This is a genomic window from Bacillus marasmi (genome assembly GCF_902168435.1).
GTDB classification, from domain to species: domain Bacteria; phylum Bacillota; class Bacilli; order Bacillales; family Cytobacillaceae; genus Bacillus_BU; species Bacillus_BU marasmi.
Genome location: NZ_LR656179.1, coordinates 1 through 57,671, shown reverse-complemented (window position 1 = coordinate 57,671; position 57,671 = coordinate 1). Strand labels below are relative to the sequence as shown.

Genomic DNA, 57,671 nt, shown 5'->3' with positions numbered 1-57,671 from the left:
AAGTGTACATAATTTATAGAGTTATGTACGTTTTTTTGTGTTGTACACTAAGGTTAATTGAGAAAACACTATAATATCAATGATTAGATAGAACAATATAATTTTGTACAATGTTAATATAAAGATAATATACCGAGCAAGGTGTACCGGTTACAGCAGATGGTACTGCCATCATAAAAATTGGTAGCTCCATAAGTGAAATTGCCACAGCTGCAGAGCAATTTCTTGGAAAAACAAAGCAGGATCGTGAAAATGAAGCACGTGAGGTATTAGAGGGTCATCTGCGCTCAATACTTGGTTCAATGACCGTCGAAGAAATCTATAAAAATCGTGATAAATTTTCACAGGAAGTGCAACGCGTTGCCTCCCAGGATTTAGCGAAAATGGGGCTTGTTATCGTTTCTTTTACCATTAAAGATGTTCGAGATAAAAATGGATACTTAGATTCGCTTGGTAAACCACGTATCGCCCAAGTGAAACGTGATGCCGATATTGCGACTGCAGATGCGGAAAAAGAAACCCGTATCAGACGAGCAGAGGCTGCAAAAGAAGCGAAAAAGGCTGAGCTTGAACGAGCAACAGAAATTGCTGAAGCAGAAAAATTAAATCAGTTAAAAATCGCGGAGTTCCGCCGTGAGCAGGATATTGCAAAAGCTCGTGCTGACCAAGCCTATGATTTAGAAACGGCACGTTCGAAGCAGGAAGTAACTGAACAAGAAATGACAGTTAAAATCATTGAACGTCAAAAGCAAATCGAGCTTGAAGAAAAAGAAATCTTACGTCGTGAAAAGCAATATGACTCAGAGGTTAAAAAGAAAGCGGACGCAGACCGTTACTCCGTAGAGCAGTCAGCTGCCGCGCAAAAGGCTAAGCAAATTTACGATGCGGATGCTAATAAGTATCGGATTGAGGCAATGGCAAAAGCTGAAGCGGAAAAAGTGCGTATTGATGGTTTAGCGAAAGCTGATGCACAACGAGCTCAAGGGGAAGCAGAAGCTGAAATTATTCGTTTAAAAGGGGTTGCTGAAGCAGAAGCAAAGGAAAAAATTGCCGAAGCCTTCGAGCAGTTCGGGCAAGCAGCGATTCTCGATATGATTATGAAAATGCTTCCTGAATACGCAAAGCAAGTCGCTGCACCACTCGGTAATATTGATAAAATTACGGTTGTTGATACAGGCTCTAACGGTCCAAACAGCGGTGCTAATAAGGTAACCGGTTATGCGACTAACCTGATGGCCACATTACAGGAATCGTTGAAGGCATCATCAGGGATTGATGTGAAAGAACTTATTGAAAACTTCTCAGGAAAAGCATCACCTGTTCGAAAAAATATTGAGTCGGAAGTTTCTGTAGTTAAAGAATTACAAAAAGACACGACAAAAGATCGTCTAGAGGATATTTAGGTTATTGTGATAGCGCTGGCGATTTGCCGGCGCTATCAACCTTTTAACGCATTAACGTGCTGGGGGACTGTCCCCCAGCACGTTAATGCGTTACAGCGATATTTAGTTCGTCATACCATTGTTTTGTTATGTCTGGTTGTTCGTGGTTGATGAAGATTTTTTGGTCTCCTACTTCGATATAAAGATACGGGGAATGGTCTTTTTGAATAAATAACAAGCTACGCCCGTATCCAGTCACAGTAAAATAGCCTTTTGCCAAAGTGGATAAACCAAATCCATTTTGTTTGGAAGTAACCTTTGGTATCTCCTCAAGTAGTTCAACTCTCTTAATATCACTAATCTCCCATTCATCTCCATACATTCCGGTAATCTCAAATGATTGTTCTTTAGTCACTAACTCATAGTCTTGATAACCTAGCACATAAAGTCCGACAACAAATCCAGTTATGAGAACAAAGAAAGAAGTACTAATAATATAAGCGCGCTTCCGTTTGTGAGGAAGTTCAAATTTTGATAAGTAAATAAAACCACCAAGTAAGAAGAAAAGCATGAATCCAAACTCAAACTCCATCGCAAATTTAAACTTGGTAAATGCAAGCGGTAATAATAATAGCATTCCGATGGCGGTTAATTGAAGCATTGCTCCAGTTTTTTGCGGATATCCATTATCGATTAATTGCTGTTGTTCTTCTTCAGGACGAGTCGCAAATCCTGAAATAAGCGAGTAGGCCTTTTTGTTACGAATAGCCCAGCCGAGAATTAGAAATAGACTAATTGTAAATAGCTGAACCGTTAAGAAAATCCACATAATGAAACCTCCTATAGTTCGGGAATTAAATCTCTATATTCATACATTCTTCATATTAATTGTAAACTAATCAACACATATGTGTCGGGTTATTCTAACAAAATAGGGACATTTCTCCAAGCAAAACATAAGGATTATTTCTTGACGAATCCTAAATAAATATTGTTTAATTAGGTAGGTTAAATGTTAGGTTACCTAAGTGTTAGTTAACCTAAGTTTTAAGGAACCTGACTAAAAATTGGCGGTGATTACAATTAGTGATAATAAAAAGGAATTAGTTGAGGAATTATTAACGACTTTAAGACAATTTCCAAAGATTTTTTCACAGCGTACAAACGTTGGACAAAAACGAAGTGAAATTATGGTGTTGGTTTGTATTAATAAATCAGCTGAAGGTGAAATGAAAGTCTCAGAAATAAGTAATAGATTACATGTGAAAGCACCAACAGTTACTCAGCTCGTAAACGAGTTGGAGGCTAAAGGTCAGGTAGAACGAATAACTAGGTCGACGGATCGTCGTTCTGTGTGGATTAGAATGACCGATGAAGGGAAAACGGTACTTAAGAAAGTCGAGAAAGAAATCCAAATTACTTATAGTGGGTTAATTGACCACCTTGGCGAACAAGAAACTATTGATTTCATTCATACTTTAAAGAAAATGCAGGACTATTTTCTCGATCAAATGAAAAAAGGTCAACAAGAATAAACAGCGGATTTTCAAAAAATAAACGTATGTCAGAATGACGATTGGAGTTGTAGGAAGTGCTGAAATTATTCAGATCTTTGAAAGTTTACAAATTTCAGGTTGCTCTAGTGTTTCTATTTGTCTTTTTACAAACGCTAGCAGATTTATATTTACCAAGGCTGATGGCAAATATTATCAATGAGGGGGTTGTCAGTGGGGATACGAATTACATTTGGAAAATTGGTGGATACATGCTGCTTGTTGCAGCGGGTGGAATGATTTGTTCCATACTAGTAAGTTTTTATTCTGCCAGAGTTTCTGCAGCATTTGGAAGAAATACACGTGAGAAAGTATTCGCGCTCGTGCAAAATTTCTCTTTACAGGAAATTGATAAAATTGGAACTGCATCCTTAATCACAAGAACAACAAATGATATTACTCAAGTACAAAACGTCTTGATGATGATGCTTAGAATGATGATTATGGCACCAATTATGCTAATTGGTGGAATGATTATGGCCCTCAATCAAGATGCTGAGCTAACATGGGTGTTTGTCGGTGTTATTCCTGTTCTTGCAGTGGTGATATTGATTATTAGCAAAAAAGGAATTCCATTTTTTAAAGCAATGCAAGTGAAATTGGACCGCTTAAATCAAGTGGTACGTGAGCAATTAATGGGAATTCGAGTTATTCGCTCCTTTAATCGTGATGAGTATGAAAAGCAAAGATTTAGTGAAGCGAATTTTGATTTAACAGATACAGCTGTAAAAGTGAATCGGATTATGGCTTTTATGATGCCGATGATGATGCTGATTATGAATGTTTCGATTGTGGCAATTGTTTGGTTTGGTAGTGTTCGCATTGATAGTGGAGAAATGGCGGTCGGTGATTTAATGGCCTTCATCCAGTATGCGATGCAAATTATGATGTCGATTGTAATGGCTTCTTTCATGTTAGTGTTAGTTCCACGCGGTTCGGTTTCTGCTCAAAGAATAAACGAGGTGCTTGAATTGGCACCATCAATAGAAAACCCGAACCAGCCAATCCAATCAAACGAAAACAGAGGTTTAGTAGAGTTTAAGGATGTATCATTTAGTTACCCAGGGGCAGAGTTTCCTGCATTAATTAATATTTCTTTTACAGCAAAACCAGGTGAAACAACTGCAATTATCGGCGGAACCGGTTCAGGTAAAACAACGTTATTGAGTTTAATTCCGCGTTTCTACGATATATCAGATGGTGAATTACTCATCGATGGTGTCGATGTTCGGGAGCAAGCCCAAGGAGAGCTGCGCGAAAAAATGGGCTATGTACCACAGAAGGCAGTTTTATTTAGTGGCACGATAGCTGAAAATATTCGTTACGGGAAAGAGGACGCTACAGAGGAAGAAATCAGTTTTGCGGCGACAATCGCCCAAGCAGCAGAATTTATTTCGGAAAAAGAAAAAGGGTTTGAGTCTGAAATTTCTCAAGGTGGCACAAATGTTTCAGGTGGACAGAAACAGCGTTTAGCTATCGCGCGGGCCATCGTCCGAAAACCAAAAATTTATTTGTTTGATGATAGCTTTTCAGCATTAGACTTAAAAACCGATGCAAAGTTACGTGAGAATCTAAAAAGCGAAACAGAACATGCAACAGTTATTATTGTCGCACAACGTGTTACCACGGTCATGAATGCTGATCAAATCATTGTATTGGATGAAGGGAAAATTGCCGGTATGGGCACGCATAAGGAGTTATTAAACTTTTGTGAAGTGTACCGTGAAATCGTGTCTTCTCAAATGTCAGAGGAGGAGTCAGCATGAGCGAAAGAAAATTCGGAAAGAAAACGCAAGGTGGGCCAGGCTTTCGGGGACCTGGCTCAGGTGGACCGCACGGAATGGGAATGCCAGTTCAAAAAGCGAAGGATTTTAAAGGGACCTTTAATCGACTCATCCGTTACTTAAAACCATTAAGAATTCAATTATTACTAGTATTTTTAGCGGCAATTTTAAGTACGATTTTTTCAATCGTTAGCCCCAAGGTATTAGGAAAGGCCGTGACAAAACTTTTTGAAGGGATGATGGCAAAGTACCAAGGCGTGCCTGGTGCTGGGGTCGACTTTGGTTATATCGGGTATATTCTTTTAATTTTAGTAGTGTTATATGTGATAAGTTCGGCGTTTATGTATATACAGCAATATATTATGGCAGGTGTGGCACAGAAAGTAGTCTATAAGCTGCGCGAGGAGGTTAATGAAAAGCTTACGAAGCTGCCGTTAAAGTATTTTGACACAAGAACTCATGGTGAAATTTTGAGCCGTGTCACCAATGATATTGATAATATTGCGAACACTTTGCAGCAAAGCTTAACTCAATCGATTACTGCAGTCATTACAATCGTTGGCGTAATCATTATGATGCTGACAATCAGCCCTCTTTTGACGCTTATTAGTTTAGTGACGCTGCCGCTGAGCTTTATTGGTACAATCATGATTGCGAAGCGATCACAGAAATATTTTAAACAGCAGCAAAAAACGTTAGGCATTCTTAATGGCCATGTTGAAGAAATGTATACAGGACATCCGATTATTAAAGCATATGGTCGGGAAGGGAAATCAGTCGATACATTTAAGAAGATTAATGAGGAACTTTATGATTCAGGATGGAAGTCACAATTTATTTCCGGGATCATTATGCCGGCGATGCTCTTTATTAGTAACATTGGCTATGTGCTAATTTGTGTCATAGGTGGGATTTTTGTGACAAAAAGAACGATCGAAATCGGCGATATTCAAGCATTTATTCAATATGCACGTCAGTTTTCACATCCAATCTCGCAAACCGCGCAAATAGCTAATATTATTCAATCGACTATCGCTTCTGCGGAACGTGTTTTTGAAATTTTAGATGAAGAGGAAATGGTTGAGACAGGAGAGAAGAATGTTCTTGAAATACCTAAAGGAGCTGTGGTGTTCGACCATGTTCAATTCTCCTATAAAAAAGAGCAGCCTTTAATCACCGATTTATCGATTGACGTCAAACCAGGCCAAACAATTGCGATAGTCGGTCCTACTGGTGCAGGAAAAACGACATTGGTCAATTTATTAATGAGGTTTTATGAGCTTGACGGTGGAAAAATTATGATTGATGGAATGGATATTACCAAGCTGAAGCAGCAACAATTGCGGACCTTGTTTGGGATGGTGCTTCAAGATACATGGTTATTTAATGGGACCATTCGCGATAATATTGGTTATGGGCGAATTGGGGCAAGCGAGGAAGATATTGTGGCTGCAGCCAAAGCGGCACATGCTGATCAATTTATTCGGACTCTTCCTGAAGGCTATGATACGATATTAAATGAAGAGGCTTCAAACATTTCGCAAGGGCAAAAGCAATTATTAACGATAGCAAGGGCAATCCTCGCCAATCCAAGGATTTTAATATTAGATGAAGCAACGAGTAGCGTCGATACGCGGACAGAGGTTCAAATTCAACACGCAATGGAAGCGTTAATGAAAGGGAGAACTAGCTTTGTCATTGCCCATCGACTTTCAACCATTCGTGAAGCAGATTTAATTCTTGTCATGAACCACGGACAAGTAATTGAGCAAGGCACACATGACGAACTGTTACAACAAAAAGGCTTCTATGCTGACCTATACAGCAGCCAATTTACTCAAGGAAACTTCGAATCAGAACCAGCCTAACAACACATCACCGCATCAGCGTAACGGGGGACAGTCCCTCACTGCTTTAAAGCAGTGAGGGACTGTCCCCGCTTGCGTTAATGCGAGTAAGTATACCCTTATAGGTATGATGAACTATTTTTAAATCCACGAATATCTCTGTGTAGAAAACACCTCAATGATATCAACCGTTACAGGCATTTTGTCAATATTCGAGGAAATTTTTTAGGTGAACCCCCCTATGGTCTTATTATCTTTCCTGTATTTAAAATATGAATATAGTGCGAATGAAAACGCTTTCTACGGGAGGGATTATGTTAATGGGCAGTACAAAATACTATAGCATTGCCATTGTTGGTGCTGGTACAGCCGGGATTTCAATTGCCGCAAGAATATTACGAATGGCTCCGCACCTAAAGGAAAAAGTTGTACTGATTGATCCAGCTGAAAAGCATTATTATCAACCTCTTTGGACACTGGTAGGTGGCGGGGCAGCTCTAAAGGAAGATACTGTAAGAGATCAAAAGGATGTAATCCCAAATGAGGCTATATGGCTCAAAGATCAGGTAGTAAAATTTAATCCAACTGAAAATCAAGTGCAATTACAAAGTGGATTGACGATTCATTATAACTATCTCGTCGTTGCAGCAGGCATTGAGATTCTTTGGGATAAGGTTAAGGGTCTGAAAGAAGCGATTGGACAAGATGGAGTTTGTAGTAATTACTCTTATGAATATGTTAGTGATACTTGGTCAAATATTGAACAATTCAATGGGGGTACTGCGATCTTCACGCAACCGAGTACTCCAATAAAATGTGGTGGCGCACCTCAGAAAATAATGTACTTAGCTGATGATTACTTTCGGAAAAATGGAATTCGTGACAAGACGGAAATTCGTTTTATGTCAGGTATAGCAAATATTTTCCAAGTAAAACGTTATGCCGATACCCTCGAGGAAGTGATTCAAAGGAAGCAAATCAAAGCAAATTACTTAGAAGAATTAATTGAAATAAATGGTTCAGAAAAACTTGCTTTTTTTAAGAATATCGAAACAAAGGAAAAAACAACTCTAGCATACGATATGATTCACGTAACCCCGCCGATGGGACCACCAAAATTTATTGCAGAAAGTCCACTTTCGGATGTAGCCGGTTGGTTAGACGTTGATCCGTATACACTTAGACACAACCAGTTTAAAAATGTTTTCGGAGCAGGAGATTGTACCAATTTACCTACCTCTAAAACCGGTGCTGCTATTCGCAAACAAGCACCGACTGTTGCTGAGAACCTCCTTGCGGTTATGGAAAATAAGGATATGAAACAAAGATATGACGGTTATACATCTTGCCCGCTTGTAACTGGTTATAACCGTCTAGTATTAGCAGAATTTGATTACGATAAATTAGCGAAGGAATCTTTTCCAATTGATCAATCGAAGGAACGGGCTAGCATGTACTTTATGAAAAAGAGTCTGCTCCCGATTATGTATTGGAACGGAATGTTAAAAGGAACGATGTAGTGCTGAAGGGGGGAGGGACTTAGTTGGAAACAATCCAAAAGCAAAATGAGCATAATGAAATAGAAAGAATCTTGGGTGAACTAGAAAAAGAAGAACAATTGAATTCCCTTCATTACTTGGTACAAAAGCTACCTGAATTTGTAAAAGCTACCCAAGCAGTTGATGAACAGTTGTCTTTTATCCAATCAGTATTAGCTGATAAACAATCGCTATCCACGCTTGCCGCAGAATGTGAGAGCCGTTGGGACTCTTTGCATATTACAAATGAGCACTTTGATAGTCTCGTTAAAATAACACATTTATTGCCAAGGATCGTGCCACGACTTGAAAAACTAGAGGAAGCAGTCCAATTTGTCGAAAATGTGTTGCACGATAAGCAATCAGTTGACTATTTCCTTCGTTCCTTGAACGATAATGTAGCTCTACAACGAGGGCTAGAAATTTTTAACGAAACAAATGAGCGTTTCTCCCAAGAGAGTGATACGAATATCACGATTTTAAAAATGTATCGTTTGCTTAAGGATCCTATGCTACAAAAAGGATTTCGGTATATCGAGACTTTATTAGGAGTAATCCAAACGAAAAAATAATAATTGGAGGATGATAGGAAATGCTATTTCGCTCTTTTTTTGATGAAAACCTTGCACATATGTCATATTTAATCGGCTGCCAACGAACTGGAGATTCAATCGTTATTGACCCAGCTCGTAATATTGAAGTCTATATAAAAGAAGCCGAAAAAGAAGGCCTAAACATAACTGCGGCAACGGAAACACATATTCATGCCGATTTTGTATCTGGTTGTAAGCAATTAGCAAGGACTGTTGGGGCAAAGCTGTACCTATCTGATGAAGGGGATGAAAACTGGAAATATCAGTACCTGAATGAAGTGAAGTATGAGCTCGTTAAGGAAGGTAGTTCTTTTATGGTCGGGAACGTGAAATTTGATGTCATTCATACACCTGGTCACACACCAGAGAGTATATCTTTTATTCTTACAGACATTGGTGGTGGGGCAACTAAACCGATGGGAATTTTCTCGGGTGACTTTGTTTTCGTTGGTGATATCGGCCGCCCAGATCTCCTTGAAAAGGCTGCAGGAGTTGAAGGTACGGCAGAGCCTGGGGCAAGACAGATGTTCCAATCCTTGAAAAAATTTAAACAGCTTCCAGATTATCTTCAAGTTTGGCCGGCACATGGGGCAGGTAGTGCTTGTGGTAAAGCGTTAGGGGCAGTACCGGTCTCGACAGTCGGATATGAAAAAATGAATAACTGGGCGCTTCGAATAAATAATGAAGACGAATTTGTAAAAGTTCTTTTATCAGGTCAACCTGAGCCACCGCTTTATTTTGCGATGATGAAAAAATTAAATAAAATTGGTCCAGCCTATCTACCAACAAGAGAAATTCCGTTTATTAATAGTCTCGAAACGCTAGAAAAACTTAGTCAACCGAGTACAGTTATCATTGATACACGCCCTGCCAAGGAATTTGCCCAAGGTCATTTGCCAGGGACGATTAATATTCCTTACAATAAATCGTTTACCAATTGGGCGGGATGGTTCGTAACCTATGAACAGGACATTGTCTTAATTGCAGAAGAAACAAATTTAGTACAAATGAAACAAGCATTAACTTCAATTGGTCTTGATCGAATCATTGGTGTGGTCAATCCGTTATTAGTAACTAGTAGCCATGAGCTTGAATCTTATTCGGAAATTGATGTGTACCAATTAGAAGACTATTTATCAAATGACCAATATTGTCTTATTGATGTTCGCGGTCAGAGCGAATGGGAGGAAGGTAGATTACCAAATGCTATCCACATCATGCTTGGTACTTTACCAAAGCGCTTGGATGAAATCCCTAGTGGAAAGACGTGTATTCTCCAATGCCGATCTGGTGCACGGTCTGCCATCGCCGCAAGTTTGCTCCAAGCATACGGAATAAAAAAGGTTGTAAACCTAAAAGGTGGATACTTGGACTGGGCTAAAGAAAAACTACCGATTATTAAAGCCTAAGCTTAATAGTCAGATATATTACATTATCAAAGAAATCTCTTAAGAGCCCCCTTTTGTTAAGGGGGTCCATTTGCTAATCTATTGCGCCTGTTTCCTCTGCCTATTAAACTAATTGAAAAGAGCGCTAGATTGCGAGTGGAGGAAATATGATGAAGGATTTGCATAGCAATGATTTTATGGATGAGATTTATCAAGTAATTCAAGATGGAATCATTATTATGGATGATAATCGATGCATTATCAAGATGAATCCTGCTGCCCGCAAGATGACTGGGTGGAAAATTGGTGGAAATGTTCCCTTTTGCTCATTCTGTGAATGTAGAGAATTACATCAAAACGAGGGAAGATGTTATTTGATTGATCGTCAAGAGGTCCCTTATTTTTTATCACAAATGCCAACATACCATGGGGAAAAAATCGATGTTGAAATGAGCACGGCATTAATTTTTAATGATGATTTAAATAACGAAAAATATTATTTATTAGTTCTTCGTGATCAAACTGTGAAAAAGAAAGAAGAGGAAGCACGATTATCAAAGCTAATGGTAAAAAAATTAATTGAGGCAAGGGAAAGTGAACAAAAGCGGCTTGCCCAAGAACTCCATGATAATGTAGGTCAGTCGCTTTTCAGTGTATCAATCGCTTTAGATAATATAGTCCACCGTATCGATGATATGAAACTTCATGAATATGTCATGGAGGTAAGAACTGAATTAGGAAAAGTGATGGAGGATGTGAAGCTATATTCCCATCAGTTAAGGCCGCGAAGTTTGGATCAACTTGGGTTGGTACCGACCATTGAAGCACTCGTTGAGTCTACTCAAACAAAAATGCCTCATACCCTATTTCAATTCAATTCGAATATAGAACTGCGTCTTGAGCCAATTGTAGAAATAAATTTATACAGAGTAACACAGGAGGCGTTACATAACATTATGAAACATTCAATGGCAAGAGCTGTTAATGTAGATCTCTACCGCAGAGATGGCATGATTTATTTGAATATCATCGATGACGGAGTAGGGTTTAATAATAATGGGAAAAGCGAAGGTCTAGGACTTACGCATATAGAAGAACGCATCTCTCAGTTAAACGGGACGGTTTTGATTGAATCTGAGCTGGATAAGGGTGTTATGATATCGATCATCGTTCCGGAAAGTCAAGGGGTGTTACATGGATAAAACAAAAGTGCTGATTGTAGATGATCATGTATTGATTCGCAAAGGGATTAAGCTTCTTTTGGAACAATTTTCGGATATAGAGGTGATTGGGGAAGCGAGTGAAGGGGCAGAGGCGATTATATTAGCCAATAAGCATCAACCGGATATAGTGCTAATGGATTTATCAATGCCAGACGGACTGGATGGGTTTACGGCAGCGAAAGCAATCATGGCCGATGTGGAGCATGTCAAAGTTATTCTTGTTACTATGCATGATGGTGAGATTTATGTTCGGAAGTGTATTACAGAGCAACTTCACGGTTATCTGTTAAAGACAAGCCAAGCAACCGAAATGTACGAAGCGATTCAAACAGTTTTAGCTGGGAAGCATTATTTTCAAACAAATCTTCCGGAGGAGCATATGGAGAAGCTTCTTAAAGAAAAGCAATCAAAGCCAATATTGTCTTTAAGAGAGAAGGGGGTTGTACGGTTGACGTCATTAGGATATACAAATGTGGAAATAGCCCAAAAGCTAGGAATAAGTCCAAAAACGGTCGAAAATCATAAAGCGAATATTATGTCAAAGCTCGGTTTAAAGGGGAAGCATGAGCTTGTCAAATTCGCTTTAAACAACTACTATGTCATTATTAGCGAAGAAAGTCCTTTATAGAAAGGAAAGCTATAAATGGATTATTCTATATGGCTATTAATCCTCTTATTTATTATCGGTTCAATCGGATCATTATTATCAGGTATGGTGGGAATAGGCGGATCTATCATAAAATATCCGATGCTGCTATATATTCCGCCCTTTCTCGGATTTATGGCATTTACTGCACAGGAAGTCTCTGCAATTAGTGCGATACAGGTGTTTTTTGCAACGCTCTCAGGAATGCTAGTCTTTAAAAAGGATGGCTATATCTCAATTCCGCTTGTTGCATATATGGGAGGTACTATAATAATAGGAAGTTTCATTGGGGGATATGGCTCTAAATTTTTAAGTAACGGGACGATAAACCTAGTTTATGCAATCCTCGCATTATTGGCCGCTGTGTTGATGTTATTTCCAAGACCTAATACAAATGGAGACGAAAAAACTACAGTAGTATCCTTCAATCGTTTTTTGGCAATAATATTTGCGTTGGTTGTCGGAATTTCTTCAGGAATAGTTGGAGCTGCAGGTGCCTTTATCCTGGTACCTATCATGCTAGTTATATTAAAAATCCCAACTCGGGTTGCCATTGGATCATCTTTGGCGATCACATTTATTTCTTCGATAGGAGCGACAATTGGGAAGGTATTTGGTGGTCATATGCTGTTGGTCCCGTCAATAGTCATGGTAATCTCAAGCTTAATTGCAGCTCCAATCGGTGCACGACTAAGTAAAAAAATAAATACTAAGTCGTTAGAAAAAATACTATTTATTATCATCGTGGCAACTGTAATAAAAATTTGGTATGAACTCTTATTTACGTGAATGTAAAGTGATCCTTCGTTTTCTTAATGGAAAAAGGAGCGGTGGGAATAACCTGCCGTTTCTTTTTTTGTGGAAAATATTATTCTAATATAGATAAAAGCGATAGGTTGTCATCTTTTTAATCGGTAAAATGAATTTATTAAGATTCAAAATGTCCGATATACTTGTAGAGTAAAGGGTCGGGCTGGAAATTTGTATTTGAAAAGGTCGGGTTACCATTGAAACAAATATTAATTAAATGTATTTACCTCCTTGTAGCTATCTCCTTCTTTACCACCATCTTTTATTTTGTCCAAGCTGGAGCTAACAGTATCATGATTGATTCCATTACATATTTAAGGAATGCCGATGTAGAAGGTTTCCGCGATTATTTACTATCTTTTGGTCCATATGCAGCCATTGTATCGGTTTGCTGATGGTGTTTCAGTCAATCATTGCTCCATTGCCGGGGTTTGTCATTACGTTTGCAAACGGTTTGTTGTTTGGCTGGTTATTCATAACCTGGATGAATAAAATAAAACAGGCTCTCCTAAAATTCTTCAGACCAGAACACCGCTTGATTTTTATCAAAATCCGACATCAGAGAAGATTGCAGCTTTCTTTTCATTGCCAAATCGTTTTAGTAAACAACGCTGGGAGGAAACACTTCAACAACAATGGCCTAGCAATAACGAAAATGATATGAGCCGGATTCCTGCCAATGCATTATTTCTTAGAAAAAAGAAACAAGAACTGACAATAGAAAAAGATGATCGTAATCAGACGATTGTCTGGCGGGAAGGGATCGTGACTAGAGTCAGGCATGAACAAAAGGGGAATATCGCATTAATCGAAACGTCTGGGATCATCTTTGAAGTGGAGTTGACGGTGTGGGACATTATTCCGAAACAGATGGAGTTTGTTGAAATTGGTATTCCAATCGCAAAAATCATCTGGTACCCTTCAGCTGCAATTCGCTGATCATAGTTTTTGCGGACATAGGATCCGCTATTTGTGCTAAAATCAGCATTTTTGAGCTGGAAGCGGACATAGAATCCGCTATTGAGCCAAAAACGGGTCTAGCCTTAAGCGTATTGACTAAATAGGGTACCTGGTGTCCGTAAAACATCTAAAAGAAGGCATTTGATTGAAAATAAGGTACAATATGTCCGCTTAAATCACATGCATCATCATAAACAGAAAGAGGTTTGGCTGAGCGGACGGAAGGGTTTATTTTATTCTCGCTGTTAGCATTATTTCAAAACCAGCTTGTCTTATGGACGATTGTGTTTATTGTTGTAGAAATCATTACTGGCTTACAAAGACTGCTGGAGGCGAGACGGATATTAAATTAATTGAATTTGTAAATAATAGGATTGGTCACGTATTAATACGTGGCCAATTTTTTATGTTTGTTAAAAAGAAAAAAACGTTAACTGAACCGAATCAGAAAGAAAGAACCCCCTTCTGAAATTTTATTTTAAAAAATAAATAAATATATTGAAATATTATTTCAGTAGAATTATAATGAGTTTGTGGGTAACCGCTTTCACCACGAATCGTAATACAGGAGGTTTACAAGATGATGAAAGAAAAGCTTGGCTTATTAACAACAGAATCTCGTAATCAATACTCAATGAATATAGATAGTGCTACACCAATTGAAATTTTGCAAATCATGAACGATGAGGATCAGAAAATTGCCTTGGCAGTTAAGGAAGTCCTGCCAGATGTAGAAGTAGCAGTAAATTACGCCGTAAAATCTTTGAAAAACGGAGGAAGGCTCATCTATATGGGAGCTGGAACTAGTGGGCGACTTGGAGTGCTCGACGCCGTTGAATGTCCGCCAACCTTCAGCACCAACCCAAATTTGGTACAAGGTTTAATTGCGGGCGGTGACGGGGCGTATGTAAAGGCAGTTGAAGGTGCTGAAGATCGACCTGACTTCGGCGAAAATGATTTAAGAGCGATTCATTTAACAGCAAATGATACTGTAATTGGATTGGCAGCAAGTGGTCGTACTCCTTATGTGATCGGTGCGTTGCAGTATGCCAGAAGCGTTGGCGCAAAAACAGTTGCGATATCCTGCAATAAAGATGCAACGATTAGCAAAGAGGCGGATCAAGCAATCGAGGTTGTCGTAGGTCCGGAAGTATTAACTGGGTCCACTCGTTTAAAAGCTGCAACTGCTCAGAAAATGATTCTTAACATGATTTCAACGTCTTCGATGATTTTATTAGGAAAAGCGTATGAAAATTTAATGGTAGATGTACATGTTAGCAATAAAAAGCTAAAAGAACGGGCGATTAATATCATCCGAAAAATCACAAATGTATCTTATGACGAAGCATTAGAAACACTAGAAAAGGCTAATAATCAAGTGAAAATTGCGATTGTCATGATTATGGCGAAAACAACTGTAGAAGAGGCAACAAGACTGTTAGCCGAAGCAGATGGATATGTGAAAAAGGCGGTTGAAATCGCTAAAGGATAATGAAAAAGGTGGTCAGGGCAAATGGCAAAAGGCGGCTTAAAAATGCTTCAAAATATGCTCGAAACTCTGCCAGCTTCAGAGCGGAAAATAGCTCAGTTTATTTTGGATAATCCGGAAGCTGTCGTCAACACGACTGCAAATGAATTGGGTGTCCAAGCAAATACGAGTGCTGCGGCAGTGATCAGGCTTTGTAAGTCATTGGGGTTAAATGGCTTTCAGGATTTAAAGGTTCGCGTTGCTGGTGATTTAGCAAAACCAGCTGAGCATGGATATCGCGATATTGAACCAGATGAATCCTTTTATTCTATCGTTCAAAAAACAACGAGTAACAGCATTCAAACCTTACGGGATTCTGAAGAAATTATTAATTATGAGGAGCTTGAAAAGGCGGTCCATACCTTAATCGATGCGAAGCATGTCCATTTGTTCGGGATTGGAGCATCACATATCATTGCGCTGGATGCTCAGCAAAAATTTATCCGGATTAATAAAACCGCTTCAGCCTTTGTTGATACACATCTAGCGGCAACATTAATAGGAAATGCAGAAAAAGACGATGTTGTCTTCGGAATTTCCCATTCCGGTGAGACACCGGAGGTTATTAAAATCATGTCACTGGCCAAAGAGCGCGGCGTTAAGACCATAAGTCTTACGCAGTATGGTCAATCAACCGTATCCAGCTTAGCTGATATAAAGCTATTTACATCTAGGACGGCTGAGGCACCATTCCGAAGTGCTGCGACCTCGTCAAGGTTGGCACAGCTATACATGATCGATATTTTATTTTTATCGATGGCGACTGCCCAGTATGGAGAAACCGTTAGCTATATTGATAAAACAAGAGAAGCGATTCGTTTTTTAAAAGAAGGAAAATAGAATGAATACTTTTTGGAGGTGATGCCGAAAAATCATCAATCGGGGAAATCATTTCACTAACCGTACTTCTATAGCTTTTCAAAGAAAAAAAGGGAAATGAGGGAAACAGAATGGCTGGAGAATTTAAATTGCTCGCTGAGAAATTGCTTGAACAATTAGGGGGTCCGTCCAATATTGCCTCTTATACGCATTGTATGACGCGACTTCGTGTTACCCCTATAGACGAATCGATTGTCAACAAAACAGCGATTAAGAAAATAGATGGAGTTATGGGACTTGTAGAAGAAGAAACATTACAAATTATTATTGGTCCCGGAAAAGTAACTAAAGTTAGTGAAGAGTTTGGTAAATTAATAGAAGCAGCAGGCGGGATTGATTTAAAAGGCAAAGCAGCTGACAAAAAAGCGGAAATTAATAAAAAGAATGCAACACCGTTTAAATTATTTTTGCGAAAGATTGCCAGTATCTTTATCCCATTAATTCCGGCACTTGTCGCATCAGGATTAATTAACGGGATTACGAAGGCTGTCATTCAAGCAGGTTGGCTAGATGGAGAGTCACAGCTAGCGATGATTTTAACGGTCATCGGTGGTGGGTTATTTAGCTACCTTGGAATTTTAGTAGGTATCAATGCAGCGAAGGAATTTGGCGGTTCACCAGCACTAGGTGGTCTAGCGGGTATCCTGATTATTAACCCTGCATCTGCTGGAATTGAACTATTTGGCACAGCATTGCTACCAGGTCGTGGCGGTTTAATCGGTGTCCTGTTAGCCGCAATCTTTATTGCTCTAGTTGAAAAACGAGTTCGTAAGTACGTTCCAGCGTCACTTGATATTATTATTACCCCAACTGTTTCATTATTGATTACTGGTATTATTACTTATCTTGTTTTTATGCCAATCGGTGGTTTCGTATCAGATGCAATTACAAACGGTCTTACATCAATTTTAGATATGGGTGGAGCGTTTGCGGGCTTTGTGCTTGGTGCAACTTTCCTACCATTAGTTGTAACCGGCTTACACCAAGGGTTGACACCTATTCATTTAGAGTTAATCAATACGCTTGGAGATGATCCCTTACTGCCAATTTTAGCAATGGGTGGAGCAGGACAAGTGGGTGCAGCCTTTGCGATTTATTTTAAAACGAAGAAAACTCGTTTAAAAAGAGCAATTGGTGGCGGTCTTCCATCAGGTTTATTAGGAATTGGGGAACCATTAATATTCGGTGTTACACTTCCATTAGGACGCCCATTCTTAACAGCATGCTTAGGTGCTGGTGTCGGTGCTGCATTCCAGGCATCATTTGAAGTAGCAACTGTCGCAATCGGTGTTTCAGGTCTACCATTAGCATTCATCGTAAATCCAGGTGAGGTACTGCTATATCTTGCAGGGTTAGTAATTGCTTACATTGCAGGCTTCGTTCTAACTTATTTATTTGGCTATAATGATAGCATGGCAAGTGAATTTGAATGATCGGTATCTCATTCTATTTGAATGACCCTAAAGCCGAGGATAGAATCAAATTTGCTGCAGAGAAAGGAGTGAAGCGAGCGTTTACCTCGCTTCATATTCCTGAAGAGTCTGGAGATTTAGCTGTGCGGGCTAAACACTTGCTTGAACTGGCCCAGCAATTTGGTATTGAAGTTTTTTCGGACGTTTCAAGTAGAACTCCAGCTCATTTAGGGCTAACGAGCTTAGAACAATTAGCGGAGCTTGGTGTTGTAGGGCTCAGGTTAGATGATTTTTTTAATCATGAAACAATTTTACGCTTAGCGGAAAAATTTAAAATTGCTTTAAACTCAAGCATCATTTTGGAAGAAGAATTAATGGCATTAATCGAGTCAGGCTTGGACCCTAAACAGCTCATTGCCTGGCATAATTTTTACCCACGAGTCGAAACTGGACTGTCAGAACCATTTTTTCTAAAGCAAAATGCTTTGTTTCAACGATTTGGAATTCCTGTAAGTGCTTATATTTGCGGTGATGGGGAAAAACGAGGTCCTTTATTTGCGGGGTTGCCAACATTAGAAAATCATCGTAGTATTGATCCATTTGCCAGTGCGCTTGATTTAGTTCAAATGGGTGTGAAGGATGTATATATTGGTGATCCGGAAGTAAGTGGGGAATTGCTAGAAAAATTAATCATGTTTGATTCGAAAAATACAGTGCCGCTTCGAATTGACGGCTTTCAAGCAGGTGATTTTCGATTGCGTCCGGACTTTGCTCGTGACGTATTACGATTGATGGACACTAGATGTACGGAACCCGTACCACCTCATGCAACGCTTGAGCGGCCCTTTGGAACTATCACGGTTGATAATGATTTATACGGACGTTATCGGGGCGAAGTACAAATTGCGCTTCAGGATTTAGAGGCTGATACACGCGTCAATGTTGTCGGAAAAGTAATCGAAGCAGATTTACCAATCCTTCGTTTTATCCAACCAGGCTATAAAATTAAGCTAATTAATTGATAAAAATTCGAAGGGGATCCATGCTTACAGTAGGGGTTCCCTTTATTTTTGAAATGTTCACCTGAAAGGTTGAATCAAAATGACACAAAACAATAGTGAAATTTTACTCATAGGCATGAAAATATATGCTGAAGGTAACATCATCGACAATGGTTATTTAATCATAAATGACACAGTAATAAATCAATATGGTGATGCTGCCGATTTACGTAACAGTAGGGATGAATTTGAAACTGTTATCGATGTAAATGCAGGTTATAGTCTAGTTCCTGGCTTTATCGATCTTCATATCCACGGGGCAGGTGGCGCTGACACAATGGATGCCACTTTCCAAGCATTGGAAACGATGGCCAACGTTCTTCCTAAGGAAGGCACCACTAGCTTTTTAGCGACAACGATGACTCAAAGCGAAGCAGCAATTGAAGCTGCATTACGTAATGCAGCAAATTATATGAATCTAAATCAGCACCAAGGTAAAGCTGAGGTGATTGGCATTCATCTTGAAGGTCCATTTGTCAACACTAAACGCGCTGGGGCACAGCCTTTACAGTATATTGTTAATCCTAATTTAGAGCAATTTAAACATTGGAACAATTTAGCGGGTGGTCAGATTAAACAGGTTACTTTAGCGCCTGAATGTCCCGGCGGATTAGAGCTGGTCGATTATTTACATGAGAATGGCATCATCGCTTCAATTGGCCATAGTGATGCCAGTTTTTCAGAGGTAGAGACAGCTGTTGCCAAAGGTGCACGCCAAGTGACGCACTTATATAATCAAATGAGTCCTTTGCATCATCGTGAACCTGGAGTTGTAGGTGCTGCATTATTGCAGGATGGATTAAAGGCGGAAATCATCGTAGATGGAATTCATTCTAGACCTGAAATGGTAAAGCTATGCTTTAAGCAAAAAGGCAGTGATGGAATGATATTAATAACCGATGCGATGAGGGCAAAAGGCTTGGGGGATGGAACATATGACCTTGGAGGTCAAGTGGTTACCGTTCAAGGTGGAAGAGCAAGCTTAGCTGATGGAACGCTGGCAGGTAGTGTATTAACAATGGGGCAGGCAGTTAAAAATATGCTTCAGTATACTGGATGTTCCTTAGCACACATCATCGAAATGGCATCAATTAATCCGGCAAAGCAATTATCGATGTTTGAGCAAAAAGGTAGCATTGCTGTTGGAAAAGATGCGGACTTGGTTATTTTAGACTATAACAATGATGTATATATGACAATTTGTCGCGGAAAAATAGCCTATCACAGAGGGGGATAACATCATGAATATCATTGAAGTAAAAGATTATCAAGCGATGAGTGAAAAGGCATCACTATATGTCATTGATAAGGTGCGTGAAGCACCATTTATTAATCTCGGATTGGCGACCGGCGGGACACCGATAGGTTTGTATAAGTTATTGGTTGAAGACTATCGGAAGAATCATACTTCTTATAAAAATGTTACTACGTTTAATCTCGATGAATATGTAGGACTTTCCGGAAATCACCCGAATAGCTATCGCTATTTTATGAACGAAAAGCTATTTAATCATATTGGGATAAAAAAAATAAATACCTTTATCCCGAACGGTGCTGCAGACGATATTTTAAACGAATGTAATATGTATGAGCAATTAATTAATCAAAAGGGCGGAATTGATTTGCAGATACTTGGCATTGGTAGCAATGGTCATATTGGCTTTAACGAGCCTGGAACAAAGTTCGATTCGAGAACCCATATTGTAGACCTTGCTCCTTCAACAAGAGAGGCGAATGCAAGATTTTTTAACACTCCAAATGAAGTTCCTACAAAAGCTATTACGATGGGGATTTCTACCATCATGAAAAGTAAGGAAATTCTTTTGCTTATTTCTGGAGAATCAAAAAGCGATGCGCTACACAGACTTTTGCATGATGGAGTGTGTGAGAGCTTCCCAGCCTCAGTATTAAAAAATCATCCCAAAGTTACGATTATTGCTGACGAAGCAGCACTACGAAAAAAGCTAACATTGACATCTTGTTGTTAAGGTAGCCATTTCAACGCTTGTTCAATGAAGGTTTTCGATATTAAGGACAGCGTTTTTTGCTTGTTATACACAAGATAAAAATAGCGCTCGTCATTGAATTCTGGTATTTCATACATGTTTATCATTTGGTTATCAGCATAACCCTTTGCCGCAATTTCAGAGATAATTGAAATGCCGATATTTTGGATTACGTATTGAATCAAGCTCTGTCCGTCATCGGTATAGGCAATGATATTGAGCTTGTCTTTTGAAATGTGCTGCTTCTTCAAAAAGCGTTCTAGCATTGCATTGGTCCCTGAACCGACATTTCGCATCACAAATGGATAGTTTATGATGTCCTTAAGTTTGATCGGGTTGTTGATTTTAGTTTGAGTAGACGTGATGAGTACTAATTTTTCTTTCAATAATGGGATATAGTGGAGTCGGTCATTTTCATATTTTTCTCCCAATATACCAAAATCAACAAGACCATTAAGGACTTTATCAGCTACAAGCTTGGATGAAGACTGCTTTATATGAAAGGTTACTTGTGAGTACTCCTCTCTAAATTTCTTCACCATTTTAGGTAAAATAAATTGTCCAGGGACAGAGCTGACTGCTACTTGAATTTTGCCACGGAAGGCCGTCGTTTCTTGATTCAGATCGAGCAATGCTTGATCCTTTAATAATATTATTTGTTGGGCCCAATGATAAAGGCGTTCTCCCTGTGGTGTCAGGATAATTTCCCGACCTACCCGGTCGAATAGTTGTACGTTGAGCGTTTTCTCCAGCGAGTTTATATGAGAACTAACAGTAGACTGACTTAGAAATATGTCATCGGCTGCTTTGGAGAAACTACGGTGCTCGACGACTTTTGTGAATACCTGCAGTTGGTGAAAATCCAGAAAAATCACCTCATTATCGGAATATTAGATTAATGATTATAGAATGTTTCGATAGATACTATTATATTGTATTACAAACAACCGACAATTAATAAGTTAACATTAGTGAAAAACCAAATATTTTATGACAGTAAAGCAGTGGGGGACTGTCCCCCACTGCTTTACTGTGTAAAAGGACAAATTGTGCGTTTACCATAGGACGAGATTTGTTATTGTTACATAGTTTATATAAGGAGAGTTATGTATTTGTAAGGAGGTGTTGAGAGTGGCAGACAAGAAATCAATGTCAGGCTTTAAGCAGGATGATAAGGGTGTGTGGTGGATTTCGAATTATGTTAGTAATGCAAAGCTGAGAATAAACTATAAAATTAAGAAGTTATTGGATTATAAGCAATCTGAATACCAGCAAATTAGCATAGTTGACAGTGTGGCGTTTGGAAAAATGCTCGTACTAGATGGCATTCCCCAAATCTCAACGGGCGAGGGTTTTATCTATAATGAAATGATTAGTCACATTCCGATTGTCACCCACCATAACCCTAAAAAGGTGGCAATGATTGGGGGAGGAGATTGTGGCAACGCCCGCGAAGCAATGAAATATGCTGAAATAGAAAAGATACATGTAATTGAAATTGATCCGCAGGTAACCGAGCTATGTCAGAAATGGCTGACACCAGCAGAGGTTTACGAACAGGATCAGCGTTTTCAAATCTTTCATCGGGACGGCTTTGAATGGATTCAAGAGCAACAAGGGGAGTATGATGTGTTAATGATTGATCGACCAGACCCAGTAGGTCCAGGGAAAAAACTGTTTGAACCAGAGTTTTATCAGTATGTGTATAATGCATTGTCCGATGATGGAGTGGTGGTCTTTCAATCGGGTTCACCGTTTTATAATCAATCAATACTAAAAAAAACAGTGAAGCAATTACGTACTCATTTTCCAATCGTTCGAACCTACTTAATGTCGATTCCTTTGTATCCATGTGGTTTATGGAGCTTTACACTTGCCTCAAAGAGGTATGATCCGCTACAGGCCAATTTAAGCAAATTACATTATAGTGATACGAAATACATTTGCCCTGAAATGTTTTTAGCGTCGTTTGTCTTGCCAAAATATGTTCATGATTTACTCGAGATATAGTACAAGCACAAGCATCAACTAGCTGGGTGAACAAAGGTATCCTGGAATTCAGCGATAATTCCAGCGAAAATTTTTACTGTCTCTTTCAAGTACTTCACACGTAATGTTCGAGATAGCTCGATTTGGAACGTGTGAAAATTTGCGCCGTAACCTGAGTAATGATCGGTATCTCCGAAGCGATGGGAAACAATCGATTCATTCCCTTTAAATTTTCTATCAAAAACGATATTCATCTCTGGAGAAATATTTGAAAAAGTACTTTTCAATTTCTTTTCAAACCATTTTCGCACCTCCCGCGAACAGGATTTACCTCTTTGGGTACCGATTTCAATTGCAAAAGGACCATAGTTTGCATCCTTCATACCGTGAAAGGAAAGATGTAAAAATGGAGTCTGAAGCGTGTGCTTAGCGAAATCTACGATTTGCAAATAATCTAATATGTCGTGAATTGCCTTTCTGTATTCTGTAATCCCAGCTTGATTTTCCCTAGTTGGCGCACGGTTTAAATCGCAATATAACCTCGAAACCGTACTGATTATTCCGGCACAGCCAATTTCTTTAATTAATTTCTCGACGATTTTGTCAGTATATTTATCTGCAGCTGGGGGGGCAGCGTGCAGGGCGTCGACAAGTGCGCAAATATAGCCCTTACCCATATGGTATTTTATAAAGGTTTGTTCAATATAAGGAATTGTCATCTAAATCAGCCTCCATTAACGTTTAAGGGAGTGTTTCTAATATAAATGCAAGTATTTTAAAAGTGTTTCAGTAAATGAGCACTTTTTATTTGTTTCTGCAAAAACTATCCAGAAACATCTTAGCGTTTTCATAATATATTGGTAATTAACCGGTTTAATGAAAAAAACTAGAAAATGCAGCATGTGATTTTCTAAAGTATTGGGGGTTTTACATATGGAATTGACGGGAAAGCGATTCTGTATGGTGACAGACAAAGAACTAATGCTACAAATCCTTCATATGAATAATGTACCTTGTTTAGAATTAATTGATCCAAAAACGTGTAAGTATCCGATTGTTGGCAGGAAGTATGGTCATCACAATGGAAAAGATTTAATCATCATTAACACAAATGAACAGATTGCAAATACAGAAGCTGATTTTTTTACCAAAATGTATGCCATTTCAACGGAATACATGTTAGAAATTGAAGGATTAACCGTAAAAGGTGTTTATATCGCCGTAGGTCAGGAAGTCGTTTTTAATGAAGTACCAATCCGTACTAAAGCATTTGGCTGGAAATGGGTAGCTTGCGAAATAGACACTATACCGGAGGAGTGGCTAGCTGTCGCGATACGAGCACTTTATGTTACCGGATTAAATAATGGGTTCGTTAAGCTTGGCCTGTTAGAGAATGAATCAATCATTGTAACTGATATTAACAGGGCAAATTCCACCTATACGGAAGCCACTACTGTGCCAAAGGGTTCATTTACAATGGGGGCGGATATAGAGTTTATGCTGAGCTGTGATGCTGACCTACTTCCAGCATCAACCTTCTTTTCACCAGGTGGTGAAGTTGGCTGTGACGAACGGCAAATCGAACAGGACAGTGGTGATTATGCACTGGTAGAAATTCGTCCGGAAAAAGCAAATACACCACAAGAGCTATTTCAGCACATTAAACAAATCATCCATCAGGCATCAGAGATAGTACCTTATGAAAATGTGGAATTTAGGTCAGGTAGTATGCCCTTTTCAGGTTATCAATGCGGAGGGCATATCCATATAGGTATGCCTATTACATTATCTATCCTTAGAGCATTTGATCAATTTGTAGCCATTCCATTCTCATTGATAGAAGATCCGCAAACTGCCAAAAAAAGAAGAAGGACCAATCATGGTGGCTTAGGACGCTATCGTTTAAAGCCATATGGATTCGAGTACATTGGCTTAAGTTCGTGGATCATTGACCCGAAATTAGCGTTAGGAGTGCTAAGTCTTGCAAAACTCGTTGCTCTTCATCATCACGAATTAACGGGGGATTTTTTGGAGAACCCCATCATTCAACGCGCCTATTATAATAGCAATCATGTAATCTTAAAACAATTGTGGCCTGAAATTAAAAAGCAATTACAAAATACATCTAGCTACCCTGAATATGAAGAGAATCTATTGTTTCTGTTTGATTCAATTGAAAATGGATATCCATACTCAGAAAAGAGTGACTTTCGTATCAACTGGGGGCTTTCTATTACTAAACAAAGCTTTGACCGAGGCAAGGTCATTCTCATACCGAAAAAAATAAGATTAAAACACGATTTGACTGAAGGATCAACAACATATATTTGTGCTGGAAATCGAATCACCGAGGCAACCATCCGCCCATATCCCTTCACATTTCGTAATTCAAATATCATTCAGCTCTCGAAAGCACTTAAGGAAAGTCTGCTGCTACCAATGGACTGGAATCCGAAAATTTCCTTGGTCAACGGCGTAATTACGCTCGGCCCAATTATTGGCATTCTTGCCCAAAGACCATTCGATCGGCAAACAACATATTTTCACCATATCGAAAGATTAGCAACTGAAAAACAAATGCTCGTGTATGTATTTGAACCGAAGGATATCGACTGGAATCAACAAATTATTAAAGGGGAAACAAGCAAAGGTCAAGGTATTTTCCCGTTTCCAGCAGTTATTTATGATCGATTAGTAGTTGGAAAAAAAGACCCGATTATTGATCGGATTCGAGCTAAGCTTCAGCATGTGTATCATATTCCCTTCATTAATCCAACTAAGTTATCCATTCTTACCCGCAACAAATGGGAAACACATAAGTTACTTTATGAGAAGCATGAAAAAATATTACCTGATGCTTGTCTACTTCAAGATACGGGCGATTTGATTGAGAAGCTCAATGAATATGGGGAAATTTATTTGAAGCCTGTCGGTGGTTCACTTGGAAAAGGAATTCTGCGTGTGATAAGACGCCCAACCGGTATATTTCTTTTAAATATAAAAGAAAAAAAGACCTATCACCTGCAAACAAACGAGCAATTACTATCTTTTGTTGCCCCACTTATGAAGGAACAGACTTACCTCATTCAGGAAGGAATCAGGAGAAAGCAATACAGAGGAAAGAATTTAGAAATACGTGTTTATATGCAGAAGAACGGTCAGCATAAATGGTTTAGAACGGGCATGGTAACTCGCTTAACAGCCGAGGATGTCATGACGGAAGATACAGAAATTAATTTGCGCTTAAGTAAAGTGTTAAAGCTCCTATATGAAGATCCGTCTGAACGACGCAGTATCACCCAAAAGCTTGGAAATATTGCCAGGAGTATTGTGACAACTATTGAAAATAACGTCGGGACCTTTGGTGAGATGGCTGTGGATTTATGTATAGATCAATATAATTCCATCAAGCTCCTTGAGGTGAACTCAAAGCCTGATAATCTGTTTTCACAAATTGGAGCATATCAGCTCAGAAATTTAGCAGGAATCCGACTCCTAAATTATGCTGCTTCACTTGCTGGATATGAGGGAGAAGATTTTAAAGTATGAACTCATCGAGGTGATGTCACATGAAAAGCTTAAGTCTTAACGAAATTCTTAATGTAATTGGCCCACATATTATCCGCAGTTCAGCTTTGGCAAGTAATCCAATCATACAGCGCGCAATGGATTGGACGGCAAAGGATATCGATGACCACACATTGGTTTTCCATATGGATCATGAAAAAATTAGGGGAAAGTATTGGAAAAATAATCAAGATATCGCCATTATTACTGATAAGCCTGAGCTTTGTACAAATCTAGGAGGTAAGATAACTCTAATCGAGACTAAGGATTTAGAAGGAGCATATTGGAATTTCATTGAATACTATCGTGGGATGTTCGATATTCCGGTCATTGGTGTGACAGGGACTTGCGGAAAAACAACAACTAAAGAAATGATGAAGCAAATACTCAGTGAAGATTTCAAGGTAAAAGCAACCTGGAAAAGTATGAATTCTATGTCGGTCAATCTTCGCTATGTAACGGGAATCGAGGAGGATACTGAAGTTGCTGTGTTTGAGATGCCGGTTGCTTATCCTGGCTATTTAAGGGTAGCTTGTCGTGCCTTTAAACCGCAAATTCGTATTCTCTTAAATATCGGTGTCCATCATTTGGCTGATTGCGACACTCCCGAGGTATATATGAAAGCAAAGGGAGAAATTGTTGATGGGATGGATCCGCAAAACGATGTTCTGATTGTAAATGCTGATGATGAAAATATTAGAAAGGTTCTTGACCCAAGTCCTTATAAAAAAGTGATTTATTTTGGCAAAACTCAAAGGGCGCAATTTAGAATTGATGAGTCTCATTTCGGTAATGGCGGAATGAACTTTACCTTCACCCATGAAAGCAAGCAATATCAGGCTTTCGTCCCGGGTTATGGTGAGCACAATGTTTATAATGCACTGGCGGCAATTGCGGCTGTTTCATTTGTCGGAATTTCAATACCAACTGCGATAACAAGGCTGGCCTCTTTTAAGCAGGTAAAGTCGCATCTAGAATTTAATCATGGTACAAACGGCTCTACGATCATTGATGATACATGGAACTCGGCCCCGTTATCGATGGATTCCGCGCTTCAAGTGTTAAAAAATGTGTCAATCGGAAAGAAATCGATTGCCTTGTTAGGCTATATGCCGCAGCTTGGAACTGGCACCCATGCCTTTGAACAATACAGTGAAATGGGCAAACGTGCTGCAGAAGCTGAGGTTGATTTGTTGGTCATTGTTGGTGAAAAAGCAAAGGTGATTGGGGAATCAGCTCTTAAACATGGGTATCCGGCGGAGCAGCTTCATTTTTGCGAAACAGGTGAGGAGATTTATCAAGTAATTCAAGCTCATCTTGAGCCAGATACTAATATTCTATTAAAAATTACCCATCGCGTTATGAAAAAACCAAGCTTTCAGGAGCTTCGAAATAAGCTCATCAAAAATGAGGACTAGTGAAAAACAGCAAGGAGCGTAAACATGAAGAAAACGACACAACTAAGAAACTTAATTACAAATAAACCGCTTGAGTTTATTATGGAAGCACATAATGCTCTAAGTGCAAAAATCGTTGAGGAGGCTGGCTTCAAAGGCATTTGGGGGAGCGGCTTATCGATTTCGGCAAGCATGGGTGTTCGCGATAATAACGAGGCATCTTGGACTCAAGTATTGGATGTTTTAGAGTTTATGAGTGATGCGACATCGATTCCAATTTTACTCGATGGGGATACGGGCTATGGCAACTTCAATAATGCTCGTAGATTAGTCAAAAAACTTGAACAGCGCAGCATTGGCGGCGTCTGTATTGAGGATAAAATTTTTCCGAAAACCAATTCATTCATCAAAGGTGAAGCCCAGCCATTAGCTGATATCGATGAATTTTCCGGGAAGATTAAAGCGATGAAGGATAGCCAAACAGATGATGATTTTGTCGTGGTATCGAGGGTTGAGGCGTTTATTGCTGGTTGGGGACTTAGCGAAGCGTTAAAAAGAGCTGAGGCATATCGTCAGGCAGGAACAGATGCGATTCTCATGCATAGCAAACGGGCTGATTTTACTGAAATTGAAGCGTTTATGAAGGAATGGGCGGGAAGGTTACCGGTCGTCATCGTCCCAACTAAATACTATTCGGTGCCAACGGACCGTTTCCGAGAAATCGGGGTTGGTCTATGTATTTGGGCTAATCACAACTTGCGAGCTTCCATCAAGGCGATCAAGCAAACTGCTTCTCAAATTTATCAAGAAGAAAGCTTAATGAACGTTGAGAAAAATGTCACTCCGCTCGAAGAGGTTTTCCGACTTCAAGGAGCTGAAGAACTGGCCCAGGCAGAAAAGATTTATTTAAATAGTGCTGCAAATAATCGAACTGCCATCATCATCGAAAATAAACCAGAAGCAGCTCCGCTCGTTTTAGAACAAGTAAATAGTTTAAAAGGTTTAGGGATAAGCGATATTGTCCGCATAGAAAATTCAGAGCCCCGAGGGAACATGGAGAAGAACACATTAGCTCGTGGGGAATTAGCGCCACTGTTTTCAGCTCGAGAAAGCTTGACTCAAACGACGATTATTTCGAATGGGGATATCGTTTATAAACCATATGTAATAAATGAACTACTTGACGACGCTAGTACAATAACGATTGTGGTCGATCCTGATATTGATGCAAATACATCAGGGAAGTTCTTTGTCTCGACGAAGCTCCCTTATACAAAAATGCTTTACAACGGAAATGTAGAATTTACTAACATGACTTCAAATGCAACTGCTGAAGATGTTCATGGTGAATTTATCGGATTATGGAAGGTATCGGATAAAGGTTCAGTATTGTTAAAAGCAGCGTTAGAAGCGTTAGCAAAACGGGACGATTTCCATGAGCTAACCATGCTAGACTTATTTAATTACCTCCACTCCCTTGAGCAAGTAAACGTAAAATATGTGAAGGGAGCCTGGCTTGATTTTAATACTTATAAGAAAATCCAAAGTGCTGGTGAAAAAGGATGATTGAAACAGCAGAATTTGGTTTTGAATTAAAACAACTAGGTTTTGATTTTTTTAGCGGTGTCCCGTGTTCTTATTTAAAAAATCTCATCAATTTTGCCATCAATGATTGTGAATATGTTATGGCAACAAATGAAGGTGACGCGATTGCCATTGCAGCTGGAGCCAGCCTTGGCGGAAAAAAATCAGTCGTGTTAATGCAAAACTCAGGCTTAACAAATGCTACCTCACCACTCATCTCACTCACACATCCATTCCAAATTCCGATATTAGGCTTTGTCAGTCTGCGAGGCGAACCTGGCCACAAGGATGAACCACAACATGAATTAATGGGGCAAATCACGGCAGAAATGCTGACCGTTATGAATATAAACTGGGAATATCTATCAGGTGATGTTGCCGAGGCTAAGCGTCAATTAGCGCACGCTAATTCCTACATTGAAGCCAATCAATCGTTTTTCTTTATTGTAAAAAAAGCGACATTTGCTGCCGTTGAGTTAAAAGAACGGTCTTTTTCTCAAAAGCAAAATCTCCTTCATTATCAAAAAAAAGACGATGATTTGCTGCCAACTCGTTACGAAGCCTTATCCATCATTAATGCTTGTAAAAATGCTGATACTATTCAGCTTGCCACAACAGGAAAAACAGGTCGGGAACTGTATGATCTTGAAGATTCCAAACATAACTTATATATGGTTGGCTCAATGGGGTGTGTCAGTGCGTTAGGTCTCGGCCTTGCACTCACGAGACCTGATAAGGCGGTTGTTGCTATCGATGGGGATGGTGCTTTGTTAATGAGAATGGGAAATTTAGCAACAAACGGCACTTATGCACCCGAAAATCTGCTTCATATTTTATTAGATAATCAAAGCCATGATTCAACGGGGGGACAGCAAACGGTGTCTGCTAATGTTCAATTTACAGAACTAGCTGCAGCCTGTGGATATCCTAACTCCATCTATGCACATAATCTTCATGAATTAAAGGATGCGATTGACAACTGGCAAAAGAATAAGCAATTAACCTTCGTTTATTTAAAAATCGCAAAGGGTTCAAAAAATGATTTGGGGAGACCAAAAATGAAACCTTACGAGGTTAAAAATAGATTGCAGGTGTTTTTACGTGATTAGCACAGCAGTCATTCTAGCGGCTGGACTAGGAAGTCGGATTCGCGAGCATAGTGGGAATCATCCAAAGGGTTTTTTGCTGCTGGATCGTTTACCAATCATCGAACATTCGATTCTAACATTACTTGAATTAGGAATCACAAAAATCTACTTAGGAACGGGCTATAAGCAGGAGGATTATCAAGCGCTCGCTGAAAAATATCCACAGCTGCATTGCGTCCACAATCCAAATTATGAAGACTCTGGGAGCATGTACACACTCTATCAGTTAAAAGATGTCGTGAAGGACGATTTCTTATTGCTGGAATCTGACTTAATATATGAAAAAAAGGCTTTAACTGCGCTCATAGAGCATGAACATGACAATGTGATCTTGGCGAGTCGATTGACTCAATCAGGTGATGAGGTATTCATTGAAGTAGATGAATCCCATCATCTGCTTAATATGTCTAAAAATTCCGCTCATTTACATGATATTTTTGGCGAATTAGTCGGGATTACTAAGCTGTCTTATCAAGGCTTTCAGGCATTAACTAGAATTGTAGAGCCGCGTTTTAAGACTAATTTGCAAATAGATTATGAGCAGGGCTTGATTCAACTAGCTAAAATTGAAGAGGTTATCGTTACGAAAGAGAACGATTTAGTTTGGTGTGAGGTTGATGATCCGCATCATTGGCAACGGGCAAAAACGGTAGTATTTCCTCTAATAAAAGCTCGTGAAGGCACGGCACAAAAAATCCCTGTCGAGCGGAAGGTTTTACTGAATCCTGGTCCAGCAACGACAACAGATACAGTGAAGTATGCCCAGATTGTTCCCGATATCTGTCCGCGGGAACAAGATTTTGGCACCGTAATGGAGTTTATATCAAGTGAGCTCACTAAGCTAGTTGGAAATACCGAAGAATTTACAACCGTCCTATTTGCCGGATCAGGGACAGCTGCGGTTGAAGCGATACTAAGCTCGGTTATCGATGATGACGAAGTTTTGTTAATCGTAAATAATGGTGCATACGGAAAAAGAATGTGTCAAATTGCAGAGATTTATCAATTAAATTACTTAGAGTTTAAGAGCCCTCCTGATCAACCAATTAATCTAGAGCAGCTTGAAGCGTATATTGTGGCACAAAAGGTGAAAGTATCCCATCTTGCCATCATTCATTGCGAAACAACAACGGGACTATTAAATCAGCTTCATGAGGTTGGTACCCTTTGTAAGCAGCATGAAATTACGATGATTGTTGATGCTATGAGCTCTTTTGCTGCTGTACCAATTGATATGAAGGCAATGAACATTAGCTATTTAGCAGCCAGCTCTAACAAGAATCTTCAAGGTATGGCAGGTGTTTCGTTTGTCATTGCGGATAAGTTTGCTTTAGAAAAAACAAAGCTAAACACACCGCGCAATTTATATTTGAATCTTTACGAGCAATTCCGCTCCTTCCAAGAAACAAAGCAAATGCGTTTTACTCCACCAGTTCAGATACTGTATGCCTTAAAGCAGGCTATTATTGAGACGAATTGGGAAGGAATCGAAAATCGATATGCCCGCTATTCGAGGTCATGGGAGACTCTGATTTCTGGAATAACTGGGTTAGGTCTCTCGCATTTAGTTCCTGTAAAGAATCATTCGAAAATTATTACCTCTATCATTGAACCGGAACATCCTCAATATAATTTTAATGAGATGCATGATTATTTTTACAAGAAGGGCTTTACGATTTATCCAGGCAAGCTCGATCAGCAAAATACTTTTCGAGTTGCAAACATTGGCAATATTGATTATAGGGATATCGGACGTTTCATCGACCTGTTGGCAATCTATTTACATGGATTAAAAGGTGGTGATTCAAATTCCTAGTCATTCATTAGCAGTTGCCGTTTATGTGTTGGATGATCAAAGTAACATTTTACTAGTGAAAGGCTTTCGGAGGGGATGGGAATTTCCAGGTGGTTATGTTAATCGGGGTGAATCGATTAAAGCAGCGGCCATTAGGGAGGTAAAGGAAGAATCAGGAATTGACATCGTCATTAAGAAGACGCTTGGTGTAGAGCATGATATGAACAGGTCCGTATCCGTATTTGTTTTTGAAGGAAAAAAGATTGGTGGAACATTGACGACCTCGAGTGAAAATGAAGATGTTGGTTTTTTTAGCTACGATGAAGCAATGAAAATCATTAAGTTGAGAAATTTTAAAGATCGTCTCTATAAATGTGCAAATGAAAAAAATACGCCATATATTATTGAAATGTGAAGAAAATGATAGATATCTGAACGATGAAAAAGAGCATTAACACTTATCCATAATATTATCCACAATATCCACAAGCACGCGAAGTTTTCCACAGTAATAAGACTGAATTTATCCACAACGATAATTGTTAATATATTAGTTATTTATTAAATTAATCCACATTATCCACAGCGTTGTGGATAAACCTGTGCACAATTTGTTATATTGTGAATAGTCTAAATGAGACAGACCGGGCTGAAACAAACCCGGTCTGTTATTATTCACACTATTATTATCGCTTATTTTTCCGGAGTTGCACTCGTTGATTTGCAGCATTTGCTCGTGCTTGAGCCTCTAAATCTGCCTGATCAGCAAGTTCAGCTGAATATTCCTCATCAATTCCATCCGATTTCATGTTCTTTGGAACCTGAGGAAGTGAGTTCTTATTGCTGTCACGTGTGTGATGTCGTCCATGCATTCTACCCATTCGTCATTCCCCTTTCATAATTCAAAGTTTGAAAACAAATTGTTTCCCTACCTTATCATTTGTTTGAAGGGGAGCTCATATGAATGGAAAAATTATGAACGAGGGCGTCTTTCAGTAAACCCTGCGGCACGGTCGGCCATTCTAAATTCGCGCTGGTAATTTACCTCTTGAGCACTTGTTAGAGAACTTCTCATTTTTTCACGTTTTTTCTTTTCCATTCAATATCATCCTTTCATATCGGTTAATTGAACACAGTTTCCATTTTTCCCTAATCAAAAAGAACCATACCTATTTGGAAAAATTTCGTGGTACATTAATATGGAGGTGAAGAGAATGCCAGTCATCACAAAAATTACTGCTCAACAAAAGCTAAAGGACCGCTATAATATCTTTATTGACGATGGAAAAGGTGAAAAATACGGATTTAGTGTTGATGAGGATGTATTAATTAAATACCAGCTAAAAAAAGGGATGGAGCTTGATGATTTTACGGTAACGGAAATATTTTATCAGGATGACATTCGAAAAGCATATTCACAAGCGGTTCAATACTTAGCGGCAAGAATGCGTTCAGAGGCCGAAGTAAGAAAACACTTACTTAAGAAGGAAATTCAAGAGGAAATCATCAATGAGGTTATACATAAGCTATATCAATACAAGTTTTTAGACGACCAGGAATTTGCAATTGCATATGTGCGGACGCAAATGAACACTACTGATAAAGGTGTAGTTGTGATTACTCAGGAATTAAAGGAAAAGGGAATTGCTGAATTTAAAGTTGAGACAGCGTTGCGAGAATATCCATACGAAAAACAATTGGCGAAAGCCTGTAATTTGGCAGAAAAATTTTTACAAAAAAAGAGTCATGAATCACTGAAAGCGAGTAAGCAAAAGCTTGAACAATTATTAATTCGAAAAGGCTATCCGTTTGAAATCATTCATGAAGCACTTTGTTCAGTTGAGTTTGAAGAAGACACTTTTCAAGAGCTACAAGCTTTGCAAAAGCAAGGCGATAAACTAATCAGTAAATATCGTAAATACGAGGGCTATGAATTTCGTCAAAAGATGAAACAAGCGTTGTACCGAAAGGGATTTCCGCTTGAACTGATTGATCAATATTTAGCTGAGCTTTCGGATGGACTTTCTGAGGAATAGCATTGGTTTCATAAGCCAACTTTCTTTATTTATCGACAAAAAATGACTATACTTAAAATATAGAAGAAAACTTGCGAGGTGGGGACATGGAACAACAGGAAAAACGGTACAGTGATATGAGCGCATATGAATTACAGCAAGAGATTGCGTTATTAAATGACAAGGCAAGAAAAGCAGAGCAGTTAGGTATGGTAAATGAGTACGCCGTGCTTGAAAGAAAGGCTTTTATGGCAAAGGCTTATTTATTAAACCCAGACGATTTTTCTGCAGGCTCAATTTACGAAATAATTGGCGCACCTGGATCGTATTTTAAAGTAGACTATTTAAATGGTGTATTTGCTTGGGGATACCGTTTAGATGGCGATGGCAAAGAAGAGGGACTACCAATTTCAATGCTGAATAATAATGCTAAATAAAAAGGTGCCCGGAGGCAAGATTACGCTCCGAGCAAATATTTAGGCTTCATATTATTTATTTTTAAAGTCAAGGGTTCCGTTTTCACGGTGACTGGAATTATACATCCGTTCTTGAGGATGCGTATTAATCGTTCCGTCAGCCCTTACTGAAGCGAATTCAGCTTTTGCTCGAGGTTCACCTTCGAGCTTTTGGTTATTTTGGTTAGGAAATCCACGTTCTTTATTTCGCATTAGTGTCTACCCCCCGCCTCTTGTTTTAAGAAAACGTGTGAATGAATCTTAGTATCCATTCATACGTGTTATTAGTATTTGGAGTTAAGCTTAAAGGTATGTCATTTAATCATTGGAAATGGGGGAATGGGAGATGAATGATTACCATCAGCGGTTGGCCAATCTTTTACTGGAGAAAAATAATCAATTATCCTACGATCAGGCAATTACTTGGGTTGAGCTATTATGGGATGATTTTGAAACGACTTATGCAAAAGCGGGTAAAGAGTATATGGGCAGTGAAACAACGGAGCGAATTGTGCGGCAATGGATTGATCTTTATGGTACTAAATTACATGAATTTGTAGCTAAGAATCCGAAATATAAGGATTTTCTAAATCAAAAACCAAAAATTCTTCATTAAAAAAAAGCGATGCCTTGTCAGCATCGCTTTCATATTTTTTCTAGAACAATGTCCAGCTACAGCGGCTAGGGGCTCGGGGTCATAAGTCAATCCGTCCAGAAGGTCAAAGGACGACCTTCTAGCCGGCTCGCCTTATGCCTGTCGCCCCTGGGCAAGCCGCTTCCGCTTTTCGTACTGTCTAGCTACAGCGGCTAGGGGCTCGGGGTCATAAGTCAATCCGTCCAGAAGGTTAAAGGACGACCTTCTAGCCGGCTCGCCTTATGCCTGTCGCCCCTGGGCAAGCCGCTTCCGCTTTACGTGCTATCCTGGAAGCAAATCGAGTTTTCTTCGAAGCTTTTCTTCACTGAAAATCCAGCCAGTGTAGGATTTGATAATCTCAAGCTGCAGGTCCAACTGAACTACAGCTACAAATGGATAATGATCATTACTGCGATAACGCAAATCAATAAAACGGACTTCGTAATAATCATCATACTCATCAAGCTCCCAGCGATAAACTGGCGAGAAGGACAAAAACGCTGATAGATTCTTATCCTTTTTAGCTGCTTCTAGTATCGGTGAATCCGGAACTGGAACCCGGTTAAATTGATCTAGTATGTTGACTTCATTATTGTGAGCTCTCCCAACAAAGAACTGGTGTTTATTCATTATCGCTAATCGCCATTGACTGTATCTCATTGTTGGAGCAATGATGATTTCGGTAGCATCTGGTATAAGACGTCGTACCTCATGATAAACACGTCTTTGGGCGATGAAGCGAAGGATATAATATACAACTAAAATTCCATAAATGGTAAGGAATGTATAGCCGGGATTGGTTCCAAAAGCCCAAAATAATAAACCGACTACATGTATGCCAAATATAAATGGATCAAATGTATTGATAACACCCAGTGCTAGCCATTTTGAAGAAAACGGCCTCAAAGCTTGGGTTCCATAAGCATTAAAAATATCAACAAATACGTGCAAAAATACGGCTAAAAAAGTCCAAAGCCATAAATGCAGCAAATTAGTTTCTGGTGAAAAAAGGTAGATGACAAATGAAATCGCAATCGGCCATAATAGTACTGCGGGAATAGAGTGTGTAATCCCACGATGATTGCGTATATAAACTGCGTTGTTCTTAAGCTTTAAAACAGTATCAATATCAGGTGCTTGCGATCCAATTAAGGTTGCAATTAGAACACTCGTTGTTGTTGCGGCACTGCCGGCGACTACTGGATCCATTGTTGCTAATCCGCCCAAAGCAAGTCCCATTACAACATGTGTACCTGTATCCAAAAGGAAAAACCTCCTCATATACTCGTTTAGACAATTAGGTAGCTTTCAAGAATAGTGTAACAGTAATTAGCTGTTTTTTACAGTATGAAAGCTTTGAATATTTAGACTTTTGTAAAACAATAATCATCATACGCCTTATAGATATTTTATAGGGTATGCAACTTAAATCAACTTATTACTTATGGAGGAAAAAGTGAATAACCACAATTTAAAAATTTTGGAGCAATTTTCTATTGAAGCATTCCAGCATGATTTGATTCATTGGTTTGCTATGGAACAGAGACGTTTACCATGGCGAGAAAATCAGGACCCATATCGGATCTGGGTGTCTGAAATTATGCTGCAGCAAACAAGGGTAGATACGGTCATTCCCTACTTTAATTCTTTTATTGAGCAGTTCCCAAGCATTGAAGCTCTTGCAAATGCTGATGAGGAAAAAGTATTAAAGGCATGGGAGGGCTTAGGGTATTATTCAAGAGTTCGTAACCTCCACAGTGCTGTGAAGGAAGTTCATGAACATTATGGTGGTCAAGTACCTAATACGCCAAAAGATATATCGGCATTAAAAGGTGTTGGTCCGTATACTGCAGGAGCGATTTTAAGTATTGCTTATGGGCTTCCAGAACCTGCAGTTGACGGGAATGTTATGCGGGTATTATCACGAATTCTGCTTATTTGGGATGATATCGCAAAACCTTCATCAAGAAAAATCTTTGAATATGCTGTGCGAGAACTAATTTCCCATGAAAATCCATCGTTCTTTAACCAAGCGTTAATGGAGCTTGGCGCTTTAATCTGTACCCCGACCTCACCATCTTGTTTATTATGTCCTGTTCGCGAACATTGTCAGGCATTTGCTGAGGGAGTACAGGGAGAGCTTCCTGTAAAAACGAAAAAGAAGAAACAACGACTTGTATCACTTATCGCTGCGGTATTATCTGACAAAGACGGAAGGCTGTTGATTCATAAGCGACCAAGCAAAGGTCTGTTAGCTGATTTATGGGAATTTCCTAATGTCGAAACTCACTTATCTTTTTCAAATCATAAACAGCACTTTCAGAAATTTATGCTTGAGCAATATGAAACGGTTGTTACATTAGATGAACATATTGGCCAAATTGACCATGTGTTTACCCATTTAGAATGGAATATTCATGTTTATCAAGGTCAAATTCTTGAAGATGTAGCCGAATCTACTACGCTGAAGCTCGTGACCCTTGACCAACTAGAAAACCACGCATTCCCAGTCTCGCATCAAAAAATGCTCAAAAAATACCTAAAACACTAACGCGTTAAAGCAGTGGGGGACTGTCCCCCACTGCTTTAAAGCGTTGATTTAGTTTTGTGTTCTGCGGCGTTCAATTTCTTTTACTATTTGAGCGTGGATAGATTGGCCTTCTACATTTAAGAATGGTACAACCTGCTGAAGCGATTTATGATAATAGGCCAACTCGTGATCATTCCACTCAGTTTTGGAAATCATTTGTAATTCAGTCATATCTCTGGTTATTGACATATATTTACTCCTTTCAAAAATATCGATTTTCGATTTAGTTTGTTCTTATCATTGTCATCTATACAAGGAAAAGCTAAAATAAATATAGTACCAAGTATTAGAACTAGATAGAAATGAGGAAAAAGACAAATGACACAAAAGGTAGCACTTGTAACTGGCAGTAGTAGGGGAATTGGCCGGGCAACAGCACTGCGGCTTGCCAAAGAAGGCTATGACATTGTTGTTAACTATGCTAGAAGTAAAACGGCTGCACTTGAAGTTGCTGCCGAAATAGAGGCTCTTGGACGAAAAGCATTAGTCCTCCGTGCTAATGTTGGGGATGTAGACAAAATTAAAGCAATGTTTGAGCAAATTGATCAAGAATTTGGTCGTTTAGATGTATTTGTTAGCAATGCTGCTTCAGGGGTACAACGCCCATTAATGGAGCTAGAAGAGTCTCATTGGGATTGGACTTTGAATATCAACAGTAAAGCCTTACTTTTCTGTGCTCAAGAAGCTGCTAAGCTTATGGAGAAAAACGGTGGAGGCAGAATAGTTAGCATCAGTTCATTAGGTTCGATTCGTGCACTCGATAATTATACGGCGGTCGGTGTATCCAAAGCAGCTGTTGAAGCATTGACAAGATATTTGGCAGTTGAACTTTCTCCAAAAAATATCATCGTAAACGCTGTTTCCGGTGGAGCAATCGATACGGATGCATTAAAGCACTTCCCAAATCGTGAAGAAATGATTTCCGAAGCGACGCGCAAAACTCCAGCTGGAAAAATGGTCGAAATTGAAGATATGGTTAACACGGTAATGTTCTTGCTATCAGGTGAGACAGACATGATTCGCGGACAAGTCATCATCGTCGATGGTGGTATTTCATTGCTTTTATAATTATCCGATTGGATAAATCAGCTTGAAAATTTGGAAATATATGGCACGACTTGTTCCTCCGCTGCTGGTTATATTAATTAGCGTGGAGGTGATACAAATGGCAAACAACAATCAGCCAAACAAAACATCTGCTGGAACTAATGTTCAGCAAGTGAGACAACAAAACGCTCAATCTGCACAAGGTGGCGCTGGGCAATTCGGTACTGAATTTGCTAGCGAAACAAACGCTGCAGAGGTGAGACGTCAAAACCAACAGTCTCAATCAAGAAAATCTCAAAACTCTGGTCAATTCGGCCAAAGCTAATTACAGCTTAAGGCGAATGACTAAAAAAGGCACTCTTCATCGTGAAGGTGTCTTTTTTGACGTCCTCAAAAGTCCATGACTAACAATCTTTAACTTATCGTTAGTTTCGACAAAACAACAGTTAACTCAACATAACTAGTCAAAGGTATTTAAGTACATTTAACGAATACATATATACTACGAAAATACTTGAGGACGGTGGAGGAAATGAACGACTTTAACCGTTTAATTTCTGCGCAAATGAAAACAATGGACAAATTGTTGGAAATCCAAACAGAATTGGAATCATCACAAAAAATCGAACAAGAATTGCTAAAGCTTGAAGATGCAACGAAATTGGCGTTAGTACAATCCGAAATCATCCGCAAAAAACAAGAATTACGTGAAATACATGAAATTTTTGAGCAGCAAACTGAGGATGTTATTCGTACCTATCAGGAACTCAATCCTATTTGTTAATTTGCCATTTTCAATAAAAAGTAACGAAAATTTAGCCATTGATCCCATTTTCAATGGCTCTTTGTTTTAAATTCTGTGTTTTACCGTTATAATAGTAGAAAATAGGAATAGTTCTTTGTGCCTTTTTTATTTTTATTAATAATTTATTTAATTTATATTATGCGTAGGTTACAAAGCGTCCGGGATGAAAGTAGGGGAGATTATTGGGCGTTCCCATCGAAGGTGAAACAGTACAAATTCATAGCTATAAACACAATGGGCACATCCATCGCGTCTGGGAACAAACAACGATTTTGAAAGGGACGCAAAATCTTGTTATTGGTGGTAATGATCGAACAATGGTGACCGAGTCGGATGGAAGAACATGGATTACTCGCGAACCAGCCATTGTGTATTTCCATTCTCAATATTGGTTTAATGTAATTGGAATGCTACGGGAGGATGGTATTTATTACTATTGCAACATTAGCTCGCCGTTTATTTTCGATAACGAAGCATTAAAATATATTGATTATGACTTGGATATTAAAGTATTTCCAGATATGACCTTTAATTTACTTGATGAAGACGAGTATGAACGTCATCGTAAGGAAATGAAGTATCCAGATATTATTGATCAAATTTTAAAAAGAAATGTCGATCAGCTTATCCAATGGATACGACAACGTAAAGGACCGTTTGCCCCAGATTTTATTGATATTTGGTATGAAAGGTATTTAACTTACAGACGATAATGTTAAAATAGATAAAGTGGTATGCACGAAATGCCTGTTGAGATATTCAACAGGTTTTCTTTTTAGGAGGAGAAGGAACTATTGGGCAGCATATTTCGATACTTACAATTCGTAAAGCCTTATAAATTTCAAATAATGGGTACAGTTTTAATTGGAATTTTAAAATTTGCGATTCCCCTTATTATCCCGTTGATACTAAAATACGTTTTAGATGATATTATTGGGAGCGAATTTCTTTCCAATCAGGAAAAAATTGATAAGCTTTTTGTGTTAATGGGATTGATGATTCTTGTATTTGTGGTGTTACGTCCGCCGATTGAATATTATCGGCAATATTTTGCGCAGTGGACAGCTAGCAGGATATTGTATGATATCCGGGACCGTCTGTTCAATCATATCCAAAAGCTGAGCTTCAAATACTATGCAAATACGAGATCAGGAGAAATTATCTCTAGAGTTATTAATGATGTAGAGCAGACGAAAACTTTCGTTATTTCTGGATTAATGAACATATGGCTTGATGTTGCAACGATTGTTATTGCCATCATCATTATGTTTTCGATGGACCCTTCATTAACCTTGGTCTCATTGATTTTATTCCCATTTTATGGTTTTTCTGTTCGTTATTTTTTCGGCAACTTAAGAAAATTAACAAAGGTTCGCTCCCAAGCATTAGCAGAGGTGCAAAGCTATTTACATGAGCGAGTTCAAGGTATGCCTGTTATTAAAAGTTTTGCGATTGAGGATTTTGAACAAACCCAATTCGATCGGCAAAATCGTAATTTTTTAACGAAAGCCATTGACCATACACGCTGGAACGCCAAATCGTTCGCCGTGGTAAATACAATTACAGATGTAGCGCCATTAATCGTAATTGGTTATTCCGCCTATTTAGTCATTCAAGGTAATTTAAGCTTAGGATCAATGGTTGCATTTATTTCATACATCGAAAAGCTTTATAGTCCATTAAGGAGATTAGTTAATTCATCGACAACGATAACTCAAGCAATTGCATCAATGGACCGGGTGTTTGAGTTTATGGATGAAAAGTATGATATCCAGGATTCTGAGAATGCGATTGAGTGTAAAAATGTTAAAGGTAACATCGTCTTTGAGAATGTTTCATTTGCTTATAATGAAGGTGAAGAGCCAGTTCTTAGGAACATCTCACTAGATGTGAAAAAGGGAGAAACCATTGCCTTTGTCGGAATGAGCGGTGGCGGAAAAAGCTCTTTAGTTAGCTTGATCCCTCGATTTTACGATGTCACGAACGGAAGAATTCTTCTCGATGGAGTAGATACTACAACGTTAAAAGTTCGTTCGCTTCGGGATAAAATCGGCATGGTGCTCCAGGATAATATCCTATTTAGTGAATCCGTCATGACGAATATCCTGTTAGGTAAACCCACAGCGACTGAGAGAGAGGTAATTGAGGCTGCAAAAGCAGCTAATGCACATCAATTTATCATGAATCTTCCCGAGGGCTATCATACAAAGGTTGGCGAAAGAGGCGTAAAGCTATCTGGTGGTCAAAAGCAGCGGATTGCGATTGCGAGGGTCTTTTTGAAAAACCCACCAATACTTGTCCTCGATGAAGCGACTTCCGCATTAGATTTAGAAAGTGAGCACCTCATCCAGGAAGCACTCGACAAGCTTGCAAAAGAAAGGACGACCTTCGTGGTGGCACACCGTTTATCTACAATAACGCATGCTGACCGTATTGTCTTAATTGAACATGGTGAAATTGTTGAAATTGGCAGACATGAAGAATTAATGCAGAAAAAGGGCGGATACTATCGATTATTTCAAGTTCAACAACTGGAGCCAAAAGAAAAAAATGAAGCCCAAACTGGCGTATAGAGCCAGTTTGGTTTTTTTTTGATACAAAATCCCAATTTTTCACCAACATATTTCATTCAGTCCAAGATAACTCTAAAGAATGTTACGAGTTATTCTTGAAAGGGGTCAACAACATATGCAATCACAATCAATAATGCAAACGCCTCCTGAAGCAATTACAACGAAGGATCTTTCTTACATTAAGGATGCATTATCTTGGGAATTACTTGCGTTTAAGAAGTTTCATTACTTAGCGGGCCAGGTCCAAGATCAAGAAATTCAACAAGCATTAGAAAAGGTTGGGCAAACGCACCAACAGCATTATCAAAAACTTCTGTCCCACTTACAAGTTAATAATCAAAGTGCTTTAGCTAACATGCCTGGGGGACAACAACTTCAATAAAAGAGTGGGGGATTCATGTTATGCAAAACCAAAATCAAATCGCAAATCAACAAACTGGTCAATTGCCACAAGTTAAAGGTCCTGAAATGAACGATCGGGATTTTGTAAATGATGGATTAAGTACGTGTAAATATATTACGGATAGCTTAAACAGTGCAGTTCGGGAAGCGAGTCATACTCAGTTGCATGCAGATTTCCTTCAAATATTAACGGAAACTCATCAATGTTCTCGAGATTTATTTAATTTAATGTTCCAAAAAGGTTGGTATAAGCTGGAGGCTGAGGAACAACAAAAAATTGACCAGGCTTATCAGCAATTTAACGGCTATTCTTCTCAATTTCCATATTAAAAAAAGTGGCTATCTTAGCCACTTTTTTCATTAATGATCATTCTTATGAAATGCTTGAAAGCTGGTTATTAGTGTTTCGAGATGCTCAATTTGCTCACGGTATTCAATAATTGAAGAAATCACCTGCATTGAATGGAACAAAATTGGCGATTGGGGATCGTCAAAATCCTTTTGTTGTGCCAAAAATAAATCGAATAACTCCTGTTTACTCATACAATGCTCGTGATTATCAAGAGCGGCATTAGGTTTGATTTTTCCAATAAACAATAAGAGCATTTGTTCATGATGGTTGATTAAACAATCGAGCTGAGCTTGAACTGCTTTTTGAAACTCGGTCGGCATTTGCTGAAGCTCATTCTCATAGCGATGTAGGCGTTTAAGAACCTCTAATGCACGTTTTGTTGTAGCAACCATTTGACGGTAGATGACGAGCTTGCGTGATTTTACCAAGGTTATTTTTTTAAAGTAATTCCGTTCTTCCATGTACATCAAAAATAACTGATCGACCTTGATAATTGAATCTTTAATTTTAGAAATATCATGCTTCAAAAGCCGATGCTCTGAGGCGTGACGAATACTGTAGCGAATCCAACGAATGATTTCTTCCGTTACTTCAGTTATTTTATCGAAAAGTTTATTTTCATACTTCGGTGGAATAAATACTAAATTTACAATAAATGCTGAGAGGACGCCAAGCATAATCGTTGAAAAACGAATCAAGCCAAATTGAATAAATTCATCACCAGGCGTTTCCATTATAGCGATTAAAGTAACCAAGGAAAGGCCAATTGTATTTTCGATGTTTAGTTTTAAATTTATAGTGATTACAATGATGGCTGCCAGGCCAATAATGATAACGTCATTTCCAAACAATAATACAAATGAAACAGCGATGATGGCTCCAATTAAGTTTCCTTGAATTTGTTCAATGATTGATAAATAAGAGCGGTAGATTGTTGGCTGGATGGCAAATATTGCAGCAATTCCAGCGAAAACTGGTGAAGGCAATTTTAATAATTCTGATAGTAAAAGTGCAAGGATAATAGCAATTCCCGTTTTAAAAATGCGGGCTCCTAGCTTCATAATAGGTTCCTTTCTAATCACATGTATTTCGTAAAGACCAAACCAATTATGTATCATACAACGATTAGTTAACAAGTTCAAGGGACAATTTATGAAAAAAAATCGCCTGCTTTTGTTTGCAGGCGATTTTGGTTTTTATTTTTGCATAATTATTTAATCATTCAGTAGAAACTGATGGGTCAGCTTGTTCTTTGACAGGAATTACTTGAATAAAATGGTTCTCTACATCGACTAATAACGTTGCTAAGTTGTCGGCTTCTTCGGTTTGACCTTGCGCTTTAAGGGCTTCTACATATGACCCTAATAACTCATTAATGTCAGCTTTTCCTTTCTCTGAAAGTGGAGTAACTGACACTTTTGCACCTTTGGCAATTCGGCGTCCAATCGCATCTTTAGTTAAGCCCATTTCCGGCTGATGACGAAGGTAGACGACACCACCTGTCATACCTGCACAAATCCACGGACCAGGATCGCCAAGGACAAGACCTCTTCCATTGGTCATATATTCAAAAGCAAATCCTTTAATATTTGCGTTTGTACCAATATTACCAGCCTCATTTTCAGGAATTGGATGCTTTAGTTGACCGCCGATGATGATATCTGCGCCTGATAAGCGAATTCCAGCGCGAGCATCAGCATCACCTTGAGCAACAAGCAATCCTTTTTGCGCACCATAACCAAAGCCTTTTCCGACAGAGCCATTGTAAAATTTTCCATCCTTACCTTGCGCTTTAAAGACTTGGATTTTTCCACCAAAGGAGGTTTTTCCAATTCCGTCTTGTGCTCCACCGCTGATTTCAATATTGATTCCATCACAGTTATAGGCACCTAGACCGTTTCCTGGAATTGATCCTTTATATTTTAAGTTAACAGGTGGTAAATCATGATAAGAGCCATCTAAGCGTCCGCGAACACGATGGCAAGATACTCGACTACCAAGGACACGCTGCTCTGAACCGACGGACTTAAATTCACGGGAATGATGCAGATCAGCTACAACCGAGTCCAAATATTCTGCTCCGACGGCAACCTGTAACTGCGAAGATTCAAATGATTGAACCGCTTCTTTTGCACTTAATGGGCTAATATCTAATGCTTTTAGCAAATAGGTTAAATCTAATTGATCGGTTCCACGCGTCTGTTCGAGCAAGTCGGAACGACCAACTGCATCCTGAAGGTTTTTAATTCCAATTGCTGCTGCTAAGCGTTTTAATTCTGTTCCAAAAGCGGTAAAGAGATTGACGATGCTTTGAACTGCCAATTCAGATTGTCTAGGAACAAAACGACGTAATCCGTGGGCTTTTGCCTGTGCTTCAGAATCTATTTGTGTTGCAATTCCAACGTGACAAGTATCTAGATGACAGCCTCGACATGTTGTACATCCGATTGCAATCATCGATAAGGTTCCAAACCCAATTCGATTTGCGCCAAGCAACATGACTTTAAGGACATCTTGGGCACTCTTGATTCCGCCATCAGCCCATATCTCAACATGATGTCGTAATCCAGCCTCTAAAAGTGCGTTATGTGCTGCTTTTACACCAATTTCAACAGGTAAACCAACGTGTTGAATTGCGTGGATTCTGGCTGCTCCTGTCCCGCCGTCAAAACCACTTAATGTAATAATGTCTGCCCCTGCTTTGGCGATTCCGACTGCAATAGTTCCGATGTTAGGGACAATTGGTACTTTAACAGCAACCTTTGCTTTATCATTGGCAGTTTTTAATTCATGAATCATTTGCGCTAAATCTTCAATTGAGTAAATATCATGATTGTTGGATGGTGAGATTAAATCTGAACCGATAGTCGCATTTCTAGCTTCAGCAATTTTTGCGGTAACCTTTGAACCAGGTAAGTGTCCGCCTTCTCCTGGTTTTGCCCCTTGCCCTATTTTAATTTCAAGCAAATTAGATGAGTTTAATAATTCAGCGTTAACACCGAATCTCCCTGATGCAACTTGTTGACCGCGCGTTTTTGGATACTTTCCTAGCATATCCTTAATTTCTCCGCCTTCGCCATTTAGGCTTACCATATTTAGACGGTTTGCTCCTTCAGCGTAGGCACGAAAGGCAATTTCGTTTTGCGAGCCAAATGACATCGAGGCTATTACGAATGGCAAATCATGCTCACCAACTCGTAGTGTTACCTCCTCAGGAGTACATATTGGATTCGCCTTTTTAAAGCTCACTAAATGGCGGATTGTAACAGGGTTTTGAGCTTCCTGCTCGGAAATCTTTTCGCGGTATGCCTCATAGCTACCAGTTGCAGCCATTTCACCTATCGATTTCCATATCCTCGGGAATAAATTAAATGATTTCCCAATCCGTTCGTTCTCATTATGGTAATCAATTGCTCGTAATAATGAATCTTCCTTTAATGCTTCATAATTATAAGCAAGCTCTTTTGAACCAAAGAAGTTAGTAATATTTAGAGTTTCAGCTATTTCATCGCTTAATCCAATTGCAGAGAACAATCTTCCGTATCCGCGAAGTTCATGGATTCCGATTGTCGAGATTACTTTTTCAATCCCTTTTGTTAAGGCGCTATACAAGTTTTTAACGGTTATTAAAGAATCATCCAATACGGTCATGAACATATAGTAAGGGCTAATCAAGTCAGCGCCTAATCCAACCGCGATCATAATATCATGTAAGTTTCGAATTGCTGCAGAGCGTAATAAGATGGAACAATCCCTACGCATCCCAGCTTTCACGAGTGCCTGGTCAACAGCTGATGTTACAAGATGTGGATCAAGCCAGAATGAATCCTGCTTATGAGCATCCGCGTCGTCTAATATTAGTAAAGTCTTACCAGATTTTGCTGCATCAATTGCTGTTTCTGTTAAGCGATTTAACGCATCTTTAACCGTTTCATTTTTTGCGAAAGTAGTGGGAATATATGAAGCTAATTTCTTCGTTTGGAACAGATTAACTAATTGATCGAAGCTAGGTTGTTCTAAATCCCCTGAAGCATCAAAGCCAACTTTACCTTCAATTAATATTGGTGTAGTCAGTTCGACGATTACGCTTACATCCTCTTTAGAAAATAGTGAAGGGCGTTTCCCAATAACTGTACGGGTTGAGAAATGCTCCGTTTCACGGTCGCGGTCAATGGCAGGATTAGTAACAACTGCAACACTTTCTTTGATAAAATCAGGAATATTTCTCCGCTCTAAATTTAAGCTAGCAAGAGGTGTATCATGTCCAAGCGAACGAATTGGTTCAACGCCTTTTTCAGCCATTTGCTCAACCAATTGTACTTGGTCTCTTTCCCAACCAAAAGCTTTATATTGACCATTTGTAATTTTAGTTGGATAGTTGATGGTTACAATTTTTTCAGCCTTAGGCGGTAAAATTCGTTTCCTGGCATCCTTAAAATTAAGATGTGAAGAAAAGCGTTGATAAACTTCCTCTTGATAATCTTGCATATAATAGGCTTTCAGGTCGTCACCATTCCATTTGAAACCTACCTTTTCACCTGGAGCTAAAGGTTTTGGATCATTCATATATTCAGTAGTTGGAATGATGCCTGGTTCAGATGCAAATAGGTATGATTTTTCAGTCTCAAGCATCCAGAGTGGTCGAAGCCCAAGTGCGTCAACGCTGAAGACTGCTTCATCAGCAAATCGAGAAATAATGCCTGCTGGACCCTGGGCAAAATGCCCCCATGCTTCACGAAGGTACGTATACAGATCTTTTAAATGTTTAGGGAATGCTTTTATTTCATTAATGATTGGTGGAAAGAGAACATCCATCGTCTCAAATAAGGAATAGCCGTCCCGACAAATAAATGTATCGATGATTCGGCTTAAATCTTGTGAATCGCTGCCATCCTTTACTAAAGGAACTTGTATCTTTCTGGCTTCATCGCGTAATTTTGCGATAGTATTGATTTCGCCATTATGTCCAAGTACAGCAAATGGTTGAACTCTAAAAAAGCTAGATAAGGTATTTGTAGAATAACGATTATGCCCGAGTGTTATGGTTGAAGCAACAATTGGGCTCGCGAGGTCGTGATAATATTTTGGTAGTATGTCACCAGCACCCATTACTTTATAAACAGCAATATATTGACTTAAAGAGGCAACATGAACCGCATCATTTAATTCAAACTCTACGGTTAATTCAAACAGCTTCTGGGATAATTCCTTTCCAGAAACAGGGGCAAGGCAGGCGAATTGCCAAAAAACAGGGTTTTCTTGAATGGCGATTGGCCCTAGTGCACTAGAATCAGTCACTTGGTCGGATTGGAAGATAAGTTCAAAGCCGCCTTTAGATAGCTTTTTTTGTAAATATGCGATAATATCCTTTGGACCAGCATTTTTAGTTATAAAAATATGTCCAACAACAAAGTTATCACGCTCCGTAATGGCAGGATCTGCACCTTCCTTCGCTAATTTCTCCTTCCATAATTCGCGAGGGATATCAACATGAATTCCAACTCCATCACCTTCGCCATTAATAAAGCCTGCACGATGGTTCATTAGGACAAGGGCATCAATACAATGAAAGATATTTTCCCTTGTAGGTATTTTCTTTTTCTCAAGACTAGCAACGATTCCGCATGCATCGTGCTCTTGCTTTCGAAAATCAGTAAAGAGAGAAGGGCTCCATTTTTGATTCATATTTTTCGGCTTTATTAAAGGAATACCTCACAAAGCCGTTTCACCTCCCATAATAATTTTATTTATCATTGTCATAAATGAAAAAATGCTTAAATTCATTGATTTATACATTAAATTTCAAGCATTGAAAACGGGTTGCAATACTAGCACAATGGTATTTTTATAGTATCATAGGAATATTCAGAAATCAATTTTCTTTGCATAAGATTAAAAGGTTTATAATGTGGTAACGATGAGAAATTATGGTAAAATAAAACCGCTTTTTGTTGATATAATAACAAAACCAGAAGAATTTAGTTTCTCCTGGTTTGTACGCCTTTATGCATAATTATTCATTATTTAGTATTGAAAATGCTTGGTTTACAGCGTGGATTGTGGCCTCAATATCGTCTTCAGTATGGGCAATAGTCAGGAACCACGCTTCGTATTTTGAAGGAGCAAGATTAATTCCTTGATGTAGCATTAACTTGAAGAATTTCCCGAACATTTCACCGTCCGATTTTTCTGCCTGCTGATAATTTTCAATTTTTTCTTCATCAGTAAAATAGACTGTTAAAGCACCTTTTAACCGGTTAATGCTGATTGAGATTTGATGTTCTTTTGCAGCTTTTAAAATGCCTTCTTCAAGCATTGCGCCTAATCGATCTAAATATTCGTATACACCGTTTTGGTTTAGTACTTCAAGACACGCAATTCCAGATAGTATTGAAGCAGGGTTACCAGCCATTGTACCAGCTTGATAGGCTGGACCGAGTGGGGCAACTTTTTCCATAATGTCCGCTCGGCCGCCATAGGCACCGATTGGTAGACCACCACCAATGATTTTTCCGAGTGCTGTTAAGTCTGGTTTTACACCAAGTAAATCCTGAGCACCACCATACATAAATCTGAATGCGGTAATCACTTCATCGTAAATGACTAGTGCGCCTTTAGCGTGAGTTAAATCATTAACAGCTTGTAAGAAGCCTGGTTTTGGTTCGACAATCCCAAAGTTGCCGACGATTGGTTCAACTAAAACAGCTGCAACCTGATCGCCCCATTTATCAAGAGCTTCTTTGTAGGCTTCAATATCGTTATAGGGAACTGTAATGACCTCTTGGGCTATGCTTTGAGGTACTCCGGCAGAGTCCGGTGTGCCTAAGGTTGATGGTCCAGAGCCAGCTGCGACAAGAACTAGATCGGAATGTCCGTGATAACAGCCAGCAAATTTAATAATTTTATCTCTGCCAGTGTAGGCACGAGCCACACGAATCGTTGTCATCACTGCCTCGGTTCCTGAATTGTTAAAACGGACTTTATCTAGGGAAGGAATTGCTTCCTTCAGCATTTTCGCAAATTTGACTTCATGTGGTGTAGGGGTACCGAACAACACACCCGTTTCTGCCGCTTTTTTAATTGCCTCAGTAATGTGTGGGTGAGCATGCCCTGTAATAATCGGTCCATATGCTGCCAAATAGTCAATATACTGATTACCATCCACGTCAAAGAAATAAGCTCCTTGCCCTCTTTCCATTACTACTGGTGCACCACCACCAACGGCCTTATAGGAACGTGAAGGACTGTTAACCCCGCCGACAATATGCTGTAAAGCTTCATTATGTAGCCTTTCTGAATTAGTAAATTTCATGATATATCCTCCTAATTTCCCCTGTCTTTTTCGGGACAAAGTTTATATATAATAGATGAAAAACGTAAATAATTAAGTATTCATATCCGTATTCACCCCAATGTGCATTATTATTTTAACATTAATTACTAAGCGATGCAGAATATTCCTAAGGAGATTGGAACGGAACCAACATTGTAATAATTAAGCGGACATGGAGTACCTTATTTGCGGTGAAAAATCTTAAATAGAAAGATTTGCGGACAACAGACACCTTATTTAGTCAAAATCATGAAAATTAAGCGGTTTTTCCCGTAAATAGAGGATACAATGTCCGCTTTCACATCGGAAATACTGTTTTTAGCACATATAAAGGATTAGATGTCCGCTAAATAGTGATGCATACCAAATTGCAAATCATGTTTGTTGTGTTAACGTTAATCGTTCGCTAAACTATAAATTTAGGGCTGCCGTAAACATTGTTGGAGGAGAATAAGATGAAAGATGCAATCGTAGTAAACGATTTAAGAAAAGAATTTAAGTCATACTCAAGCAGGTCGGGGTTAAAGGGAGCTTTCCGTGACTTGTTTACGAGAAACTATAAAGTGGTTCCAGCGGTAAATGATATTAATTTTTCAATCAAGCAAGGTGAAATGGTTGGTTATATTGGTGAAAATGGGGCAGGAAAATCAACAACGATTAAAATGTTAACAGGTATTCTCACGCCAACCTCTGGTAGTGTCATTGTCAACGGAATGAATCCACACAAGGAACGTGAAAAATTCGTGCAAACCATCGGCGTTGTCTTTGGTCAGCGATCGCAATTATGGTGGGATATTGCAGTTCAGGAATCCTTTCGGCTGTTAAAAAAGGTCTATAAGGTTTCTGATGCCCAATATAACGAGCATATGGACCACGTTATTAAAACACTTGATTTAGAACCATTATTGGATAAACCGGTTCGAAAGCTTTCGCTAGGGCAACGTATGCGCTGTGAGCTTGCTGCAGCACTGATTCATAATCCGCCTTTATTATTTCTTGATGAGCCAACAATAGGGCTGGATGTTCTCGTAAAATTGAAGATTCGTGAATTCTTGAAGGAAATCAACCAAAAGTATAATACGACTGTGTTACTTACAACCCATGATTTATCTGATATCGAGGCATTATGTGAGCGGGTTATTATGCTTGATGATGGAAAAATTATATATGATGGTGCGCTTGCTAGCTTAAAAGAAAAATGGGGTGACGGTAAGGATGTACAGTTTCAATTTTTACAACAAGTTGAACTATACGATTTGCAAAAATTAACCAGTCATTACCCTCTTACCTGGGAAGTCGATCAAGACAATCAAACCTATACGGTACACATTGAAAACGACAATGATGAACTCATCTCGAACCTCATTGCTAAAATCGTATCTACTTATAAGGTTAAAGATTTAAAAATCAATGAGTTATCCACTGAAGAAATTGTACGAAACATTTATGAAAAAGGTTCAGCATAAAGGGGGAGTGAAGGATGGATAAGTATATTGAAATGATCCGAATTCGCTTCCTAATGATGCTAGCTTATCGGACAAATTACTACACCGGTATTCTAATCTATAGTATTAATATTGGAGCTTATTATTTCTTATGGAATGGCATTTATGGAGATAAGCCGGAAATTGAAGGATTAACGGTCGCACAAATGACTACTTATATTGCGGTTGCCTGGATGGCACGTGCATTTTACTTTAATAACCTCGATCGGGAAATGGCAATAGAGATAATGGAAGGCAGAGTAGCAGTTGAATTAATCCGACCATACAGTTATTTAGGTATGAAGGTAATGCAGGGGTTAGGAGAAGGGATATTTCGGTTATTCTTTTTCTCACTGCCAGGAATGGTGATTGTTGCGTTTATTTTTCAGCTTGATTTTTCAATCTCGCCAACTAGCCTTTTATTGTTTTTTGTCTCAATACTTTTTAGCTTTTTCATTAATACGCAAATTAACCTGCTGACAGGAATTGCTACGTTCTTTCTATATAATAACAGTGGACTGATCCGCGCAAAAAGGGTTGTGATTGATTTATTTTCGGGACTGCTGTTGCCAATAAGCTTTTTTCCAGGCTGGGCCCAACAAATCATGAATTATTTGCCATTTCAAGGCATTAGTTATTATCCAAGTATGATTTTTACTGGTGGATTTTCACACGAGCAGGCAATACAGGCTATCATTTCACAAGCTGTTTGGGTAGGAATTCTAATTGTGCCGATATATGTATTATGGATTCTCGCAAAAAAACAGCTGATTATCCAAGGAGGGTGACAGATGTTTTATGTAAAAATCTTTTTTCAATATGTCGCCCAGTATTTAAAGACGAGAATGGAATATCGTTCGAATTTGATTGTTGAAATCGTCACCGATTTATTGCAGCAGGCTGTGAATTTTGTGTTTATTTTAGTAGTATTTGGCCATACACAAATGCTGGCTGGCTGGAGTAGGGAGGAAATTATCTTCATTTATGGATTTTTTCTCGTTCCGACTGCACTGTTTTCTGCTTTCTTTAATATTTGGGATTTTAATGAGCGTTATATCGTTAAAGGGGAGTTTGACCGCATTTTAACTCGACCGATTCATAGCTTATTTCAAATCATTTTAGAACGCATGGAGCTGGAGGCTTTATTTGGAGGAATTACCGGGTTGGCAGTGATGCTATATGCTGGGTCAATGTTAAATCTAGAAATTCGTTGGTTTGATCCGGTCTTGTTTATTGTCTTTGTAGCGGGTGGTGTCCTAGTGTATGCGGGGATTTTCGTGTTGATTGCTTGCATAAGCTTTTGGGCTGATGCAAAAACGTCAATCATGCCGATGATGTACAACATTAGTAATTACGGACGTTATCCAGTTGATATTTATAATAAAGCAATAAGATTTGTATTAACCTGGCTTCTACCATTCGCATTTGTTGGTGTATATCCAGCGTCCTTTTTTCTGGGGAAAAGCCAATGGTACACCTATGCGTTCATTACACCAATCATTGGAATAGTTTTCTTCGCATTATCTGTTGTCGTTTGGAACCAAGGGGTTAAACGGTACCGCGGAGCTGGAAACTAAAGAGTTAAGATTAGACAGGCTAGCATACTAGAAGGTCATGGAGCGTATTCTTTATTAGGAAGATAAGGGAGCGAATTCCATGGCCTTTTACATTTTATTTATCTGTGTGGTCTTTTGTATTTTTATGAGCTTAAGAGTACTATTTTTACCGCGTTCGATACGAGGAAATCCCGTTTCATTAGAAAACTTTTTTATGCTAGCTATGTTATATGCCACTATCATGATTGGCTTTGGTCTGTTATTTATGATGCTTGAAATGAAAGGCTTTCTACTGATTGTCGATGCAAGCGAATCCGATCATATTAGCTTTTTTACTCAACTGGAAACCTACATATATTTTAGTGGAATGACTTTGTTTTCAGTTGGTTATGGTGATATTACACCGATTGGAATCGGAAGACTTCTAGCCATTACCGAAGCGTTGCTTGGGCATACAATTGCAGCAGCTTTTGTGGCAAGAGCTGTTTTTGACCGGAATTAACGAAGCCTGATAATTGTATTTTCAGGAAAAAATCTGCTAGGCTAAACATAGCAATTTTGAATAGAGGAGGATTTATTATGACTATTGAAGTAGGCCAACAAGCACCGGAATTTGAACTCCCTTCAACAGAGGGAAAAACAGTGAAATTATCGGACTATATAGGGAGTAATGTCGTGCTTTATTTTTACCCTAAGGACATGACACCGGGCTGCACGACGGAAGCCTGTGATTTTCGGGATTATCATGGTCAATTTCAGGAAGTAAATGCTGTCATTCTTGGAGTAAGTCCTGACCCACTAAAACGACACGAAACATTTATCGCCAAGCATGGTCTCCCTTTCCAGCTACTAGCTGACGAGGACCATCAAGCAGCGGAAAGCTATGGGGTTTGGAAGTTAAAGAAAAATTTTGGCAAAGAATATATGGGGATTGAACGGTCTACCTTTGTTATTGACAAGAATGGCAATCTTGTTAAGGAGTGGCGCAAGGTAAAAGTTAAAGGTCACGTCGAAGAAGCACTCCAATTTATTAAAGAAAATCTATAGTAAGACAAGCCTGTTTTTTTTAGAAAAGGCATTTGTCCAATTCATTTTTTCTATATGTGAATACATTATATTAGGGCATACCTCCTCAGAATTTTTTTTAGCGAATCGAGCCGATTCGCTTTTTTTATGCAAAAAAGTTCATAAAAAATGAATTCAGTATATTCTGATGATATGATAATAAAAGATATAATGGAGAAAAAATAGGGATTAATAAACAAATCAAAGCAGTTGAACTACTATATTCGTAAGTTTGAAAGGGGATACAAAACATGAAAATTTATACAAAAACAGGGGATAAGGGGACAACCTCTTTAGTATATGGTCAACGAGTGCGCAAGGATGACCTTCGTGTTGAAGCTTATGGTACTTGTGATGAAGCGAATTCGATGATTGGTTTAGCACTTAGTTATTTAAGTGGAGAAAAATTCCAAGGAAAAGAAACGATAGAAGCTGCATATCATAAAATACAAACGATTTTATTTCATGTGGGAGCTGAATTGGCTACTCCGGCTGGAAAAGAAGTTAAGTGGAAGCTTGAAAGTAAAGAAATTGAGGAAATGGAAACGCTAATAGATGAATGGGATAAGAACTTACCTGCTTTAACGAATTTTGTGTTACCAGGCGGACATCCATCTGGCGCAGCATTTCATAGTGCTAGAACAATTGCAAGAAGAGCAGAGCGATGTTCAGTAGGGCTTGAGGGAGAAGTCAATCCGTTGGTGTTAGCATACTTAAATCGCCTTTCTGATTTGTTATTTGTAACAGCTAGATATGTTAATTTCCAATTAGGTGCAGTCGAAAAAACACTTCATCAAGATTAACCTATAAAGAATTTCTATTTTAATAGTTGTTATATTGACAAAAGTATTTGTTATTGAGTACACTAATTATAAACATTATAATTTGAAAATCTTTATAGAAAAGAGGTGCATGGCGATGTCACAAAATCCGTTAAAAGAAGCGTTGGATACTTTAAAAGATACTGGAGTACGTATTACTCCTCAACGTCATGCGATACTTGAATATTTAATAAACTCCATGTCACACCCTACGGCTGATGATATTTACAAAGCTTTAGAAGGAAAGTTTCCAAATATGAGTGTGGCAACAGTTTACAACAATTTACGAGTATTTCGTGAAGTAGGACTTGTCAAAGAACTTACTTACGGGGATGCATCCAGCCGCTTTGATTTTGTCACGACACATCATTACCATGTAATTTGTGAAAACTGCGGAAAAATTGTTGATTTCCATTATCCTGGACTAGATGAAGTAGAGCATTTAGCTTCACATGTTACAGGCTTTAAAATCAGTCACCACCGTTTAGAAATATACGGCAATTGTCCTGATTGCTCAAATAAGGAAACCCATTAAAAAAGAAGGCTAATAGTAGCCTTCTTTTTTTATTGTTTTGTTTTTCTGTTATATTTTTCGTCGAATTGTTTACCTTCTAAGTTTGGATCTAAGGTTAATGGCTCGTTGCAATACATACACATATCCACTTTTCCGAGTACCTTTGTCGTTTTTCCACAACTTGGACAAACCACTTGAACCGTCTTCGTAGAGAGCATGCCAATCCAAAAATATACAGCGGTACTAGCGATAATAAATAGTAACCCTACTAGCATAAAGACGGACATCACTACTGGTTTTGTTCTGAAATAAATTCCCCCATACATTACGATAAATCCAATGAAAATTAAGCTTAATGCAAACGATCGTATTTTATTAATTTTACTCGAGTATTTTGCCATAATTTGTCCCCTCCTCTTGCATCAACTTATTATATCATCGTAATGGATTTAAGTGGTAATGAATGTGATGGAGGAAATGTTCCTTGTAATGAAGGATTTCAATTTCAATTGTCGAACTATATACGCTATCTGAAAATTTTTGGAGGAATGATTATGGAACACATTCTTCGTCCCATTTACCAAGAACGGGCAAGTCAAGCGAATACGCTAGGTGTATTGCTAATCGAAAAACGAGAAAAAGCAAGTCCGATTACAGATACATTTGATGCAGTATTATTAATTATTGTGAATGAGTCAGAACGTCCGCTACATGTGAAGCATTACAGTTACCAGAATAAAAAGGCTGCATTAAATTTAGTCCGTGAAGACCAATTAAACGAATGGCTATTAATGGGAAGTAATCGCAAAATCCTTGAATGGATATTTTCTGGCAAGATACTCTATGATCGTAACGATTATTTACACAATCTTAAGTTAGAACTAAGAGAGTTTCCATTCTATGGTAGAAAAATAAAAATGGGAATTGAGTATTCAAAGTTAATCCGCCGTTACCTTGATGGGAAAGCTTTTTTTGAAAATAAACATTATATGGATGCTTATAATCACATTGTTCATTCGTTACATCATCTGGCCAGGTTATCGGTCATTGAAAATGGTTTCCATCCTGATATGACGGTTTGGAATCAAGTGAAACAAATTGAACCAGAGATTTATAAGTTATACGAGGAGCTTATTAGTAGTGAGGAATCCATTGAAAAGAGATTGGAATTATTGTTCCTAGCCGGAGAGTTCCTGGTTCATTCTCGGACTAATATCGGATCCAAGCATTTAATTGAAACACTCCAGGAAAAAGAACTTTGGTCATTTGATGAAATGGTAAATCATCCGGATTTAAGTCCGTATTCAGTGGATTTAAGCGTTATGCTTGAGTATTTAATCGAGAAAAATTACATTAATGTCGTAACTAAAGAAACAAAAGGCAAAGATATATTGCATCGTTATTATAGTGTGATTAAAAAAGATTAAATTTATTTTTGAAAAACTATTGACCTTTTTTCTAATACTTGATATATTTATAACCGTCGCTGCGAACGACATGGATTAAACCAAACTTCGCGGTTGACGGTTTTTGAAAAACGGTGTTGACATCATAAACACCATGTGATATATTAATAAAGTCGCCTCAAGCGATAACGAAAAAATTGCTCTTTGAAAACTAAACAAACAAACGTCAACAATAAACAAATTTTAGTGTATCTGACTTCGGTCATGAACACTAGCCAACGTAACTTTTATGAGCTAAATCAACTTTCTCGCGTATAACGCGCAGTAATATCCTTTCGGATAACTGCCCGTAAATGCCCGATTGATTCGACTAACCATCTAAAGATGGAAGTCTCATCTTATTGGAGAGTTTGATCCTGGCTCAGGACGAACGCTGGCGGCGTGCCTAATACATGCAAGTCGAGCGGACTTGAGGGAGCTTGCTCCCGATAGTCAGCGGCGGACGGGTGAGTAACACGTGGGCAACCTG

General features: G+C 38.8%; 56 protein-coding genes, 1 rRNA gene and 1 pseudogene. 46 read left to right on the top strand and 12 right to left on the bottom strand.

The window, feature by feature from the left end; translation table 11 throughout:
- Positions 1-128: 128 nt before the first annotated feature.
- Positions 129-1,403: pseudogene (locus FXW34_RS18930) on the top strand (flotillin family protein); the annotation flags it as partial.
- Between the two features lie 82 nt (positions 1,404-1,485).
- Here FXW34_RS18930 and FXW34_RS18925 read toward each other — a convergent pair.
- On the bottom strand, positions 1,486-2,211 hold the full coding sequence (locus FXW34_RS18925; RefSeq protein WP_147535624.1) for a DUF3784 domain-containing protein: 726 nt from the start codon (positions 2,209-2,211) through the stop codon (positions 1,486-1,488).
- A 244-nt stretch (positions 2,212-2,455) separates the two neighbouring features.
- Between FXW34_RS18925 and FXW34_RS18920 the strand changes: the two genes are divergently transcribed.
- The 18 genes from FXW34_RS18920 to nagB all read left to right on the top strand — a co-directional run bounded on the left by FXW34_RS18920 (position 2,456) and on the right by nagB (position 20,592).
- Entirely contained in the window at positions 2,456-2,917 is a 462-nt protein-coding gene (locus FXW34_RS18920) for a MarR family winged helix-turn-helix transcriptional regulator (RefSeq protein ID WP_246141200.1), read from the top strand.
- Between the two features lie 56 nt (positions 2,918-2,973).
- Positions 2,974-4,701: an ABC transporter ATP-binding protein gene (locus FXW34_RS18915; protein ID WP_147535622.1), complete on the top strand. Its 1,728-nt coding sequence runs from the start codon at positions 2,974-2,976 to the stop codon at positions 4,699-4,701.
- Complete coding sequence (locus FXW34_RS18910) at positions 4,698-6,587, top strand: ABC transporter ATP-binding protein (protein ID WP_147535621.1); 1,890 nt, start codon at positions 4,698-4,700, stop codon at positions 6,585-6,587. Before FXW34_RS18915 ends, FXW34_RS18910 begins: the two co-directional genes overlap by 4 nt.
- A 299-nt stretch (positions 6,588-6,886) precedes the next feature.
- Positions 6,887-8,086, top strand: a complete 1,200-nt coding sequence (locus FXW34_RS18905) for an FAD/NAD(P)-binding oxidoreductase (protein WP_147535620.1) — start codon at positions 6,887-6,889, stop codon at positions 8,084-8,086.
- 23 nt (positions 8,087-8,109) lie between these two features.
- Positions 8,110-8,676, top strand: coding sequence for a hypothetical protein (locus tag FXW34_RS18900; RefSeq protein ID WP_147535619.1), 567 nt, complete (start codon positions 8,110-8,112; stop codon positions 8,674-8,676).
- A gap of 20 nt (positions 8,677-8,696) precedes the next feature.
- Positions 8,697-10,106 (top strand): MBL fold metallo-hydrolase, encoded by a 1,410-nt coding sequence (locus tag FXW34_RS18895; protein WP_147535618.1) that lies wholly within the window; start codon positions 8,697-8,699, stop codon positions 10,104-10,106.
- A gap of 149 nt (positions 10,107-10,255) precedes the next feature.
- On the top strand, positions 10,256-11,287 hold the full coding sequence (locus FXW34_RS18890) for a PAS domain-containing sensor histidine kinase (RefSeq protein WP_147535617.1): 1,032 nt from the start codon (positions 10,256-10,258) through the stop codon (positions 11,285-11,287).
- Positions 11,280-11,936, top strand: a complete 657-nt coding sequence (locus FXW34_RS18885) for a response regulator transcription factor (RefSeq protein ID WP_147535616.1) — start codon at positions 11,280-11,282, stop codon at positions 11,934-11,936. The genes FXW34_RS18890 and FXW34_RS18885 overlap by 8 nt, the downstream gene beginning before the upstream one ends.
- 15 nt (positions 11,937-11,951) lie before the next feature.
- Positions 11,952-12,743: a sulfite exporter TauE/SafE family protein gene (locus FXW34_RS18880; RefSeq protein ID WP_147535615.1), complete on the top strand. Its 792-nt coding sequence runs from the start codon at positions 11,952-11,954 to the stop codon at positions 12,741-12,743.
- 218 nt (positions 12,744-12,961) lie between these two features.
- Entirely contained in the window at positions 12,962-13,159 is a 198-nt protein-coding gene (locus FXW34_RS18875; RefSeq protein WP_147535614.1) for a hypothetical protein, read from the top strand.
- A gap of 190 nt (positions 13,160-13,349) precedes the next feature.
- Entirely contained in the window at positions 13,350-13,703 is a 354-nt protein-coding gene (locus tag FXW34_RS18870) for a hypothetical protein (RefSeq protein ID WP_147535613.1), read from the top strand.
- Between the two features lie 227 nt (positions 13,704-13,930).
- A complete protein-coding gene (locus tag FXW34_RS18865) occupies positions 13,931-14,077 on the top strand; it encodes a hypothetical protein (protein WP_246141195.1) in 147 nt (48 codons plus the stop codon).
- Positions 14,078-14,307: 230 nt separating this feature from the next.
- On the top strand, positions 14,308-15,216 hold the full coding sequence (gene murQ / locus FXW34_RS18860) for an N-acetylmuramic acid 6-phosphate etherase (RefSeq protein WP_147535638.1): 909 nt from the start codon (positions 14,308-14,310) through the stop codon (positions 15,214-15,216).
- Between the two features lie 21 nt (positions 15,217-15,237).
- Positions 15,238-16,092 carry a MurR/RpiR family transcriptional regulator gene (locus tag FXW34_RS18855; protein WP_147535612.1) on the top strand — a complete coding sequence of 285 codons (855 nt, stop codon included), beginning with the start codon at positions 15,238-15,240 and terminating at the stop codon, positions 16,090-16,092.
- A gap of 110 nt (positions 16,093-16,202) precedes the next feature.
- Positions 16,203-17,564 carry a PTS transporter subunit EIIC gene (locus FXW34_RS18850; RefSeq protein WP_147535611.1) on the top strand — a complete coding sequence of 454 codons (1,362 nt, stop codon included), beginning with the start codon at positions 16,203-16,205 and terminating at the stop codon, positions 17,562-17,564.
- On the top strand, positions 17,561-18,565 hold the full coding sequence (locus tag FXW34_RS18845) for a MupG family TIM beta-alpha barrel fold protein (protein ID WP_147535610.1): 1,005 nt from the start codon (positions 17,561-17,563) through the stop codon (positions 18,563-18,565). The genes FXW34_RS18850 and FXW34_RS18845 overlap by 4 nt, the downstream gene beginning before the upstream one ends.
- 79 nt (positions 18,566-18,644) lie before the next feature.
- Positions 18,645-19,841, top strand: a complete 1,197-nt coding sequence (gene nagA, locus FXW34_RS18840; RefSeq protein WP_147535609.1) for an N-acetylglucosamine-6-phosphate deacetylase — start codon at positions 18,645-18,647, stop codon at positions 19,839-19,841.
- A 4-nt stretch (positions 19,842-19,845) separates the two neighbouring features.
- A complete protein-coding gene (gene nagB / locus FXW34_RS18835) occupies positions 19,846-20,592 on the top strand; it encodes a glucosamine-6-phosphate deaminase (RefSeq protein ID WP_147535608.1) in 747 nt (248 codons plus the stop codon).
- On the opposite strand, the gene FXW34_RS18830 is transcribed toward nagB, so the two are convergent.
- On the bottom strand, positions 20,589-21,485 hold the full coding sequence (locus FXW34_RS18830; RefSeq protein WP_246141193.1) for a selenium metabolism-associated LysR family transcriptional regulator: 897 nt from the start codon (positions 21,483-21,485) through the stop codon (positions 20,589-20,591). The genes nagB and FXW34_RS18830 overlap by 4 nt on opposite strands.
- Before the next feature lie 256 nt (positions 21,486-21,741).
- Between FXW34_RS18830 and speE the strand changes: the two genes are divergently transcribed.
- Complete coding sequence (gene speE, locus FXW34_RS18825) at positions 21,742-22,620, top strand: polyamine aminopropyltransferase (protein WP_147535607.1); 879 nt, start codon at positions 21,742-21,744, stop codon at positions 22,618-22,620.
- 14 nt (positions 22,621-22,634) lie between these two features.
- Here speE and FXW34_RS18820 read toward each other — a convergent pair whose 3' ends face one another.
- Positions 22,635-23,318: an N-formylglutamate amidohydrolase gene (locus FXW34_RS18820; protein WP_147535606.1), complete on the bottom strand. Its 684-nt coding sequence runs from the start codon at positions 23,316-23,318 to the stop codon at positions 22,635-22,637.
- Positions 23,319-23,532: 214 nt separating this feature from the next.
- Here FXW34_RS18820 and FXW34_RS18815 point away from each other — a divergent pair, with 214 nt between their 5' ends.
- The 6 genes from FXW34_RS18815 to FXW34_RS18790 are packed head-to-tail and all read left to right on the top strand — an operon-like array spanning position 23,533 to position 32,505.
- Positions 23,533-26,148, top strand: coding sequence for a putative amidoligase domain-containing protein (locus tag FXW34_RS18815; protein ID WP_147535605.1), 2,616 nt, complete (start codon positions 23,533-23,535; stop codon positions 26,146-26,148).
- Between the two features lie 20 nt (positions 26,149-26,168).
- Positions 26,169-27,584: a Mur ligase family protein gene (locus tag FXW34_RS18810; protein WP_147535604.1), complete on the top strand. Its 1,416-nt coding sequence runs from the start codon at positions 26,169-26,171 to the stop codon at positions 27,582-27,584.
- A gap of 24 nt (positions 27,585-27,608) precedes the next feature.
- A complete protein-coding gene (gene aepX, locus FXW34_RS18805) occupies positions 27,609-29,129 on the top strand; it encodes a phosphoenolpyruvate mutase (protein ID WP_147535603.1) in 1,521 nt (506 codons plus the stop codon).
- On the top strand, positions 29,126-30,256 hold the full coding sequence (aepY, locus tag FXW34_RS18800; RefSeq protein WP_147535602.1) for a phosphonopyruvate decarboxylase: 1,131 nt from the start codon (positions 29,126-29,128) through the stop codon (positions 30,254-30,256). Before aepX ends, aepY begins: the two co-directional genes overlap by 4 nt.
- The gene (locus FXW34_RS18795) at positions 30,249-32,111 is read left to right on the top strand and encodes a 2-aminoethylphosphonate aminotransferase (RefSeq protein ID WP_147535601.1); all 1,863 of its coding nucleotides are present in this window, start codon (positions 30,249-30,251) and stop codon (positions 32,109-32,111) included. Before aepY ends, FXW34_RS18795 begins: the two co-directional genes overlap by 8 nt.
- The gene (locus FXW34_RS18790; protein ID WP_246141191.1) at positions 32,095-32,505 is read left to right on the top strand and encodes an NUDIX hydrolase; all 411 of its coding nucleotides are present in this window, start codon (positions 32,095-32,097) and stop codon (positions 32,503-32,505) included. Before FXW34_RS18795 ends, FXW34_RS18790 begins: the two co-directional genes overlap by 17 nt.
- Positions 32,506-32,776: 271 nt before the next feature.
- Here FXW34_RS18790 and FXW34_RS18785 read toward each other — a convergent pair whose 3' ends face one another.
- Entirely contained in the window at positions 32,777-32,971 is a 195-nt protein-coding gene (locus tag FXW34_RS18785; RefSeq protein ID WP_147535600.1) for a YfhD family protein, read from the bottom strand.
- A gap of 92 nt (positions 32,972-33,063) precedes the next feature.
- Positions 33,064-33,189: a YfhE family protein gene (locus tag FXW34_RS18780; RefSeq protein ID WP_147535599.1), complete on the bottom strand. Its 126-nt coding sequence runs from the start codon at positions 33,187-33,189 to the stop codon at positions 33,064-33,066.
- A gap of 115 nt (positions 33,190-33,304) precedes the next feature.
- On the opposite strand from FXW34_RS18780, the gene recX reads away from it, so the two are divergent.
- Together recX and FXW34_RS18770 are read left to right on the top strand one after the other, a co-directional pair.
- Positions 33,305-34,126, top strand: a complete 822-nt coding sequence (gene recX / locus FXW34_RS18775; RefSeq protein WP_147535598.1) for a recombination regulator RecX — start codon at positions 33,305-33,307, stop codon at positions 34,124-34,126.
- Positions 34,127-34,212: 86 nt separating this feature from the next.
- Positions 34,213-34,542 (top strand): YfhH family protein, encoded by a 330-nt coding sequence (locus FXW34_RS18770; RefSeq protein WP_147535597.1) that lies wholly within the window; start codon positions 34,213-34,215, stop codon positions 34,540-34,542.
- Between the two features lie 51 nt (positions 34,543-34,593).
- On the opposite strand, the gene FXW34_RS18765 is transcribed toward FXW34_RS18770, so the two are convergent.
- On the bottom strand, positions 34,594-34,773 hold the full coding sequence (locus FXW34_RS18765) for a small, acid-soluble spore protein K (protein ID WP_147535596.1): 180 nt from the start codon (positions 34,771-34,773) through the stop codon (positions 34,594-34,596).
- A 133-nt stretch (positions 34,774-34,906) separates the two neighbouring features.
- Here FXW34_RS18765 and FXW34_RS18760 point away from each other — a divergent pair, with 133 nt between their 5' ends.
- Positions 34,907-35,176, top strand: coding sequence for a YfhJ family protein (locus tag FXW34_RS18760; RefSeq protein WP_147535595.1), 270 nt, complete (start codon positions 34,907-34,909; stop codon positions 35,174-35,176).
- Positions 35,177-35,476: 300 nt separating this feature from the next.
- Here the strand turns inward: FXW34_RS18760 and FXW34_RS18755 are convergent, their stop codons facing one another.
- Entirely contained in the window at positions 35,477-36,457 is a 981-nt protein-coding gene (locus FXW34_RS18755; RefSeq protein WP_147535594.1) for a metal-dependent hydrolase, read from the bottom strand.
- A 193-nt stretch (positions 36,458-36,650) separates the two neighbouring features.
- On the opposite strand from FXW34_RS18755, the gene mutY reads away from it, so the two are divergent.
- Entirely contained in the window at positions 36,651-37,745 is a 1,095-nt protein-coding gene (mutY, locus tag FXW34_RS18750; protein ID WP_425457451.1) for an A/G-specific adenine glycosylase, read from the top strand.
- 48 nt (positions 37,746-37,793) lie between these two features.
- Here mutY and FXW34_RS18745 read toward each other — a convergent pair whose 3' ends face one another.
- On the bottom strand, positions 37,794-37,973 hold the full coding sequence (locus FXW34_RS18745) for a hypothetical protein (protein WP_147535592.1): 180 nt from the start codon (positions 37,971-37,973) through the stop codon (positions 37,794-37,796).
- A gap of 129 nt (positions 37,974-38,102) precedes the next feature.
- Here FXW34_RS18745 and fabL point away from each other — a divergent pair, with 129 nt between their 5' ends.
- From fabL to FXW34_RS18710, 7 genes are all read left to right on the top strand, one after another.
- Positions 38,103-38,852: an enoyl-[acyl-carrier-protein] reductase FabL gene (gene fabL / locus FXW34_RS18740; RefSeq protein WP_147535591.1), complete on the top strand. Its 750-nt coding sequence runs from the start codon at positions 38,103-38,105 to the stop codon at positions 38,850-38,852.
- Positions 38,853-38,949: 97 nt separating this feature from the next.
- Positions 38,950-39,156, top strand: coding sequence for a gamma-type small acid-soluble spore protein (locus FXW34_RS18735; protein ID WP_147535590.1), 207 nt, complete (start codon positions 38,950-38,952; stop codon positions 39,154-39,156).
- A 207-nt stretch (positions 39,157-39,363) separates the two neighbouring features.
- A complete protein-coding gene (locus tag FXW34_RS18730; RefSeq protein ID WP_147535589.1) occupies positions 39,364-39,615 on the top strand; it encodes a YgaB family protein in 252 nt (83 codons plus the stop codon).
- Between the two features lie 203 nt (positions 39,616-39,818).
- Positions 39,819-40,349, top strand: coding sequence for a nucleoside tri-diphosphate phosphatase (ntdP, locus tag FXW34_RS18725; protein ID WP_147535588.1), 531 nt, complete (start codon positions 39,819-39,821; stop codon positions 40,347-40,349).
- Positions 40,350-40,430: 81 nt separating this feature from the next.
- Positions 40,431-42,209 carry an ABC transporter ATP-binding protein gene (locus FXW34_RS18720; RefSeq protein ID WP_147535587.1) on the top strand — a complete coding sequence of 593 codons (1,779 nt, stop codon included), beginning with the start codon at positions 40,431-40,433 and terminating at the stop codon, positions 42,207-42,209.
- 115 nt (positions 42,210-42,324) lie between these two features.
- Positions 42,325-42,591, top strand: coding sequence for a ferritin-like domain-containing protein (locus FXW34_RS18715; RefSeq protein WP_147535586.1), 267 nt, complete (start codon positions 42,325-42,327; stop codon positions 42,589-42,591).
- Positions 42,592-42,611: 20 nt separating this feature from the next.
- The gene (locus tag FXW34_RS18710; RefSeq protein WP_147535585.1) at positions 42,612-42,941 is read left to right on the top strand and encodes a spore coat protein; all 330 of its coding nucleotides are present in this window, start codon (positions 42,612-42,614) and stop codon (positions 42,939-42,941) included.
- A 30-nt stretch (positions 42,942-42,971) separates the two neighbouring features.
- Here the strand turns inward: FXW34_RS18710 and FXW34_RS18705 are convergent, their stop codons facing one another.
- The 3 genes from FXW34_RS18705 to FXW34_RS18695 form a co-directional block, all read right to left on the bottom strand.
- On the bottom strand, positions 42,972-44,024 hold the full coding sequence (locus FXW34_RS18705) for an FUSC family protein (RefSeq protein ID WP_147535584.1): 1,053 nt from the start codon (positions 44,022-44,024) through the stop codon (positions 42,972-42,974).
- 157 nt (positions 44,025-44,181) lie between these two features.
- Positions 44,182-48,648 carry a glutamate synthase-related protein gene (locus FXW34_RS18700; protein ID WP_147535583.1) on the bottom strand — a complete coding sequence of 1,489 codons (4,467 nt, stop codon included), beginning with the start codon at positions 48,646-48,648 and terminating at the stop codon, positions 44,182-44,184.
- A 328-nt stretch (positions 48,649-48,976) separates the two neighbouring features.
- A complete protein-coding gene (locus FXW34_RS18695; protein ID WP_147535582.1) occupies positions 48,977-50,275 on the bottom strand; it encodes a glutamate-1-semialdehyde 2,1-aminomutase in 1,299 nt (432 codons plus the stop codon).
- Between the two features lie 476 nt (positions 50,276-50,751).
- Here FXW34_RS18695 and FXW34_RS18690 point away from each other — a divergent pair, with 476 nt between their 5' ends.
- From FXW34_RS18690 to perR, 7 genes are all read left to right on the top strand, one after another.
- Positions 50,752-51,762, top strand: a complete 1,011-nt coding sequence (locus FXW34_RS18690) for an ABC transporter ATP-binding protein (protein WP_147535581.1) — start codon at positions 50,752-50,754, stop codon at positions 51,760-51,762.
- Positions 51,763-51,776: 14 nt separating this feature from the next.
- Complete coding sequence (locus FXW34_RS18685; protein ID WP_147535580.1) at positions 51,777-52,568, top strand: ABC transporter permease; 792 nt, start codon at positions 51,777-51,779, stop codon at positions 52,566-52,568.
- A gap of 3 nt (positions 52,569-52,571) precedes the next feature.
- Complete coding sequence (locus tag FXW34_RS18680) at positions 52,572-53,357, top strand: ABC transporter permease (protein WP_147535579.1); 786 nt, start codon at positions 52,572-52,574, stop codon at positions 53,355-53,357.
- A 79-nt stretch (positions 53,358-53,436) separates the two neighbouring features.
- Positions 53,437-53,838 (top strand): ion channel, encoded by a 402-nt coding sequence (locus tag FXW34_RS18675; protein ID WP_147535578.1) that lies wholly within the window; start codon positions 53,437-53,439, stop codon positions 53,836-53,838.
- Between the two features lie 77 nt (positions 53,839-53,915).
- Positions 53,916-54,383, top strand: a complete 468-nt coding sequence (gene bcp / locus FXW34_RS18670) for a thioredoxin-dependent thiol peroxidase (protein WP_147535577.1) — start codon at positions 53,916-53,918, stop codon at positions 54,381-54,383.
- A gap of 269 nt (positions 54,384-54,652) precedes the next feature.
- Positions 54,653-55,204 carry a cob(I)yrinic acid a,c-diamide adenosyltransferase gene (locus FXW34_RS18665; RefSeq protein WP_147535576.1) on the top strand — a complete coding sequence of 184 codons (552 nt, stop codon included), beginning with the start codon at positions 54,653-54,655 and terminating at the stop codon, positions 55,202-55,204.
- Between the two features lie 115 nt (positions 55,205-55,319).
- A complete protein-coding gene (perR, locus tag FXW34_RS18660) occupies positions 55,320-55,757 on the top strand; it encodes a peroxide-responsive transcriptional repressor PerR (protein WP_187119030.1) in 438 nt (145 codons plus the stop codon).
- 29 nt (positions 55,758-55,786) lie between these two features.
- On the opposite strand, the gene FXW34_RS18655 is transcribed toward perR, so the two are convergent.
- Positions 55,787-56,140, bottom strand: coding sequence for a YgzB family protein (locus FXW34_RS18655; RefSeq protein WP_187119032.1), 354 nt, complete (start codon positions 56,138-56,140; stop codon positions 55,787-55,789).
- Between the two features lie 150 nt (positions 56,141-56,290).
- Here FXW34_RS18655 and FXW34_RS18650 point away from each other — a divergent pair, with 150 nt between their 5' ends.
- Positions 56,291-57,163 carry a nucleotidyltransferase-like protein gene (locus FXW34_RS18650; RefSeq protein WP_147535573.1) on the top strand — a complete coding sequence of 291 codons (873 nt, stop codon included), beginning with the start codon at positions 56,291-56,293 and terminating at the stop codon, positions 57,161-57,163.
- A gap of 377 nt (positions 57,164-57,540) precedes the next feature.
- Positions 57,541-57,671: ribosomal RNA gene (locus FXW34_RS18645) — 16S ribosomal RNA — on the top strand; the annotation flags it as partial.

Excerpts from the sequence above, each read along its gene's own strand:
- FXW34_RS18765 (WP_147535596.1), bottom strand. The coding sequence starts at position 34,773 with ATGCGAAATAAAGAACGTGGATTTCCTAACCAAAATAACCAAAAGCTC.
- FXW34_RS18780 (WP_147535599.1), bottom strand. The coding sequence starts at position 33,189 with ATGGAAAAGAAAAAACGTGAAAAAATGAGAAGTTCTCTAACAAGTGCT.
- bcp (WP_147535577.1), top strand. The coding sequence starts at position 53,916 with ATGACTATTGAAGTAGGCCAACAAGCACCGGAATTTGAACTCCCTTCA.
- FXW34_RS18730 (WP_147535589.1), top strand. The coding sequence starts at position 39,364 with ATGAACGACTTTAACCGTTTAATTTCTGCGCAAATGAAAACAATGGAC.
- FXW34_RS18700 (WP_147535583.1), bottom strand. The coding sequence starts at position 48,648 with ATGAATCAAAAATGGAGCCCTTCTCTCTTTACTGATTTTCGAAAGCAA.
- FXW34_RS18885 (WP_147535616.1), top strand. The coding sequence starts at position 11,280 with ATGGATAAAACAAAAGTGCTGATTGTAGATGATCATGTATTGATTCGC.
- FXW34_RS18890 (WP_147535617.1), top strand. The coding sequence starts at position 10,256 with ATGAAGGATTTGCATAGCAATGATTTTATGGATGAGATTTATCAAGTA.
- FXW34_RS18925 (WP_147535624.1), bottom strand. The coding sequence starts at position 2,211 with ATGTGGATTTTCTTAACGGTTCAGCTATTTACAATTAGTCTATTTCTA.
- FXW34_RS18815 (WP_147535605.1), top strand. The coding sequence starts at position 23,533 with ATGGAATTGACGGGAAAGCGATTCTGTATGGTGACAGACAAAGAACTA.
- aepY (WP_147535602.1), top strand. The coding sequence starts at position 29,126 with ATGATTGAAACAGCAGAATTTGGTTTTGAATTAAAACAACTAGGTTTT.
- recX (WP_147535598.1), top strand. The coding sequence starts at position 33,305 with ATGCCAGTCATCACAAAAATTACTGCTCAACAAAAGCTAAAGGACCGC.
- FXW34_RS18880 (WP_147535615.1), top strand. The coding sequence starts at position 11,952 with ATGGATTATTCTATATGGCTATTAATCCTCTTATTTATTATCGGTTCA.
- FXW34_RS18770 (WP_147535597.1), top strand. The coding sequence starts at position 34,213 with ATGGAACAACAGGAAAAACGGTACAGTGATATGAGCGCATATGAATTA.
- FXW34_RS18785 (WP_147535600.1), bottom strand. The coding sequence starts at position 32,971 with ATGGGTAGAATGCATGGACGACATCACACACGTGACAGCAATAAGAAC.
- FXW34_RS18735 (WP_147535590.1), top strand. The coding sequence starts at position 38,950 with ATGGCAAACAACAATCAGCCAAACAAAACATCTGCTGGAACTAATGTT.
- FXW34_RS18665 (WP_147535576.1), top strand. The coding sequence starts at position 54,653 with ATGAAAATTTATACAAAAACAGGGGATAAGGGGACAACCTCTTTAGTA.
- FXW34_RS18810 (WP_147535604.1), top strand. The coding sequence starts at position 26,169 with ATGAAAAGCTTAAGTCTTAACGAAATTCTTAATGTAATTGGCCCACAT.
- fabL (WP_147535591.1), top strand. The coding sequence starts at position 38,103 with ATGACACAAAAGGTAGCACTTGTAACTGGCAGTAGTAGGGGAATTGGC.
- FXW34_RS18845 (WP_147535610.1), top strand. The coding sequence starts at position 17,561 with ATGATCGGTATCTCATTCTATTTGAATGACCCTAAAGCCGAGGATAGA.
- nagB (WP_147535608.1), top strand. The coding sequence starts at position 19,846 with ATGAATATCATTGAAGTAAAAGATTATCAAGCGATGAGTGAAAAGGCA.
- perR (WP_187119030.1), top strand. The coding sequence starts at position 55,320 with ATGTCACAAAATCCGTTAAAAGAAGCGTTGGATACTTTAAAAGATACT.
- FXW34_RS18650 (WP_147535573.1), top strand. The coding sequence starts at position 56,291 with ATGGAACACATTCTTCGTCCCATTTACCAAGAACGGGCAAGTCAAGCG.
- FXW34_RS18715 (WP_147535586.1), top strand. The coding sequence starts at position 42,325 with ATGCAATCACAATCAATAATGCAAACGCCTCCTGAAGCAATTACAACG.
- FXW34_RS18680 (WP_147535579.1), top strand. The coding sequence starts at position 52,572 with ATGTTTTATGTAAAAATCTTTTTTCAATATGTCGCCCAGTATTTAAAG.
- FXW34_RS18705 (WP_147535584.1), bottom strand. The coding sequence starts at position 44,024 with ATGAAGCTAGGAGCCCGCATTTTTAAAACGGGAATTGCTATTATCCTT.
- FXW34_RS18685 (WP_147535580.1), top strand. The coding sequence starts at position 51,777 with ATGGATAAGTATATTGAAATGATCCGAATTCGCTTCCTAATGATGCTA.
- murQ (WP_147535638.1), top strand. The coding sequence starts at position 14,308 with ATGAAAGAAAAGCTTGGCTTATTAACAACAGAATCTCGTAATCAATAC.
- FXW34_RS18675 (WP_147535578.1), top strand. The coding sequence starts at position 53,437 with ATGGCCTTTTACATTTTATTTATCTGTGTGGTCTTTTGTATTTTTATG.
- FXW34_RS18710 (WP_147535585.1), top strand. The coding sequence starts at position 42,612 with ATGCAAAACCAAAATCAAATCGCAAATCAACAAACTGGTCAATTGCCA.
- FXW34_RS18895 (WP_147535618.1), top strand. The coding sequence starts at position 8,697 with ATGCTATTTCGCTCTTTTTTTGATGAAAACCTTGCACATATGTCATAT.
- FXW34_RS18820 (WP_147535606.1), bottom strand. The coding sequence starts at position 23,318 with ATGACAATTCCTTATATTGAACAAACCTTTATAAAATACCATATGGGT.
- FXW34_RS18760 (WP_147535595.1), top strand. The coding sequence starts at position 34,907 with ATGAATGATTACCATCAGCGGTTGGCCAATCTTTTACTGGAGAAAAAT.
- FXW34_RS18850 (WP_147535611.1), top strand. The coding sequence starts at position 16,203 with ATGGCTGGAGAATTTAAATTGCTCGCTGAGAAATTGCTTGAACAATTA.
- aepX (WP_147535603.1), top strand. The coding sequence starts at position 27,609 with ATGAAGAAAACGACACAACTAAGAAACTTAATTACAAATAAACCGCTT.
- FXW34_RS18745 (WP_147535592.1), bottom strand. The coding sequence starts at position 37,973 with ATGTCAATAACCAGAGATATGACTGAATTACAAATGATTTCCAAAACT.
- FXW34_RS18855 (WP_147535612.1), top strand. The coding sequence starts at position 15,238 with ATGGCAAAAGGCGGCTTAAAAATGCTTCAAAATATGCTCGAAACTCTG.
- nagA (WP_147535609.1), top strand. The coding sequence starts at position 18,645 with ATGACACAAAACAATAGTGAAATTTTACTCATAGGCATGAAAATATAT.
- FXW34_RS18910 (WP_147535621.1), top strand. The coding sequence starts at position 4,698 with ATGAGCGAAAGAAAATTCGGAAAGAAAACGCAAGGTGGGCCAGGCTTT.
- FXW34_RS18905 (WP_147535620.1), top strand. The coding sequence starts at position 6,887 with ATGGGCAGTACAAAATACTATAGCATTGCCATTGTTGGTGCTGGTACA.
- FXW34_RS18690 (WP_147535581.1), top strand. The coding sequence starts at position 50,752 with ATGAAAGATGCAATCGTAGTAAACGATTTAAGAAAAGAATTTAAGTCA.
- FXW34_RS18695 (WP_147535582.1), bottom strand. The coding sequence starts at position 50,275 with ATGAAATTTACTAATTCAGAAAGGCTACATAATGAAGCTTTACAGCAT.